60 protein-coding genes, 2 tRNA genes and 1 pseudogene (1 of these 63 cut by a window edge) are annotated in these 54553 nt (G+C 68.9%); 32 read left to right on the top strand and 31 right to left on the bottom strand.

What is annotated here, in order from left to right; translation table 11 throughout:
- On the top strand, positions 1–1768 hold the 3' portion of the coding sequence (locus tag DJ75_RS07385) for a methyl-accepting chemotaxis protein (protein ID WP_094523872.1). It extends 668 nt beyond the left edge of the window; the window shows 1768 of its 2436 coding nt (coding positions 669–2436); its start codon lies beyond the left edge, outside the window; it ends in the stop codon at positions 1766–1768.
- A gap of 33 nt (positions 1769–1801) precedes the next feature.
- On the opposite strand, the gene DJ75_RS07380 is transcribed toward DJ75_RS07385, so the two are convergent.
- Both DJ75_RS07380 and DJ75_RS07375 read right to left on the bottom strand, forming a co-directional pair.
- Entirely contained in the window at positions 1802–2086 is a 285-nt protein-coding gene (locus DJ75_RS07380; RefSeq protein WP_094523871.1) for a hypothetical protein, read from the bottom strand.
- Positions 2087–2099: 13 nt separating this feature from the next.
- On the bottom strand, positions 2100–2624 hold the full coding sequence (locus DJ75_RS07375) for a DoxX family protein (protein WP_094523870.1): 525 nt from the start codon (positions 2622–2624) through the stop codon (positions 2100–2102).
- 242 nt (positions 2625–2866) lie between these two features.
- Here DJ75_RS07375 and DJ75_RS07370 point away from each other — a divergent pair.
- Positions 2867–2937, top strand: a tRNA-Gly gene (locus DJ75_RS07370).
- Between the two features lie 243 nt (positions 2938–3180).
- Here the strand turns inward: DJ75_RS07370 and DJ75_RS07365 are convergent.
- On the bottom strand, positions 3181–4935 hold the full coding sequence (locus DJ75_RS07365; protein ID WP_094523869.1) for an alkaline phosphatase: 1755 nt from the start codon (positions 4933–4935) through the stop codon (positions 3181–3183).
- 251 nt (positions 4936–5186) lie between these two features.
- Here DJ75_RS07365 and DJ75_RS07360 point away from each other — a divergent pair, with 251 nt between their 5' ends.
- The gene (locus tag DJ75_RS07360; protein WP_094523868.1) at positions 5187–6254 is read left to right on the top strand and encodes a hypothetical protein; all 1068 of its coding nucleotides are present in this window, start codon (positions 5187–5189) and stop codon (positions 6252–6254) included.
- A 313-nt stretch (positions 6255–6567) separates the two neighbouring features.
- On the opposite strand, the gene DJ75_RS07355 is transcribed toward DJ75_RS07360, so the two are convergent.
- From DJ75_RS07355 to DJ75_RS07340, 4 genes are all read right to left on the bottom strand, one after another.
- A complete protein-coding gene (locus DJ75_RS07355; RefSeq protein WP_094523867.1) occupies positions 6568–7068 on the bottom strand; it encodes a hypothetical protein in 501 nt (166 codons plus the stop codon).
- Positions 7069–7194: 126 nt separating this feature from the next.
- Positions 7195–7377 carry a hypothetical protein gene (locus DJ75_RS07350; RefSeq protein WP_094523866.1) on the bottom strand — a complete coding sequence of 61 codons (183 nt, stop codon included), beginning with the start codon at positions 7375–7377 and terminating at the stop codon, positions 7195–7197.
- A 146-nt stretch (positions 7378–7523) separates the two neighbouring features.
- Positions 7524–8294 (bottom strand): SDR family NAD(P)-dependent oxidoreductase, encoded by a 771-nt coding sequence (locus DJ75_RS07345; RefSeq protein ID WP_094523865.1) that lies wholly within the window; start codon positions 8292–8294, stop codon positions 7524–7526.
- A 128-nt stretch (positions 8295–8422) separates the two neighbouring features.
- A complete protein-coding gene (locus DJ75_RS07340) occupies positions 8423–9502 on the bottom strand; it encodes an NAD(P)/FAD-dependent oxidoreductase (protein WP_094523864.1) in 1080 nt (359 codons plus the stop codon).
- 149 nt (positions 9503–9651) lie between these two features.
- Between DJ75_RS07340 and DJ75_RS07335 the strand changes: the two genes are divergently transcribed.
- Positions 9652–9969, top strand: coding sequence for a hypothetical protein (locus tag DJ75_RS07335; RefSeq protein WP_094523863.1), 318 nt, complete (start codon positions 9652–9654; stop codon positions 9967–9969).
- 40 nt (positions 9970–10009) lie between these two features.
- Here the strand turns inward: DJ75_RS07335 and DJ75_RS07330 are convergent, their stop codons facing one another.
- The gene (locus tag DJ75_RS07330; protein ID WP_094523862.1) at positions 10010–10681 is read right to left on the bottom strand and encodes a metallophosphoesterase; all 672 of its coding nucleotides are present in this window, start codon (positions 10679–10681) and stop codon (positions 10010–10012) included.
- Between the two features lie 545 nt (positions 10682–11226).
- Between DJ75_RS07330 and coaBC the strand changes: the two genes are divergently transcribed.
- From coaBC to DJ75_RS07275, 11 genes are all read left to right on the top strand, one after another.
- Positions 11227–12402 (top strand): bifunctional phosphopantothenoylcysteine decarboxylase/phosphopantothenate--cysteine ligase CoaBC, encoded by a 1176-nt coding sequence (gene coaBC, locus DJ75_RS07325; RefSeq protein ID WP_094523861.1) that lies wholly within the window; start codon positions 11227–11229, stop codon positions 12400–12402.
- A 149-nt stretch (positions 12403–12551) separates the two neighbouring features.
- Positions 12552–13772, top strand: a complete 1221-nt coding sequence (locus DJ75_RS07320; RefSeq protein ID WP_094523860.1) for a monovalent cation/H+ antiporter subunit E — start codon at positions 12552–12554, stop codon at positions 13770–13772.
- A complete protein-coding gene (locus tag DJ75_RS07315; protein WP_094523859.1) occupies positions 13769–14074 on the top strand; it encodes a cation:proton antiporter in 306 nt (101 codons plus the stop codon). The genes DJ75_RS07320 and DJ75_RS07315 overlap by 4 nt, the downstream gene beginning before the upstream one ends.
- Entirely contained in the window at positions 14074–14409 is a 336-nt protein-coding gene (gene mnhG / locus DJ75_RS07310; RefSeq protein WP_198948057.1) for a monovalent cation/H(+) antiporter subunit G, read from the top strand. The genes DJ75_RS07315 and mnhG overlap by 1 nt, the downstream gene beginning before the upstream one ends.
- Positions 14406–15023, top strand: coding sequence for a DUF4040 domain-containing protein (locus tag DJ75_RS07305; protein WP_094523858.1), 618 nt, complete (start codon positions 14406–14408; stop codon positions 15021–15023). Before mnhG ends, DJ75_RS07305 begins: the two co-directional genes overlap by 4 nt.
- Positions 15020–15754, top strand: a complete 735-nt coding sequence (locus DJ75_RS07300) for an MnhB domain-containing protein (protein WP_094523857.1) — start codon at positions 15020–15022, stop codon at positions 15752–15754. Before DJ75_RS07305 ends, DJ75_RS07300 begins: the two co-directional genes overlap by 4 nt.
- On the top strand, positions 15751–16239 hold the full coding sequence (locus DJ75_RS07295; protein WP_094523856.1) for a cation:proton antiporter subunit C: 489 nt from the start codon (positions 15751–15753) through the stop codon (positions 16237–16239). The genes DJ75_RS07300 and DJ75_RS07295 overlap by 4 nt, the downstream gene beginning before the upstream one ends.
- Positions 16232–17884 carry a proton-conducting transporter membrane subunit gene (locus DJ75_RS07290; RefSeq protein WP_094523855.1) on the top strand — a complete coding sequence of 551 codons (1653 nt, stop codon included), beginning with the start codon at positions 16232–16234 and terminating at the stop codon, positions 17882–17884. Before DJ75_RS07295 ends, DJ75_RS07290 begins: the two co-directional genes overlap by 8 nt.
- Positions 17881–19986 carry a cation:proton antiporter gene (locus tag DJ75_RS07285; RefSeq protein WP_094523854.1) on the top strand — a complete coding sequence of 702 codons (2106 nt, stop codon included), beginning with the start codon at positions 17881–17883 and terminating at the stop codon, positions 19984–19986. The genes DJ75_RS07290 and DJ75_RS07285 overlap by 4 nt, the downstream gene beginning before the upstream one ends.
- Complete coding sequence (locus DJ75_RS07280) at positions 19983–21773, top strand: Na(+)/H(+) antiporter subunit D (RefSeq protein ID WP_094523853.1); 1791 nt, start codon at positions 19983–19985, stop codon at positions 21771–21773. The genes DJ75_RS07285 and DJ75_RS07280 overlap by 4 nt, the downstream gene beginning before the upstream one ends.
- A gap of 121 nt (positions 21774–21894) precedes the next feature.
- Positions 21895–22137 (top strand): hypothetical protein, encoded by a 243-nt coding sequence (locus tag DJ75_RS07275; protein ID WP_241881504.1) that lies wholly within the window; start codon positions 21895–21897, stop codon positions 22135–22137.
- 132 nt (positions 22138–22269) lie between these two features.
- Here DJ75_RS07275 and DJ75_RS07270 read toward each other — a convergent pair whose 3' ends face one another.
- Entirely contained in the window at positions 22270–22623 is a 354-nt protein-coding gene (locus tag DJ75_RS07270; protein WP_094523851.1) for a MarR family transcriptional regulator, read from the bottom strand.
- Between the two features lie 112 nt (positions 22624–22735).
- Positions 22736–23515, bottom strand: coding sequence for an NRDE family protein (locus DJ75_RS07265; protein ID WP_094523850.1), 780 nt, complete (start codon positions 23513–23515; stop codon positions 22736–22738).
- A gap of 105 nt (positions 23516–23620) precedes the next feature.
- Between DJ75_RS07265 and DJ75_RS07260 the strand changes: the two genes are divergently transcribed.
- The 5 genes from DJ75_RS07260 (at position 23621) to DJ75_RS07240 (ending at position 27378) form a co-directional block, all read left to right on the top strand.
- A complete protein-coding gene (locus tag DJ75_RS07260) occupies positions 23621–24691 on the top strand; it encodes a glucose 1-dehydrogenase (protein ID WP_094523849.1) in 1071 nt (356 codons plus the stop codon).
- Positions 24678–25313 carry a transcriptional regulator GfcR gene (gene gfcR / locus DJ75_RS07255; RefSeq protein WP_094523848.1) on the top strand — a complete coding sequence of 212 codons (636 nt, stop codon included), beginning with the start codon at positions 24678–24680 and terminating at the stop codon, positions 25311–25313. The genes DJ75_RS07260 and gfcR overlap by 14 nt, the downstream gene beginning before the upstream one ends.
- A gap of 95 nt (positions 25314–25408) precedes the next feature.
- Positions 25409–25753 (top strand): glutaredoxin, encoded by a 345-nt coding sequence (locus DJ75_RS07250; RefSeq protein WP_094523847.1) that lies wholly within the window; start codon positions 25409–25411, stop codon positions 25751–25753.
- Positions 25754–25892: 139 nt separating this feature from the next.
- Entirely contained in the window at positions 25893–26462 is a 570-nt protein-coding gene (locus DJ75_RS07245; protein WP_094523846.1) for a hypothetical protein, read from the top strand.
- A 199-nt stretch (positions 26463–26661) separates the two neighbouring features.
- Positions 26662–27378 (top strand): diphthine--ammonia ligase, encoded by a 717-nt coding sequence (locus DJ75_RS07240; RefSeq protein ID WP_094523845.1) that lies wholly within the window; start codon positions 26662–26664, stop codon positions 27376–27378.
- Positions 27379–27414: 36 nt separating this feature from the next.
- Here DJ75_RS07240 and DJ75_RS07235 read toward each other — a convergent pair whose 3' ends face one another.
- Both DJ75_RS07235 and DJ75_RS07230 read right to left on the bottom strand, forming a co-directional pair.
- Complete coding sequence (locus DJ75_RS07235; protein WP_094523844.1) at positions 27415–28668, bottom strand: Glu/Leu/Phe/Val dehydrogenase; 1254 nt, start codon at positions 28666–28668, stop codon at positions 27415–27417.
- A 109-nt stretch (positions 28669–28777) separates the two neighbouring features.
- A complete protein-coding gene (locus DJ75_RS07230; RefSeq protein WP_094523843.1) occupies positions 28778–29677 on the bottom strand; it encodes a CoA ester lyase in 900 nt (299 codons plus the stop codon).
- Between the two features lie 81 nt (positions 29678–29758).
- Here DJ75_RS07230 and DJ75_RS07225 point away from each other — a divergent pair, with 81 nt between their 5' ends.
- On the top strand, positions 29759–30259 hold the full coding sequence (locus DJ75_RS07225) for a MaoC family dehydratase (RefSeq protein ID WP_343124405.1): 501 nt from the start codon (positions 29759–29761) through the stop codon (positions 30257–30259).
- Positions 30260–30282: 23 nt separating this feature from the next.
- On the opposite strand, the gene cyaB is transcribed toward DJ75_RS07225, so the two are convergent.
- Complete coding sequence (gene cyaB / locus DJ75_RS07220; protein ID WP_094523841.1) at positions 30283–30924, bottom strand: class IV adenylate cyclase; 642 nt, start codon at positions 30922–30924, stop codon at positions 30283–30285.
- 115 nt (positions 30925–31039) lie between these two features.
- Between cyaB and DJ75_RS07215 the strand changes: the two genes are divergently transcribed.
- Both DJ75_RS07215 and DJ75_RS07210 read left to right on the top strand, forming a co-directional pair.
- Entirely contained in the window at positions 31040–31975 is a 936-nt protein-coding gene (locus DJ75_RS07215; protein ID WP_094523840.1) for a peptidylprolyl isomerase, read from the top strand.
- A gap of 118 nt (positions 31976–32093) precedes the next feature.
- On the top strand, positions 32094–32354 hold the full coding sequence (locus tag DJ75_RS07210) for a hypothetical protein (protein WP_094523839.1): 261 nt from the start codon (positions 32094–32096) through the stop codon (positions 32352–32354).
- 26 nt (positions 32355–32380) lie between these two features.
- Here the strand turns inward: DJ75_RS07210 and DJ75_RS07205 are convergent, their stop codons facing one another.
- The 4 genes from DJ75_RS07205 to DJ75_RS07190 all read right to left on the bottom strand — a co-directional run bounded on the left by DJ75_RS07205 (position 32381) and on the right by DJ75_RS07190 (position 34940).
- On the bottom strand, positions 32381–33001 hold the full coding sequence (locus tag DJ75_RS07205; RefSeq protein ID WP_094523838.1) for a transcriptional regulator: 621 nt from the start codon (positions 32999–33001) through the stop codon (positions 32381–32383).
- A 74-nt stretch (positions 33002–33075) separates the two neighbouring features.
- On the bottom strand, positions 33076–33756 hold the full coding sequence (locus DJ75_RS07200) for a P-loop NTPase (protein WP_094523837.1): 681 nt from the start codon (positions 33754–33756) through the stop codon (positions 33076–33078).
- 62 nt (positions 33757–33818) lie between these two features.
- Positions 33819–34193 (bottom strand): YlbF family regulator, encoded by a 375-nt coding sequence (locus DJ75_RS07195; protein ID WP_094523836.1) that lies wholly within the window; start codon positions 34191–34193, stop codon positions 33819–33821.
- 93 nt (positions 34194–34286) lie between these two features.
- Positions 34287–34940, bottom strand: coding sequence for an alpha/beta hydrolase (locus DJ75_RS07190; protein WP_094523835.1), 654 nt, complete (start codon positions 34938–34940; stop codon positions 34287–34289).
- 260 nt (positions 34941–35200) lie between these two features.
- Between DJ75_RS07190 and dph2 the strand changes: the two genes are divergently transcribed.
- Both dph2 and DJ75_RS07180 read left to right on the top strand, forming a co-directional pair.
- Positions 35201–36244 carry a diphthamide biosynthesis enzyme Dph2 gene (dph2, locus tag DJ75_RS07185; protein ID WP_094523834.1) on the top strand — a complete coding sequence of 348 codons (1044 nt, stop codon included), beginning with the start codon at positions 35201–35203 and terminating at the stop codon, positions 36242–36244.
- Between the two features lie 60 nt (positions 36245–36304).
- A complete protein-coding gene (locus tag DJ75_RS07180) occupies positions 36305–37381 on the top strand; it encodes a HAMP domain-containing sensor histidine kinase (RefSeq protein ID WP_094523833.1) in 1077 nt (358 codons plus the stop codon).
- Positions 37382–37392: 11 nt separating this feature from the next.
- Here the strand turns inward: DJ75_RS07180 and DJ75_RS07175 are convergent, their stop codons facing one another.
- On the bottom strand, positions 37393–37842 hold the full coding sequence (locus tag DJ75_RS07175) for a TIGR00725 family protein (RefSeq protein WP_094523832.1): 450 nt from the start codon (positions 37840–37842) through the stop codon (positions 37393–37395).
- A 94-nt stretch (positions 37843–37936) separates the two neighbouring features.
- Between DJ75_RS07175 and DJ75_RS07170 the strand changes: the two genes are divergently transcribed.
- From DJ75_RS07170 to DJ75_RS18590, 3 genes are all read left to right on the top strand, one after another.
- On the top strand, positions 37937–38593 hold the full coding sequence (locus tag DJ75_RS07170) for an HAD family hydrolase (RefSeq protein ID WP_094523831.1): 657 nt from the start codon (positions 37937–37939) through the stop codon (positions 38591–38593).
- Positions 38594–38702: 109 nt separating this feature from the next.
- On the top strand, positions 38703–41069 hold the full coding sequence (locus tag DJ75_RS07165) for an ATP-dependent DNA helicase (protein ID WP_094523830.1): 2367 nt from the start codon (positions 38703–38705) through the stop codon (positions 41067–41069).
- Between the two features lie 123 nt (positions 41070–41192).
- Positions 41193–41345, top strand: a complete 153-nt coding sequence (locus DJ75_RS18590) for a hypothetical protein (protein WP_170938322.1) — start codon at positions 41193–41195, stop codon at positions 41343–41345.
- A gap of 1 nt (position 41346) precedes the next feature.
- Here the strand turns inward: DJ75_RS18590 and DJ75_RS07160 are convergent.
- The 4 genes and pseudogenes from DJ75_RS07160 to DJ75_RS07145 all read right to left on the bottom strand — a co-directional run bounded on the left by DJ75_RS07160 (position 41347) and on the right by DJ75_RS07145 (position 44775).
- Positions 41347–42522, bottom strand: a pseudogene (locus DJ75_RS07160) (M24 family metallopeptidase).
- Positions 42523–42625: 103 nt separating this feature from the next.
- Entirely contained in the window at positions 42626–43237 is a 612-nt protein-coding gene (locus DJ75_RS07155) for a translation initiation factor IF-2 subunit beta (protein WP_094523829.1), read from the bottom strand.
- Positions 43238–43621: 384 nt separating this feature from the next.
- The gene (locus DJ75_RS07150) at positions 43622–44164 is read right to left on the bottom strand and encodes a hypothetical protein (RefSeq protein WP_094523828.1); all 543 of its coding nucleotides are present in this window, start codon (positions 44162–44164) and stop codon (positions 43622–43624) included.
- Positions 44161–44775, bottom strand: a complete 615-nt coding sequence (locus DJ75_RS07145; RefSeq protein WP_094523827.1) for a hypothetical protein — start codon at positions 44773–44775, stop codon at positions 44161–44163. Before DJ75_RS07145 ends, DJ75_RS07150 begins: the two co-directional genes overlap by 4 nt.
- A 462-nt stretch (positions 44776–45237) precedes the next feature.
- On the opposite strand from DJ75_RS07145, the gene DJ75_RS18125 reads away from it, so the two are divergent.
- Positions 45238–45894 carry a hypothetical protein gene (locus DJ75_RS18125; protein ID WP_141211991.1) on the top strand — a complete coding sequence of 219 codons (657 nt, stop codon included), beginning with the start codon at positions 45238–45240 and terminating at the stop codon, positions 45892–45894.
- Between the two features lie 353 nt (positions 45895–46247).
- The gene (locus DJ75_RS07140; protein ID WP_094523826.1) at positions 46248–46541 is read left to right on the top strand and encodes a hypothetical protein; all 294 of its coding nucleotides are present in this window, start codon (positions 46248–46250) and stop codon (positions 46539–46541) included.
- 89 nt (positions 46542–46630) lie between these two features.
- On the opposite strand, the gene DJ75_RS07135 is transcribed toward DJ75_RS07140, so the two are convergent.
- Together DJ75_RS07135 and DJ75_RS07130 are read right to left on the bottom strand one after the other, a co-directional pair.
- Positions 46631–46705: transfer RNA gene (locus DJ75_RS07135), tRNA-Met, on the bottom strand.
- A 128-nt stretch (positions 46706–46833) separates the two neighbouring features.
- Positions 46834–47043, bottom strand: coding sequence for a hypothetical protein (locus DJ75_RS07130; protein WP_094523825.1), 210 nt, complete (start codon positions 47041–47043; stop codon positions 46834–46836).
- 152 nt (positions 47044–47195) lie between these two features.
- Here DJ75_RS07130 and DJ75_RS07125 point away from each other — a divergent pair, with 152 nt between their 5' ends.
- A complete protein-coding gene (locus tag DJ75_RS07125; protein ID WP_094523824.1) occupies positions 47196–48812 on the top strand; it encodes a long-chain-fatty-acid--CoA ligase in 1617 nt (538 codons plus the stop codon).
- Positions 48813–48898: 86 nt separating this feature from the next.
- On the opposite strand, the gene ftsY is transcribed toward DJ75_RS07125, so the two are convergent.
- The 7 genes from ftsY to DJ75_RS07090 all read right to left on the bottom strand — a co-directional run bounded on the left by ftsY (position 48899) and on the right by DJ75_RS07090 (position 53253).
- Positions 48899–50005, bottom strand: a complete 1107-nt coding sequence (ftsY, locus tag DJ75_RS07120; RefSeq protein WP_094523823.1) for a signal recognition particle-docking protein FtsY — start codon at positions 50003–50005, stop codon at positions 48899–48901.
- 8 nt (positions 50006–50013) lie between these two features.
- Positions 50014–50469 (bottom strand): prefoldin subunit alpha, encoded by a 456-nt coding sequence (gene pfdA, locus DJ75_RS07115; protein ID WP_094523822.1) that lies wholly within the window; start codon positions 50467–50469, stop codon positions 50014–50016.
- Positions 50469–50645 (bottom strand): 50S ribosomal protein L18Ae, encoded by a 177-nt coding sequence (gene rpl18a / locus DJ75_RS07110; protein WP_094523821.1) that lies wholly within the window; start codon positions 50643–50645, stop codon positions 50469–50471. Before rpl18a ends, pfdA begins: the two co-directional genes overlap by 1 nt.
- Before the next feature lie 318 nt (positions 50646–50963).
- Positions 50964–51629, bottom strand: coding sequence for a translation initiation factor IF-6 (locus DJ75_RS07105; RefSeq protein WP_094523820.1), 666 nt, complete (start codon positions 51627–51629; stop codon positions 50964–50966).
- Between the two features lies 1 nt (position 51630).
- Positions 51631–51909, bottom strand: a complete 279-nt coding sequence (locus DJ75_RS07100) for a 50S ribosomal protein L31e (RefSeq protein ID WP_094523819.1) — start codon at positions 51907–51909, stop codon at positions 51631–51633.
- The gene (locus DJ75_RS07095; RefSeq protein WP_094523818.1) at positions 51910–52062 is read right to left on the bottom strand and encodes a 50S ribosomal protein L39e; all 153 of its coding nucleotides are present in this window, start codon (positions 52060–52062) and stop codon (positions 51910–51912) included.
- A 72-nt stretch (positions 52063–52134) separates the two neighbouring features.
- Positions 52135–53253, bottom strand: a complete 1119-nt coding sequence (locus DJ75_RS07090; protein ID WP_094523817.1) for a M20 family metallopeptidase — start codon at positions 53251–53253, stop codon at positions 52135–52137.
- A gap of 431 nt (positions 53254–53684) precedes the next feature.
- On the opposite strand from DJ75_RS07090, the gene msrA reads away from it, so the two are divergent.
- A complete protein-coding gene (gene msrA / locus DJ75_RS07085) occupies positions 53685–54221 on the top strand; it encodes a peptide-methionine (S)-S-oxide reductase MsrA (RefSeq protein WP_094523816.1) in 537 nt (178 codons plus the stop codon).
- Positions 54222–54553: the final 332 nt, after the last annotated feature.

Below are 54553 nucleotides of genomic sequence, written 5' to 3'. Positions count from 1 at the left end.
CGAACCGTACGCCGACGAGGTGCGGGACGCGATGATCTCCGGCTCCGCGGTCGGTCACGTGTCGTCGGCGACCTTCGAGTTCACCGACGACGCCGAGTACTTCGTCGCGTACGCACCGGTCCCCTCGGAGGACTGGTACGTCGCCGTCCACGTCCCCCTCGCGGAGGCGTACGCGCTCTCCGGGATGATCGGCCGGAACCTGCTGCTTATCGTCGGCGTCGCGGTCGTCGGGCTCGGTCTGTTGGGCGCGACGCTCGGCCGCGGCACCGTCGCGGAGCTGAACCGACTCACTCGGAAGGCGCGGGCGCTGGAGAGCGGCGACCTCGACGTCGGATTCGACACCGAGCGCCGCGACGAGTTCGGCGACCTCTACGGCGCGTTCTCGACGATGCGCGACTCGCTCGGCGAACAGATCGAGTCGGCCGAGACGCAGAAGCGGCGGGCCGAGGACGCCAAGGCCGAGAGCGAGGCGTTCGCGGAGCGGCTGGAGTCGCGCGCGGCGGCGTTCGGCGCGACGATGGACGAGTGCGCCGACGGCGACCTCACCGCCCGACTCGACGTCGAGCCCGACGATCCGGACGCGCTCGCCGACATCGCCGACGGGTTCAACGACGCGATGGACGAGCTGGAGGGGGCCATCGCGGAGGTGGACGCCTTCGCCGGGCAGGTCGCGGCCCGGAGCGAGGCGGTCACCGACGGCGCGGACGAGGTCGCCGCCGCGGGCCGGGAGACGAGCGACGCGGTCGACGAGATCTCGGCCGGCGCGGAGCGACAGAGTCGGCGGCTCTCGGAGGTCGCCGGCGAGATGGAGGACATGTCCGCCACGGTCGAGGAGGTCGCCGCCTCCGCCGATCAGGTCGCGACCACCTCCAGAGAGGCGAACGCGGTCACCGAGGAGGGCCGCGAGGCCACGGCCGCGGCGGTCGCGGAGCTGCACGACGTCGAGGAGCGCTCGGAGTCGGCGACCGAGACGATCGAGCGCCTCGAAGCGGAGATGGCGGAGGTGGACGCGATCGTCGAGACGATCTCGGAGATCGCCGACCAGACGAACCTGCTGGCGCTGAACGCGTCGATCGAGGCGGCGCGGGCGGGCGAGGCGGGCTCCGGCTTCGCCGTCGTCGCCGAGGAGGTGAAGGCGCTCGCGGAGGAGACGCAGTCGTCCGCGGCCGAGGTCGAGGCGCTGATCGACGGGCTCCGCGAGCGCACCGACGAGAGCGTCGCGGAGATGTCGCGGATCCGCGAGGGGGTCGACGCCGGCGTCGACACGGTCGAGACCGCGGACGACGCCCTGAGCGAGGTCGCGACGCGGGTGGCCGAGGCCGACGACGGCGTCCAGGAGATCTCCGGCGCGATGGACGCGCAGGCGTCGTCGGTCAACGAGGTCACCGGTGCCGTCGACGACTTGGCCGGCGTCAGCCAGCAGACGACCGCTGAGGCGACCACGGTCGCGTCGACCGCCGAGGAGCAGGCCGCAACGCTCGGCGACGTCTCCGAGCAGGCCCACGCGCTCACCGAGCGCGCCCGGGACCTGCGCCGGATGACCGAGGGGTTCGAGGTGGACGGCGAGCGCGACGTCGGCGACGGGAAGACCGATCTCGGCGTATTCGACGACAGCGACCGCGACGCCGACAGCGACCGCGACGCCGACACCGACTTCGACTTCGGGATGACCGATTCCGGCCAGTCGGTGAGCGCCGACGGAGGGACGGACGAGGCGAGGGAGCCGGGGCTCGTCGACGGATCGTTGAACGCGAACGCAGAAGAGTAATCGCGCCGGTTACCGCGACGCTCGGCTCACGGCTCAGTCGGCCACGGTCTCGTGGCCGGCCTCCGCGTCGTCCGCGAGCGGCGTCGCGATCTTGTACGCCGCGTAGAGGCCGAGCACCGCGATGCCGGCCAGCACGACGCCCGTCCGAATCTGCGGCGAGATCAGCGGCGTCGCCACGACCTCGCCCGCCTCGTTAGTGATCGGGACGGGGCTGTAGGGCGCGCCGGCGAGGATCTCGACGATCCCCATGCCGACGAGTCCGAGCAGCATCAGTCCCGCGCTCAGCGCCATCGCCGCCTTATCGATGATGTCAGTCATTGGGTGTCACCTCTTAACCGAGCAGGTAGCGGAGTTTCGGGTGTTGCTTGACGACGTCGAGCTTCTCGATGAGCGCGTCGAGGCCGTAGTAGCGCCCGGCCGACAGCATGATCACGGTGATGAACAGCAGCAGCCCCATGAAGTCGCTGTTGACCAGCCCGTGACCGAAGCCGGCGTTGCCGACCCAGAACAGGACCATGAAGATGACCCCGCCGAAGGCGGCCAGCCGAGTGAACGCGCCCGCTATCAGCGCCAGCCCGATCAGCGTCTCGAACAGGGGCACGCCCGGCTCGATGAGCCACGCGAGGTTGCTCCCCATCCAGACGGGGATGCCGCCCAACACGGTGTCGGTCATTTCCTGCATGTACATCGGGCCGTAGGTGTATGACAGCCCGTCCTCGATGAGTTTCGTGACGCCGGCGTGGAAGAACCACCATCCGGTCACCACGCGTAGGAAGGCGATCCAGTACGCCGCCCACGGACCGTCAAGCGCGAACTCGACCTCGTCGACCAGTGGATTTCCTGATTGGTATGACATCGTGCTCACCTCACGGATGAACGTTGAGTGGCAGCCCGTATATTCCCCCAACCGGCTTCTAACTCCCTGAAAAGCGTTCTAAGCGTACGGGAACGGCCCGCGATATTGTGGTGTTTTAAGTACTATCTGCCGCTCGGAACCACATCGGGCCCCGAGATATCCGTCCGGCGTCGGGAACACGGAACGTTTATTGGATTCGTTCGGCCTACGTCTACACGCGTCAGCGACGGACGCACCCACGCGCGCCGGTGGTCTAGTGGTAGGACCTGAGCCTTCCAAGCTCATGGCCCGGGTTCAAATCCCGGCCGGCGCATTTCTCGAACGAAGTGAGAGAAATCGCCGAGAGGGATTTGAACCCTGGAAGTCGCAGCCCGCGCAGCGAACGAAGTGAGCGAGCAGGACCGTCTTCCTCTGGTTCATAATCCCGGCCGGCGCACTCCCTTCGGTCGTGCGCCGCCCGTACCCTCGCTCGCTCACGCTGTTCGCTCGCGAGGGTCCCGGCCGGCGCATTTCTCGAACGAAGTGAGAGAAATCGCCGAAAGGGGTTTGAACCCTATCAGTCGGGGTTGCTTCGCTCAGTACCGATCGCATCGCCGTCAGGACCTGGACCCGCTTCACGACGTTCGTGAATCGTATACTCGCCCGCCGGGACGGAAACGCGATAGGCCGACCGGCACTCGCTGGTCGCCGAATCGTCCGTCTTGTCCACCCAGTACACGTCCCATCGACAGGACTCGCGCGAGAACGTGATGACGGAAAACCCCCAGTGGGAGCCGTCGGAGAGCGCGAACTCCGGGAGGAATCCGGTAGCGGACAGGTAGTCGGCCGCCCGCGACGTCGACACGCTCCTGACGAGCCACGAGACGAACCGTCCGAACTCGCGTCCCAGTCCGACCCGCTGCCCGATCTCGGTGGCTCTTTCGCGGGGATTGACGCTCGTCACGCTCGGCGTCATGAACTCGACGCCGACCGGCGTGTCGCCCTGTCGTTCGTTCCGGAGGCGAGCGGCCAGCGTCATGTGCATGTCCCCGGTCAGCGTCACGACGTTCGTGTCACCCCGTTCTCGGACCGCCGTGAGGGTGTCGACGATCTCCCGTCGTTCGGACTCGAACCCGCTCCAGGCGTCTTCCCAGAAGATGAACCCCTTGCCCAGGAAGTAGAGTCGTTTGAACAGCACCGCGTTGGCCCACGCCGTCCACACCGTCTCGCTCTCGCGGAAGGTCTCGCGCAGCCACCCGCGCTGGGCCTCCCCGAGCATCGTCCGCGAGGTGTCCGGCTCGGACCACGGGTCGAGCAGCTCCGCCGGCCACGACCGCGGTTCGCTTCTGAAAAGCCGCTCGTCCGTCAGCGCGAGCGTGACGAGGTCGCCGAACCGCAGGCTCCGATACAGGTCGAACGACTCGTGAAGGCGGTCCGCGCTCGGGTCGTACTCGATGCGTCCGGGGACGAACTCCCACCACGCTTGGATCCCGACGGCGGTGAGGTACCGCGTGAACTCCGGGACGTCGCCGCACGGGTGGTCGGGGAACACCGGTGCGCCGGCGTCGTAGTCCCAGTACCGGTCGTTGGCGATGGCGTGATCGTCCCACGTCTGAATCACGGTGTGGCGCTCGTGAAGTCGCTGGAGGTGGCGATCGGTCTTGTACGTCTCGTAGATGCGCCGGAAGTCGTCGAGACTCATCGGGCGCGTGCCGCTGTCCGGGAGCTCGATCCGTCGGTCCGGGTACGGGCCACCGACGCCCCCCGGGTCGCCCTCGGCGACGTGTTCGTAGATGTAGTCGCCGAGATGCAACACGAAGTCGACGTCCGTCTCCGCGAGCCGCGCCATCGCGCCGAAGTAGCCGTTCTGGTAGTCCTGACAGTTCAGCACTCCGAACCGAACTGACTCGGGTTCGCCGTCCTCGGCCGGCAGCGTCCGACACCGACCGGTGTTGCTCCGTACTCCGCGGTAGACGAACCGATAGTAATAGACCGAGTCCGCGTCGACGGCGTCGTGATCGAGGTCGACGCGAACGGTGTAGTTGTCGGGCGGTTTGACCCCCGGGCCGTCGAACTCGAATACCCTGGGGTCGTCTTCGAAAGACGGGTCAGTCGCGACCTCGAGGAACAACGATTCCGACGGGTCGTATTTCTCGGGATTGATTCGAGTCCAGAGGATGACCGACTCCGGGGTCGGACCACCGCTGGCTACCGACTGGGGGAACACGTCGGCGGGTTCGGCCTCCGTCAGACCGTCGTCGTCCTCGGGTGTGCTCTCGAGTTCGGTGAGCTCGGCCGCCCTGACGGGCTGCCGAATCGTAACGTTCGACATATCGTGTTGTGAGCCGGTCTGGTTGCTCGTCCGCTGACACTAACATTTGTTACCAATAACCTCATATCATTAATTTGTAACCCCTCTTCACAATCGCTGGCCACGTTTCTACGACACTGGGCCGCACGTCGATACGAGTCGAAGCAGCGTCCATCCGCAGCATACCACCGGCTACCGCCGATGGTCGCTTCGTCAATTCATTCATGTTTTCGAGAAGAAATTTGTTATGTTATTACGTAACATGTTAGCATATGGCAACCTATACTGAGGGGAACGGCGCGACCGAGAGCGAGGAGAGCGGACCAGTCGATCAGGACGTCGAAGAGGCGGGCAAACTGAGGAAGGTCGAGGCGTACGCGAACACGTGGTACAGTGTATCCGTCGGACAAGCGATCGTCGTGAGCGGCGTCCTCCTCACGCTTTCGGCCGTCGCTGCCTCAATAGAGAGCCTGAACTTGATCGCGGAGGGTGTCGGCGTTCCGTTCGACGTGTACCTGTACGGATTCTTCGGAGCGATGGCCAGGTCCCTCCTCGCTTTCGTCACCGACGTCGACCCGGACACGGACGACGTGGCGTACGTTCACCGGTCGTGGATCCAAGTCGTGCGCTTGGGACTCCGTCCGGTTGGGGCGCTCTGTCTGGCCGCGGGGATCTATCTCGCTCACGGCGCGGTGGACGACGCACTCTCCTTTACTCTCGCTTCACCGGACGCGATATTCGCCGGGCTCGCTTTCGTTGCGGGCTTCTACGTGGAGCGCGTTTATCAGGTCCTCGGGACGGTCGCCAAACAGTTGCTTAGCTTGACCGAGGAAAGCAACGGCGAGTCGGCAGCGACAACGGACGATGAACCGTTCAGTATCCTCCCCGCGGGAAGACGACCCGACGAACCCCGTTGGTACCGCGACCGTCGAAGTCTCCTGTTGTTCGGACTCGGACTGGTGCTGCTCGCTATCGGCGTCGTCACATCGCTCGGCGAGAACGTACTCCCGTTCGTGGGGCCGGTCGCGGAGCCGGTTCCGTCGTACGTCTACCTGTACGCGTTGCTGGGGTCGCTGGGCTACCTCTTCACGACGCTGTTCAGAGAGTTCGACAGGAGTCTCCTCTCCCTCCTGCAGAATGGCATCCGCGTGCCCGCGGCGCTGTTGCTGGCAGCGGGTCTCTACATGTTCTCGTTCCTCTTCACCGACAGCGCTACGACGGCCACCGGACTCATTTCCGGCCTCGCGTTCTTAGTCGGACTCTACGTGAACGTGGCGCTCGTCACCTTGGATACGATCGCTTCGCGGGTGTTGTCGAAATTCAGCGACGAGTCGACGTGAGCGCCGGGTACGGCGAGCGTCATCGACATCCGGGGAAAGTGAGGGTGAACTACACGGTCGGCGACCTCTCGCGCTGACGACAGCCCGCGGCGGTCCGCGTACACGGGTCGGGTGACCGCCTCATCCGACCCCCGTGGCGATTAATGCGTTCGGATTTCCGGGGCCGTAACGGACGCACCCTCGCTGCTGTCGACCCGACGAACCGAGCGGGCTCGCCGCTCTCGGACGCGTCAGGACGCTCGTCTTGCGCGCGGGCGCATATCTCTCGATCGATTCCCTCGCATCGTCTCGAGGGACGACGCCGTCGAACCGCTCACTCGCCGGTCGCCCGTCGAGTTTCCGCGACGTAGACGCCTCCACCGATCGCGGCGGCGAGCCCGACGACGGCGTAGTGGTAGCGAAACGCGAGTCGGAGCGACCGCTGCGACAGGGTAAAGCCGCCGAAAGCGGCCGCGGCGAGCCGGTCGCCGACCGCCGGGACGGCCAGCAACGCTTCGAGCGTCCGCTGACCCGTGTAGAACGCGAGCTGATTCCACGGGAGCAACAGCCCGGACACGACGTACACCGCGACGAGCGGCGCCGCCAGCAGGCCACCGATCGCGTAGATCGGTCTGTACGCGAGGCCGAGCCCCACGGCGAGCGGCACCGTCAGGGCCGCGGCGACCGCGAGGATCACTCGAACCGCCTCTACCGTTCCGCCGGACGCCGGGACCAGCAGGAGCAGCACGTCGAGACACAGGATCGCGCCGACGAGTCCGGCGAGCGACCGCCCCGCCCACCGGAGGGAACCGCTGCGCTCGGAGGACCACTGCATGTCTCGATGTCGGACCGCGATCGGCCTATACGTTGTGTTCCGCGACCCGCCGGTGTCTACGCGACCTGCCGATGTCTACGCGACCCGCCGATGTCTACGCGACCCGCCGATGTCTACGCGACCCGCTCAGTCAGTCCTGAAGATCCGATAGGCGCTCCCGAGCCCGAGGAGGAGCCACGCGGTCCCGAACAGCCGCCGCCCGTCGACTAGGGCGACGCCGCCGATGACGAACCACCCGGCGGCGATCAGCACCCAGAGGGTCTGTTCCGTGGAGAGCAGCGGCCCGGACAGCGGGGAGGTGGCGCTCATCACTTCCGCGTTGGACCCTCCCGGACAAGAGTTTGATCCCGTCGACGGCCGCCGGACGAGAGCCGCTCAGACGCGCGGTCAGGCGGCGTTCGAGCGGGGTAGAGGCCCGCCGACCGCGCGTCGACCCGGCGCCGCTCGGGCGCGGATCACAGACTCGCTCCGCCGTCGACCCAGACCGTCTCGCCGGTCACGTAGCTCGCCCCGTCGGAGGCGAGGTAGAGGTACGCGTCACGCAGGTCCGCGGGCGTGCCGGCGCGGGACGGGAGGCCGCCGGATCCGTCGATGTCGCGCGCCTCGTCGGCCCAGCCCTCCCGGATCTCGGTGGCGATCGGCCCCGGCGCGACCGCGTTCACCCTGATCCCGTAGCCGTCGAGTTCGAGCGCCGCGCTTCGGGTGAGCATCTGTATGCCGCCCTTCGTCGCCGCGTAGTGCGAGTGATCGCGCTCCGCGCGCTCGGCCGTCGTCGACGACGTGTTCACGATCGTTCCCTCGGCGCCGCGATTGATCATGTCCCGTGCCGCCAGTTGCGTGCCGAAGAACGCGCCCTTGAGATTGACGCCGTGGACGAAATCGAAGTCTTCCGGGGTGACGTCGAGGAACTCGCGGCTGCGGTGGACGCCGGCGTTGTTCACCATCACGTCGACCCCGCCGAACTCGCGGGCCGCCTCGACCACCGTCTCGATCTGGGCGGGGTCGGAGACGTCGGTCTCGACGAACGTCGCGATCCCGCCGCGCTCCTCGATGGCCTCGTGCGTCGGCGTCTCGGCGCCGACGTCCTTCGGATCCTTCCGGACGTCGGCGTTGATCACGGTCGCGCCCGCGTCGCCGAACGCGGTCGCGACCGCGCGGCCGATGCCGCTCGATCCGCCCGTGACCACGACCGTCTCGTCGGCGAAGTCCGCGTCGATAGTTCCCATACTGGCCGTCCGGTGCTGCGGATCAAAAAGGATCGGTATCGCGGGATCCCGAGCGACGACTCTTCACGGGAACCTCCGAGGAGCCACGGGAGCCTCGGGGACCCCCGGGGAGCCCCGGCCGAACCGACTCAGTCGTCGTCGGCCGCGGTCGCCTCGGGCTCGACCTCGCGGCCCGGGTCCTCGCGCGGGCCGCCGGCGTGTCCCTCGTGGGCGACCGCGGTCGCCATGAGGTCGGGGGAGATGGCGGGTACCTCGTCGGCGTCGACGGGGCCGTCGCGGGCGATCTCCTCCGTCGAGCGCGGGAACTCGCGGAGCTCCTTGTGGAGCGCGATCCCGGCCTTCGCGCCCTGTCCCATCGCGACGGGGACCTGATTGTGACCGGGCGTCACGTCGCCGACCGCGTAGACGCCGTCGACGCTCGTGCGGCCGTGGTCGTCGACGTCGACCTCGCCGCCATCCGTGAGGTCACAGCCGAGTCCCTCCGCGAGCGCGGTGTTGTAGTCGGAGCCGTACATCGGGAAGCCGCCGCGGTACTCGCGGCGGGTCCCGTCCTCGAACTCCATCGCCTCCAGCCAGCCGGAGTCGGGGTCGTTCTCGACGCCGGCGACGTCCTCGTGGACGACGTCAACCGGGTGGGCCTCCAGTCGGGCCGCCGTCTCCTCGCTCCACGTCGGCTCCGCGCCGCGGGTCAGGAGGTCCACGTCGTCGGTCACGTTCAGCATGATCATCGCGACGTGGGCCGCCGCCTCGCCGTGGCCCATCACGTACACCGGCTCGTCGACGAACATGTACGCGTCGCAGTGGAGACACCAGTGGAGCCCCTTCGCGTTCCGCGGGAGCGGCGGGTCGGGGCGCTCGTCGGAGAACCCGGTCGCGAGGACGACGCGGTCCGCGACGATCTCGGCGTCGCTCGTCGTCAGCCGGAAGCGGCCGTCGTCGGTCTCGACCGCGTCGGTGACGAAGCCGCGCTCGAAGGTGCCGCCGTACGACTGGACCTGCTCGCGGCCGGTCGCGAGGAGTTCGTTGCCGGAGGTCTCCTCGGTGATCCCGATCACGTTGTGGGTGTCCGCCATCATCGCCGCGCGGCCGCCGCCCCTGTCGATGAGCACCGTCTCGTGGCCCAGTCGGGCCCCGTACAGCGCGGTCGTCAGCCCGGCCGGCCCGCCGCCGACCACAGCGATCTCGTACTCGTCGTCGGACGAACTCATTACCGGTAGTAGGCGACGCGTCGGTTTAAATGGCGTCGTGCTGTGCGCGGTCCGCGGCCAGCCCGGTAGGCATCGCTTACCCGGTTCGAGTCGCCCGAATACGCGGGACCCCCGGAAGCTTATTATGGTCCGTCGCCTCCGGTGTGCCAGTGCCATCGCGACTCGCCGCCGCTCTCGTCCTCCTCGCCGTCGGAGTCGCCGCCGACGTGGCGTCCACGTACGTCGCGATCGGCGGCGGCCAGTACGTCGAGGGCTCCCCGGTCGGCGCCGCCCTCATCGCCGCCTTCGGACTCGTTCCCGGGATGCTCCTCACCAAGGCCGCGGGGATGGTCGTCATCGGGATCCCCGTCGCGGTCGCGGGCGGGACCCGGCGGCTCGTCGCGACGCTGATGTGCGCCGGCGTCGGTCTCCTCTCGCTCGCGACCGCCGCGCGGAACGTCCTGCTCCTTGTCGGGCTCTGGCCGTGACGCGGGGCGATCCCTCCGGGGCGGCCGGCCCGTCCGGACCTCACTTCCCCTGATACAGTCGCTCGGCGGTGCGCTCCGGGAGCCCGGCGTCGGCGATCGCCTCGCTCACGCGGTCGACGTCGTACGGGACCCGTTCGAGCGTGACGTCGTCCGTCGCCGCGTCAAGCACGGCGTACCCGGCGGCCGGGTCGCCGTCGCGCGGCTGGCCGACGCTGCCTGGATTGACGACGACGCCGCCGGCGACCGACCGCTTCCCCTGCACGTGCGTGTGCCCGAGGACGATCCCGTCGTAGTCGCCCATGTGGCGGTCCAGGTTCGGGAACTCCTCGGGGTAGACGTAGGCGTCCTCGCGCCCGGCCGCCGGGTGCGAGTGGACCAGCAGGTACCGCCCGCCCGCGAACGTCTCGGCGCGCGGGAGCCCGTCGAGCCACGCGAGCTGGTCGTCGGAGAGCGTCGCTTTCGCGTGTTCGAGCCCGGCCTCGGCCATGCGGTTCGCGCGGTACCGCTCCGGGGACTCGACGGTGCGGTCGTGGTTCCCCCTGACCGTCATCGCCGCGACTTCGCGCACGCGCTCGACGCACTCGGCCGGCCACGGGTTGTACCCGATCACGTCGCCGGCGCAGACGATCCGGTCGACCGCGGGCATGTCGTCGAGGACCGCTTCGAGCGCCGGGAGGTTCGCGTGGACGTCCGAGATGAGCCCCACCTTCATCGAGTCGACGTACGGGAGCGACGCCGGAATAGGTTCGGTCTGTACGAGGCGTGAAAAGGTGTTGAGCGAGGGAGCGTCTGAGATGTCGATCGGTTATACGTTGTCGACGACGGATCGGCGGTGGACGCCTCCGGAGCTCCGACCGCTCGCTTATAAATCGTTAATAACGGATCGACGGAGAACACCTCCAAAGCCCCAGCCGAGAGGCGGGCGCACGCTCGCTGTGCTCCTCACTCGGTCGCTCACTTCGTTCGCTCCCTCGTTGCGGTGCTTACGTCGCCTGCGCCCGCCTCTCGGCTGCCCCTTTGAGTCCCTCCCCGCACCGCACAGCACCGCACCTCACGCCTCCCCAGCCTCGCGGTTCGCGCTCTTCGAGCGCTCACCGCCCCCTCGCGCGCGCTTCTCGCGCCAAGAGGGCGCTCGAAGGCGCGCGCCACCGCAGGTCGATTTATAAACGACCCTCGCGGAGACGCGTCGAGAAGGTGTCGCCGTCACCCTTCCGCAACGGCATCTTATAAGCCGCCGGGGGCGGAACGGTCTCGGTAATGCTACAGGGGGTCAACGTCGCGCTCGGCGTCTCGGGGAGCATCGCGGCGGTGAAGGTCGTCGAACTCGCTCACGAGCTGCGCCGGCAGGGCGCGAGCGTGCGCGCCGTCATGTCCCCGGCGGCGACGAACATCGTCCACCCGTGGGCGGTCGACTTCGCGACCGACGAGCCCGTCGTCACCGAGATCACCGGCGACGTCGAACACGTGGAGCTGTGCGGCCGCGACGGGTGGGCCGACGTGCTCCTGCTCGCGCCCGCGACCGCCAACACCGCCGGGAAGGTCGCGGCCGCGATCGACGACACGCCCGTGACGACCTGCGCGACGACCGCGCTCGGCGCGGACGTGCCGGTCGTGATGGCGCCGGCGATGCACGAGCCGATGTACGACCACCCGGGCGTGCTGGAGGCGCTCGACCGCCTGGAGGCGTGGGACGTGACGTTCGCGGACCCCCGGATCGAGGAGGGGAAGGCGAAGGTCGCCGACGAGGCGGAGATCGTCACCGAGGTCGCCCGCGCGACGACCCCGGACTCGCTTTCGGGCGCGCACGTGGTCGTGACCGCCGGGGCGACGAAGGAGCGTATCGACCCGATCCGGATCCTGACGAACCGGGCGTCGGGGAAGACGGGGCGGGCGGTCGCCCGTGCGCTCTACGTCCGCGGCGCGAAGGTGACGCTCGTGCAGGACGGCCCGGACGTCCCCTACGCCGACGTCGTCGCCGTCGAGACCGCCGACGAGATGATGCGGGCGTGCCGACAGACGGCGGCCACGGCGGACGCGCTGGTCTCGGCGGCGGCCATCTCCGACTTCACCGCCGACGCGGTCGACCAGAAGATCCGGTCTGGGTCGCCGCTCTCCGTGGACCTCCGGCCGACGCCGAAGCTCATCGACTCGGTGCGGGAGGCGTACCCCGACCTACCGATCGTCGGGTTCAAGGCCGAGACGTCGGGCGACGACGCGGCGATGATCGCGGAGGCAGAGCGGATCCGCGACCGCGTCGACCTCGCGTTCGTGGTCGCCAACGACGCGGGCGTGATGGGCGACGACGAGACGCGGGTCCTCCTCGTCGGCGGCGAGGGGACGGAGCCGGAGGCGGCGGTCGGCTCGAAAGACGACGTGGCCGGGCGGATCGCCGACCGACTCTCGGTCGCGCTCGGGCGGCGTTCGAACGCGTAACGGCCGCGCTCGGCCGTGACATCGCCGACGGCGGAGCCGGCAATTCGTTCGATATCGGCTGGGATACAAACTGTTTTGAGGCGGTAGGGAAAGGATCCCGATAGAGATTCCCATGTGCATAGAGACGGTGGACCCCGAACCCGTCGGAGGTGTGGTGGGTGGCTGACGCCGACGACGCCGGCGGACCCGTCACGAACGACGCCGGCCCGACGCCGCGATCGACGGTCGTCGTCCCCGTCGAACCGTCGCCGACCCTCCGCGCGACGGTCTCGCACGTCGCCGAGGCCGCGGCGGACGGCGAGTTCGACGCGATCCACTTCGTGGAGATCGCCTCGTGGCGCGACGGCGACCCGGGCTCCGACGACCGCAGCGCCGAGGCCCGGCGCGTCCTCGAACGGGTGTCGGCGTGGGCGGAGGCGGACCTCGACGACGCCGACGGCGACACCGGCGACGACGTGACGGTCGTCTCGGCGCTGATCGGCGCCGACGAGTACCTGTTCGGTCCGGTGGACTACGTCGAGGTGCTCGCCGAGTACGCCGGGGAGCACGGCGCGGACACGGTGGTGCTCGATCCCGAGTACACGCCGGTCGGCAACACGACGCTGCTCCAGCCGCTGGAGTTCGCGCTCTCGAACACCTCCCTGTCCGTCCGGACGGCCCCGGTAGGGCGCCCGACCCGGCCGGAACGGCTCCGGAGCGAGGCGACGGGCGTGCGGTTCGCGGCGATGTTCGGGCTCTCGCTGGCGTTCTACTTCGTGCTCGGCGACCCGCTCTACTGGTTCGACTGGGTGACCGGCGTCGCGACCGCGACGATCGTCTCGATCACCCTCTCGCGGATCAGCTTCGACGCCGACCCGGCGATCCCGCGGACGCCCCAGCGGCTGGTCCGCGGCGCGATATACGTCCCCGTCCTGCTGTACGAGATCGTCGTGGCGAACTTGGTGGTGGCCCGCGTGATACTGGACCCGCGGCTCCCGATCGATCCGACGCTGAACCGGGTCCGCGTGATCGTCGGCAGCGGGCTCCCGCTGATGACGCTCGCGAACTCGATCACGCTGACGCCCGGGACGCTGACGGTCCGCGCCCGCGACAGCGACCTGTACGTCCACTCGCTGCTCCCGTGGGCCCGCGAGGGGCTGTTCGACGGCTCGCTGGAGCGCTGGACGCGGTTCGTCTACTACGGGCGCTCGGCGGCCCGCCTGCCGACCCCCCGCGAGCGCGACGACCACGCGATTCTGCAGGGTCCCGACGCGACCGAGGAACTGCCGATCGCCGCCGCGGACGGCGGAGCGACCGGCGATGACGCCGGGCCGGAAGCGGCGGCGGACGCCGAGTCCGGCACCGGTGACGAGGGGGTGACCGACGCGTGACGCTCGTCGACGCCACGGTCGTCGCCGGATACACGGTCGGCGACTTCCTGCTCCTCGCGGCCGCCGGATTCGTCGTGCTCGCGATCGGGATGCTGTACCGTGCGGTGAAGGGGCCGACGATGCAGGACCGGGTGCTCGCGGTGAACGTCCTCGGGACGAACACGGTCGTCATCCTCGCGATCCTGGCCGCGGCGCTCTCGGAGCCGACGTTCCTCGACATCGCCTTAGTGTACGCGCTGTTGAACTTCCTGATGGCGATCGCCATCTCGAAGTTCACTGTCGAGCGAGGTGGTGTCCTGTGATCGAGACGCTCGGCACGCTCGGGACGGTCCGCGTCGGGCTGATCGTCGCGTTCACGCTGCTCGGGCTGTTCTTCAGCTTCGTCTCGATGGTCGGCGTGCTCCGGTTGCCCGACGTGTACTCTCGGGCGCACACCGCCTCGCAGGCGGACACGCTCGGCGCCGGGTTCGGGCTCGCCGCCGTCGCGCTCGCCGTCGGGTGGGAGGGAGCCGGCTTCAAATCGGTGCTCCTGCTGTTCTTCATCTTCGTGACGAACCCGACGGCCGCCCACGCGATCTCCCGGGCGGCCTTCGAGGAGGGAATCGTGCCGTGGACCGAGGGGGACGATCGCCGATGACGGGGACGAGCCTCCTCGCCGCGGCGGCCGGCAACCTCCTCCCGGCGGTCACACCGGCGGCGCCCGTACCCGCCCAGGTCACCGCCGTCGAGGGGAGTCTGCTCGCGTTCGTGGTGCTGACGGCGCTCGCGACGGCGCTGGCGCGCGACGTGCTCGCGGCGGTCATCGTGTTCGGCGCGTACAGCCTCGGGATGGCCGCGCTGTACACCTTCTACCGCGCGCCGGACGTCGCGCTGACGGAGGCGGCGATCTCAGCCGGCGTGACCACCGTCCTCCTCCTCTTGACGCTCGCGAAGACGACGCGGATCGACCACGACGTCGCCTTCGAGTCGGTGAACGTCCCGGCCGTCGGCGCGGTCGGGCTGCTGTTCGGGGGACTCCTGCTCACGATGGGCGACGTGCCGGCCGTCGGCTCGCCGGACGCCCCCGTCTGGTCGAACCCGGACGTGACGCAGTGGTACCTCAGCGAGTCGTACGCGCAGACCGGCGTCGACAACACCGTGATGGCGGTGCTGGCGGCGTTCCGCGGGTTCGACACGTTCGGCGAGGCGGTCGTCGTCTTCGCCGGCGGGATCGCGGCCCTCATCGTGCTCCACCGAGAGGTGTTCGCATGAGCGACGTTCGCCCCGACGAGGAGGCCGTCCGCGACGCCGCCCCGAACGAGACGAGCGCCGAAGCCGACGCGGGGGCGGTCGACGAGGGCGACGCCGACGACGTCCCGCCGCACCGCGCCCGCTCCCGGTCCGGCCGGTACGACTCCGACCGGCGCCAGGGCACGCCGTACACGGAGAGCCAAGTGATCATGCCGACGGTGAAGATCGTGGCGCCGTTCGCGTTCACCTACGGGCTGTTCATCACCTTCCACGGCGCCGGATCGCCGGGCGGCGGGTTCCAAGGCGGCGCGATCATGGCCGCCGTGGTGTTCATGATCGCGTTCGCCTTCGGGATCGAGGCGACGCGCGACTGGCTCGCCAACACCGTCGTCGTCGCGCTCGCGGTCGGCGGCGCGCTGGCGTTCGCGGGCATCGGACTGATCCCGGTGGCGCGCGGCGGCGCGTTCCTCCAGTACGACCTGCTGCCGATCCCGGTGAAGTACGGGCTGGAGAGCGTCGAGGTCTTCGGCATCGCGACCATCGTGACCGGCGTGCTCATGGGGCTGTTCTTCCTGCTCGCGAGGGGGTTCGCCTCGGAGGGGACCGGTTTCGGCGAGGGCGGAGAAGACGAGAGCGAGGAAGACGCGACCGACGAGACCGGGACCGCCGCGAACGACGCCGACGGCGTCGGCGGCGACCTCGGCCCCTCGGGATCGGATCGCACTCCGGCGGCCGACGGAGGTGAGCGATGACAGCGACCGCTACCGTCGCGGCCGCCGGAATCGACGCCGCGGTCGCGTCCGCGGGTGTGTTCGAGGTATTCACGACCCGTCACGCCTACCTCACGTTCGCGCTGCTGCTCTGCGTCGGTCTCTACATGATGATAGCAAACCCCCACCTCGTGAAGAAGATCATCGGACTCAACCTGTTCCAGACGGCGATATTCCTGCTATTCATCGCCTCTGCCTACGTCGAGGGCGGATCGATCCCGATCGTCCACTCCGGCGAGGCGGCGACGAAGACGTTCGTCAGCCCGCTCCCGCACGTGATCGTGCTCACCGCCATCGTCGTCGGCGTGAGCCTCACCGCCGTGGGGCTCGCACTCTGCATCCGGATCTACGACGAGTACGGAACGCTCCGCACCGACACCCTTCGCGACCTGATGCGGGACGAGGGGTCGCTCCCGTCCGTCGCCGGCGACGACGGCGCGGCCGACGGAGGTGCGAGCGATGACTGACGTGCTCCTCCCGCTGGCGATCGCCGTCCCGATCGTGGCGGCGACGCTGCCGATCGCGCTCGGACTGCGGTACGACGACATCGGCTGGCCGATCGCGGCGGTCGCGACGACCGCGGTGGTCGGGACCGCGGCCGCGATCGTCGCCGAGGTCGCGATCGGCGGACGGTTCAGCCACGCGCTCGGCACCTACCAGCCGCCGATCGGAATCGAGCTGGTGGCGGACGAACTGTCGGCCGCGGTGCTCGCGCTGATCGCGGTCGTGTCGCTGGCGACGCTCGCGTTCTCTCGGGTGGCCGGTCCCCGCGGGAACGCGTTCTACAGCGCGTACCTGCTGCTGGTCGGGGGGCTCTCGGGAATGGCGCTCACGGGCGACCTGTTCAACATGTTCGTCTTCCTCGAGATCGTCGGGATCACGACGTACGCGCTCATCGCCGCCGACCGCTCGGGGGCGAGCGCGTACGCCTCGCTGAAGTACCTCGTGGTCGGGACGGTTGGCGCCTCGCTGTACCTGGTCGGCGTCGGCTACGCGTTCCTCGCGACGGGGACGCTGAACATGGTCGACATGCGCGAGCAGATCGTCGCGCAGGCGGGGTACGGCGACCCGCTGATCCAGGCGAGCTACGCGCTGATCGTGGCCGGGCTCGCGCTGAAGATCGCCTTGTTCCCGGTCCACACCTGGCAGCCGGACGCCTACCAGCGCGCGCCGGACGCCGTCACGGCGGTCGTGGCGGCGCTCGTGTCGACGACGAGCGCGTACGCGCTGATCCGGGTGACGTACACCGTCTTCACCGTCGACTTCCTCGCCGCGAACGACGCGATCACGACGGCGATGCTCGTCGTCTCCGGGGCGTCTATCCTCGCCGGCTCGGTGCTCGCCGCGATGCAGTCCGACCTCAAGCGGATGTTCGCGTACTCCTCGGTCGCGCAGTTCGGGATGATCGGGGCCGCGATCGCGTTGGCGAACGAGACCGCGCTGCTCGGCGGGATCGTCCACCTCGTGGGGCACGGCCTCCTGAAGTTCGGGCTGTTCCTCGGGATCGGGACCCTCGCGCTCGGCTACGGCGTCCGTCGGATCGAGGACGCCGCGAGCGCCGCGCGCGAAGCGCCGTTCACGACCGGAGCGATCGCCCTGCTCGGGCTCGGGCTCGTCGGGATCCCGCCGTCGGTCGGTTTCCTCGGGAAGTGGTACATCGGGGTCGGCGCCGTCGAGTCCAGCATGGCCGGCGCCGGGCCGGCCGGGATCGGCGTCGCCGCCGTGATCTTCGTCAGCACTCTGTTCACGCTGTCGTACGTCGCGCGGCTGATCGAGCGGTTCTACTTCGCCGGCGTCGGGCTCCCGGGCGGCCACGGAGAGGAGGCGGCGGCCGGCCACGGCGACGACCCCGCGGGCGGCGCGAGCGATGACCCGGCCGGAGTGGCCGCCGATGGCGGTCGCGATGACGACCCTGCGGCCGACGATACGGGTGCGGCCGCGCCGGTCGCGCCCGTGGAGGGCGCGCCACGGCCCTCGCTGGTGCCCGACCGAGTGCCGGCGGCGTCGCTGGCGATACTGGTCGTCACGACGCTCGTCACGGTCGCGCTCGGCTTCGCCGGCTTCGCGCTGGCCGAGTGGTTCGGTCCGTTCCTCACGGAGGTGTTCGCATGACTGACGCTTTCATTTCAGACCCACGTCCCCTACTGGCCGTCCTCGTCTCGTTCGTCGCGGCGTTCTTCATCGTCGCGTCGCACCGCTCGCCGAACGTCCGCGAGGGGTGGACGATCGCCGCGGCGGTCGCGAAGTTCGGGATCGTCGCCTCGATGCTCCCGGCCGTCCTCGACGGCGCCGTCTTCGAGTGGTCGCTCGGGGCGTTCCTCCCCGGGATCGAGTTCGCGCTGCGCGCCGACGCGCTCGGCATGCTGTTCGCGTTCCTCGCCAGCGGGCTGTGGATCGTCACCTCCTTCTACAGCATCGGCTACATGCGGGGGAACGACGAGACGAACCAGACCCGGTACTTCGCCGCGTTCGCGGTGTCGCTGTCGGCGACGATGGGGATCGCGTTCGCGGGCAACCTCGTGACGATCTTCGTCTTCTACGAGATCCTCTCGATCGCGACGTACCCGCTCGTCGCGCACGACGAGACGCCGGAGGCGCGCTCGGCCGGTCGGAAGTACCTCGCGTACACGATGTTCGGCGGCGGCGTGCTCGTGCTCGCCGGGACCGCCCTCGTCTACCTGATCGCCGGCAACGTCTCGTTCACCGCCGGCGGCATTCAGGAGCTCGCGAACGCCGACCCCGGCCTCGCGATGCTCGCGTTCTTCCTCCTGGCGATCGGGTTCGGGGTGAAGGCCGGGATCATGCCGCTCCACCAGTGGCTCCCCGAGGCGATGGTCGCGCCGACGCCCGTCTCCGGGCTCCTCCACGCGGTCGCGGTCGTCAAGTCCGGGGCGTTCGGTGTCTCGCGGGTCGTCCTCGACGTCTTCGGCCCGGAGCTCGTCTTCGACCTCTCGCTCCCGTTCGGCTTCTCGGCCGGCCTCGTGTTATCGACCATCGGGGCGATCACGCTGACGGCGGCCTCCATCATCGCCCTGCGAAAGGACCACCTGAAACAGCGGCTCGCCTACTCGACGGTGAGCCAGCTGAGCTACATCATCCTCGGGCTCGGGCTGTTCGGCTGGTACGGGCTCGTCGGCGCGCTGCTGCACATCCCGGCGCACGCGTTCATGAAGCTCACCCTGTTCTTCTGCGCCGGGAACCTCCACGTCTCGACGCACACCGACTACATCTCGGAGATGGCGGGGATCGGCAAGCGGATGCCCCTGACGATGGGGGCGTTCACGGTCGCCTCGCTCGGGATGGCCGGCATCCCGCTTCTGGCCGGGTTCGTCAGCAAGTACTACATGCTGATCGGCGGGATCCGGATGGGCGCCCAATTGACCCCGGTCGCGTACTACCTCGTGGGCGCGCTCCTGCTCTCGGGCGTCCTCAACATCGCGTACTTCTGGCCGGTGATCTACACCGCCTTCTTCGAGGCGGAGGACGCCCACGACGCGAAGCCGCTCGTCGACTTCCGGATGGGCGGCGAGTCGCGGTCGACGCTGCCGGCGACCGACGGGGGGCGACCGGAGGACGAGAACGACGATCCCGAAGACGAGAGCAACGACACCGACGCCGAGGTCGACGATGTCGTCGAGAGCGCCGAGGGCGACGGGACGGTCGGGGACCCGAGCGACGACGCCGACGTCCCCGACGACTCCGACATCCCCGACGCGGAGCTCGACGACCTCCCGACCGACGCGGAGGGCGTCGTTCGCCCGGACTTCAACACGAGCGAGCGCGACTTCTCCGAGCCGGCCGAGCGCGTCGACACCGGCGACTACGCGGTCGACTCGCGCCCCTCCGACGCGGACGTGCCGTTCGGCGTCGGACGCCGCGACAACGCGACGGAGGGCTCCGAGGCCGACGACGGCGACGGCGCCGCCGTCGAAGCCGGCCGCGGTGACGACGAGGGTCACACCGATGACGGTGAACACGGCGACGGCCACGACGACCACGGCCACGCCGGCGGCCCGCCCGCGGGCGGCTGGCGTCACATCGACGGGCTCGACGCCCTCCGCGGGCGCGAGTCGACGTGGTTCACGCTCGGCCCGATCCTCACCGCGATGAGCCTCGCGGTGCTGCTCGGCGTGATCCCCTACGAGATGGGCTTCTTGGAGCTGATCGAGCTCATCGTCGACACGCGGCTCCCGGAGGAGGTGATGCGGCCGTGAACGCGGTTCTCACCTCCCTCCCGCCGTACGTCGTTCTCGCGGCGGCGGCGTTCCTCGTGCTCGGGCTCCCGCGGCGGGCGGGTCACGCGGCGGCCGCGCTGGCGACGGCGTTCACGTTCGCGCAGGCGGTGCTGCTCGGCGACGGCGGCACGGGGGCCCACCTCGCGACGCAGCTGTTCGGGTTCGACGTGGTGCTGTTCAACGTCGACCAGTTCTCCCTGCTGATGGGCGTGGTCGTCGGCTTCCTCGCGACGGCGGCGGTGCTATACGCGTACGGCACCGAGGCGCCGACGTGGGTGACCGCGTTCGCGCTGGTGTACGTCTCCTCGACGCTCGGGACGATATACGCCGGCGACTGGCTCACGCTGATCTTCTTCTGGGAGCTGATGGCCGTCACCAGCACGCTGCTGGTGTGGCAGTACGGCGGCGCGGCGGTGCGGGCCGGCTACCGCTACGCGCTGTTCCACGGTATCGGGGGGACGTTCTTCCTCGGCGCGGTCGTCGTCCACGGCGCGTCGATGCTCGGCAGCGTGCCGGCCGCCGAGATATTCCTGTTCTCGTCGACGACCGGGATCCACGCGAGCGCGACGCTGCTCGCGGCGATCGGGGTCGGGGTCAACTGCGGGTTCATCTTCCTGCACACGTGGCTCCCGGACACCTACCCCCGCCCGCACGTGGCGGCGTCGGTGTTCCTCTCCGTCTTCACGACGAAGACGGCGGCGTACGTGATGTACCGGACGTTCCCCGAGGGCGGCATGTGGCTCGCGTACCTCGGCGGGTTCATGGCCGTCTACGGGGCGTTCTTCGCCCTGCTGCAGTACGACCCGCGCCGGCTCCTCTCGTACCACATCCAGGCGCAGCTCGGGTACATGCTGGCCGGCTTCGGGCTCGCGACGTACGTCGGCGAGTTCGCCGTCACCGGCGGCTTCGCGCACCTGTTCAACAACGTGCTGTACAAGAGCCTGCTGTTCATGGCCGTCGGCGTCGTGATCTACCGGACCGGCGTCGAGGACATCAGGGACATGGGCGGGCTCTGGCGGGAGATGCCGGTCACCTTCCTCGTCTACGTCGTCGGCGCGGCCTCGATTACCGCCGTCCCGGGATTCAACGGGTTCATCTCGAAGGGGATGGTGATCGACTCCGCCCACGAGCTCCACAACTTCGAACTCCTCTTCGGCGAGGGGCTGCTGTGGTGGCTGCTGATCCTCGGCGGCGTGGGGACGTTCATGTCGTTCATCAAGCTCGGCTACTACGTGTTCTTCCACGGTTCGGCGACGCTGTCGCCGAAGGACGCCACGGCGTTCCAGACCGCCGGGATGCTCCTCGCCGGCGGCGCCTGCGTCTTCTTCGGGGTGTTCTACTACCAGCTGATCGAGCTGATGCCGTTCACGGAAATCATCCTCGGCGAGGACGTCTACTTCAAGCCGTACAGCGCGAGCCACCTGACGGAGAGCGCGGCGCTCCTCGTGACCGGGTTCGTCGGCTTCTTCGCGCTGAAGCGGCCGCTCGGCTGGCTCGCGCACCACATGCGAGACGTCGACGCGGTGACGTACCCGGCCGCGTTCTACCTCGGGCGGGGGTCGATCTGGGGCGTCACGGCGCTGTGGGCCGCCGTCGACCGCGCCGTGATGCGGTTGGTCGCGGCGATCAAGCGGACCGCGATGCACCCGCGGACGGCGGTCGCGGGGCTCGGCGTCGACGTGGAGATCCGAACCGGGATCGGCCGCAGCGTCCTCTTCTTAACGCTCGCGGCCGGGGTCGCGCTGTTCGCGTTCCTGCTCGGCTGAGCGGGAGTTACGAACGGCTTCGTCGGACTCTTATTTTCGGACGGACGGAAGTCGGCGTTCAGCGTGATGGGTTTCGAATTGTATGAGAAAATTTATAACTAATCCGTCACCCGGTTGGGATGTGTCCCTCCAACCGTTACAGGTACCCGGCGGCCCCGAGCTGCTCATACTCCTCGTCGTACTGCTCGTCGTCTTCGGCCTCGTCGGCCGATGGGTGTACCGGGACGCGAAATCCCGCGGGAGCGACTGGGCGTGGCAGTGGGGAGTCGGTATCGGACTGCTGTTTCTGTTCGGCCTCGTCCCCGGACTGCTCGGACTCCTCATCTACGTCACGGTGCGAGACGAGGTCGGCGAACCGACGTGAGCTCCGCGAACTACGCGGCTCACGACGCGCGATCAGCGGGCCGAGCCGTCGCTCTCTGAGCGTTTCAACGGCGTCGAAAAGGAGGAAGCGGCCGCGTCGTCAGCGTCCGGCTCGTCTGGACGCGGCGGCGGCTCAGTACTCCTCGTACGCGAGGTTCATCATCCACTGCGAGAAGGCGTCCGCCTGCGGGTCGACCTCTTCCTCGCCGATGAACGGTGACAGCATGTCGTCGGCCATCAGCAGCGAAAAGTCCAGATCGCGGGGGGCGGGCTCCAAGTAGTACGTGTTGTGTCCGTCGTACACCGTATCGGACCGCTGGATGAGGCCCGACTCCTCTAACGCCTCCGCGATGCGGCTCCCCTTGCGTGAGGAGACGTCGAGTTCCTTCCAGAAGTCGCTCTGGTGGATGCCACCGGTCTCGCGGATGAGTTCGAGGCCGGCCTGCTCGTCCTCCGACAGCTCGGCCTCGAGTTCGGACACGCTCATGGTCGAACACCCGCCCGCGAGTCGCTTAAAACTGGCTTTCCGTCCCGTCGCGGCGCCTCCGGGCGCGACGGGATCGGGGGCGATCGCCGTCTCGGGCGCCCGTCCGCCGCCGTCAGAACTCCGCCGGTAGCGACACCGGCTCCGCGGGCGTCTCGCAGGGCGGGCCGTCGGCGTAGGCGAACTCGGGATGCTCAGTCGGGTCGGCGCTCGTGCGGATCCGGGTGAACGACCGCGTCCCGAACCCGTCGCCGTGGAGGCAGGCGCCGTACTCGTGGTCGGCGAGGACGCCGCTCGCGCGGTCGAGCCACGACCCGCCCGACTCGCCCGGCTCGGGGACCAGTTCGGCCGCGATCCGACGGGCGCTGTCGGCGCGCTCCTCGGCGAACTCCCGGCGACGCTCCGGCACCGAGAACCGCTCGACGCCGTTCACCACGCCGCCGACGTTGCCGACGACGTGGACGCCGGGGTCGAGCCGGGTGACCGCGATCCCGCCGTCGTACGAGAGGAGGAACGCGGCCGCGTCGTCGGCGATCACGAGGTTGAACCCGTCGTACGACCGCTCTTCGAGGTCGCGCTCGACCCCACGCACCGCGGTCTCCGCGGAGTCGGCCTCCAGGCAGTCCCGCACGAGGAGTCCCCTGGAACGGTCCCCGTCGCGGTCGGCGTCGAGCCAGCGGTTGGTGACCGCGACGGCGACGCCCGACTCCGAGAGGCCGATCCACGTCCCGCCGGCCTCGGCGTCGCGCGGGGCGACGTACCGAACGCCGTCGTCGCCGGCGGGATCGCGCACGGCCGGCGGTTCGGCCGCCCTGTCGAGCGCCTCGTCGCGGTTGGCGGCGAGCGCGGTCGGCGCGTCGCCGAACACGCGCCACGCGAGGGCGAGAGTACACACGATAGCCGTTGCGGACGACGAGGAGGAAAAACCCGCGATCGGTCGGAGCCATTCTTTACTCGCAATAAAAGAAATCTTTTGGTTGCTGACCCCGTCGGTCGGTGTATGAACGCGATAGCCGTGTACGAGGGGGCCGACGAACCGGTCGTGACGGAGAAGCCGCGACCGGAGCCGGCCCCGGGGGAAGCGCTCGTCCGGACCCTCCGGGTCGGCGTGGACGGGACGGACCACGAGGTGATCGCCGGCGGGCACGGCGGGGCGCCCGAGGGCGAGGACCACCTCGTGTTGGGTCACGAGGCGGTCGGGGTGGTCGAGGACCCGAACGACACGCCGTTCGAGGCCGGCGACGTGGTCGTCCCGACGGTGCGCCGTCCCCCCAACGGCGCGAACGAGTACTTCGCGCGCGGCGAGCCCGACATGGCGCCGGAGGGCCGGTATCACGAACGCGGCATCGTCGGCGCGCACGGGTTCATGGCCGAGTACTTCACCAGTCCGGCGGAGTTCCTCGTCGCGATCCCGCCCGCGCTCGCCGAGTGGGGGTTCCTCGTCGAGCCGATCTCGATCGCGGAGAAGGCGATCGAGCACGCGTTCGCCAGCCGGTCGGCGTTCCACTGGGAGCCCGAGTCCGCGCTGGTCTTGGGCAACGGCTCCCTCGGGCTGCTCACGGTGGCGGCGCTCGACGCCGACTTCGACCGGATCCACTGCCTCGGTCGCCGGGAGCGCCCGGACCCGACGATCGACATCATCGAGTCGCTGGGCGCGACGTACGTCAACTCCAACGAGACGCCCGTGCCGTCGGTGCCGGAGGCGTACGAGCCGATGGACTTCGTCTTCGAGGCGACGGGCCACGCGCCGCACGCCTTCGAGACGATCGAGGCGCTCGCTCCCAACGGGGTGGGCGCGCTGCTCGGCGTGCCGGGCGACTGGGAGTTCGAGATCGACGGCGGCCGGCTCCACCGCGAGTTCGTCCTCCACAACAAGGCGCTCGTCGGGAGCGTCAACTCCGGCTACGAGCACTTCGAGGCCGCCGTCGACTCCCTGTCGCGGTTCTCGGCGGGGTTCCTCGACGATCTGGTCACCGGCGTCTACGGGCTCGACGAGTTCGAGGCCGCGTTCGCGGATGACGACACGACTATTAAAACGGCGGTCGAATTCGGCTCATATGAAGAACGTTGACGACCTGATAGACAGCGCGGCCGAGCTCGCGGACCACGGTCTCTCGAAGGGAGAGATCGCCGACGAGCTGAACGTCTCCCGTGAGACCGCGAGCTGGCTCGTCGAGCGCGGCGGCGGCGGCAACGCCGCGGCCGAGACCGCGGCCGCCGAGACGACGACCGACATCCACGTCGACTGGTCGGCGCTGGGCCGCGACTCGACGCGGCTCGGCTACGCCGCGAGCGCGATGGCCGACCTCCTCGCGAAGCAGGGCGAGGAGGTCGACCTGACGGTGGGGGTCGAGAAGGCCGGGGCCCCGCTCGCGACCGCGGTCGCGAGCCGACTCGACACCGACCTCGGTACGTACGCCCCCGCGAAACACCAGTGGGACGAGGGCGACATCGACGAGCAGGGCGGCGGGTTCTCGCGGAACTTCGCCGGGATCCGCGACCGCGACTGCTACGTCGTGGACGACATCATCACCTCGGGGACGACGATGCGGGAGTCGATCAACGCGATCCGCGAGCAGGGCGGCGAGCCCGTCGCCTGCGTCGTGCTCGTCGACAAGATGGGATACGACGAGATCGACGGCATTCCGGTGTACTCGCTCGTGGACGTCGTCCGCGTCGACCGCGACGAGTAAGCGCTCCCGACGAGGAGCGGTCGCAGGCGTCGCCCTGCGTGGATCTCTCGATTCCGTGCGGAACCCATTTGCCGCGGCGGCGCGTATCGGCGCCTATGACGTTCCAGCCCGAGTCAGAAGCCGACCCCGAGGAGATCGAAGCGCGCGTTCACGAGACCATCGCCGAGAACGACGTGGTCCTGTTCATGAAGGGGAACCGACTGATGCCCCAGTGCGGCTACTCGAAGCGCGCCGTCGAGCTCATCGGTCAGTACGTGGAGGAGTTCGAGACCGTCGACGTGCTGCCCGCCCTGCCGCACTACCGAGAGGCGCTGGAGGCCGAGAGCGGCTGGGAGACAATCCCGCAGACCTTCGTCGACGGCGAGTTCGTCGGCGGGAGCGACGTGTTGGCAGAGCTGGAGGAGCGCGGCGAGCTGGCCGCCGAGCTCGGCGCCGAGTAGGCCGCGAGCGCACCCGCTCGCAACGACGCCCGATCTTGGGAGTCGAAGGGCAGTCCATATAAACCTACGGTGCCTAGTTGCAGTAGACGCAGCCGCTGCCGCCGTGCCGACCGTCTCGACCCATCTCACCCAACCAACAATGACAGGCCGCGTGTTCAGACTTCATTCGACGCTCGAACTGCCACTCGAAGACGTGGAGACGTACTTCGAAGAAGACCCCGACCTCCCGCCGGAGATCGACGACATCGACATCACGCGTCGAAACAACACCCTCATTATCAAGGCCCTGTCCGACGACGAGAGCATCAGCAAGTACACGCCGACCGCCCAGCTGAAGGCGTCCGTCACGGAGACGCGCGTCTGGGAAGAGGAGCCGCCCCGCGCCGGCGGCCCCCAGTGGATGGACGACGAGGAGGAGGAGATCCCCTCCGAGCTCGTGGAGTTCGCCTGCTTCAAGGGCGATCGCGAGACCGTTCTCCAGAACTCCGCGCTCCAGTACCCCATGTTCCTCGTGCTCCGCGAGCTGGCGCAGATCTCGGAGAAGGGGACGCTGACCGCGATCACGGAAGAGGAGGACGAGCTCGAAGCGACGCGGATCGTCGAGGGTGAGCCGCGTCCCGCGAGCATCGAGGTCGTCGAGAGCCCGCAGGGCGCCGGCGACGGCGACGGCGGCGTCAACTGGCGCGACAACGAGTTCATCTCGGACTGAGTCCGACGCCACGACCTCGCTCGGCGTCAGTGGTCAGTCGACGGCGGGGTCGCACGACGGCCCGTCGCGTCGAACCCGCGTTCTAAATCCGCGATCAGGTCGTCGATCCCTTCGAAATCGACGCGTCCGGCGCCCGTCGGTCGACGGTCGTAAACCCGGACCGTCGACAATTTAAGCGCTCCCGGCGTTTTCCCCGCCAATGACCGACGACTGGGTGAGCCTCTTTTCGGGCGGGAAGGACTCCTCGTGGGCGCTGTACCGCGCGCTGGAGGAGGGCCTCGACGTCTCGCGGCTCCTGACCGTCCACCCGGCGGGCGACTCGTACATGTACCACACGCCGGCGACGGAGCTCGCCGAACTCGCGGCCGAGAGCGTCGGGATCGACCTCGTCGAGGTCTCGCCGGACGACTTCGGCGCGGACGACGTCGACGACGCGGGCGCGCAGGGCGACGCCGAGCTGGAGCCGATGGAGGCGGCGCTCCGGGAGGTCGCCGCCGACGACGACGTCGACCTCGCCGGGGTCACCGCCGGCGCGGTCGAGAGCGAGTACCAGACCAGCCGCATTCAGGGGATGTGCGACCGCCTCGGGATCGACCTGTTCGCGCCGCTGTGGGGCGAGGACCCGGTCGCGCTCGCGGAGGCGATGTTCGACGCCGGCTTCGAGATCCGGATCGTGCAGGTCGCCGCCTACGGGCTCGACGAGTCGTGGCTGGGGCGGCGCTTCGACGCCGACGCGCTCGCGGAACTGATCGACCTGCGCGAGGAGTACGGCGTCCACCCCCTCGGCGAGGGCGGCGAGTTCGAGACGTACGTCGTCGACGGCCCGCACATGGACCGCCGGATCGAGTTCGAGTACGACGCGGTGTGGGAGGGCGACCGCGGCCACGTCGAGGTGCGAGACGCGCGGCTGGAGTGAGCTAGCGACACAACGCGAAACGCCTCTGAAAGCGCGCTACGGCCAGCTGCCGGCCTGGTCGTAGGCGTCCACGATGCGGCCGATGGCGACGACGTAGGCCGCGGTGCGGAGGTCGCGGACGTCGCGTCCCTCGTAGGCCTCGACGATGCCGTCGAACGCCTCCGTGATCACGCGTTCGAGCTCCTCGTTGACCCGCGACTCCGTCCAGCTGAACCGCTGTCGATTCTGCACCCACTCGAAGTACGAGACGGTGACGCCGCCCGCGTTGGCGAAGATGTCGGGGACGACGTAGACGTCCTTCTCGGCGAGGACGTCGTCGGCGTCGGGAGTGAGCGGCCCGTTCGCGGCTTCGACGATCACGTCGGCCGCGACGTCGGTCGCGAGGTCGCCGTCGATCGCGTTCTCCAGCGCCGCGGGCACGAGCAGGTCGACGTCGAGCGTCAACAGCTCCTCGTTCGTGATCGGTTCGGCGTCGCCGTAGCCGGAGACGGCGCCGGTCTCGCTCTTGTAATCCTTCACCGCCCGCGGGTCGAACCCGTCGGGGTCGTGGATACCCCCGGAGGAGTCCGAGACCGCCACCACGTCGGCACCGAGGTCGTCGATGAGGGCGGCCGCGACGGAGCCGGCGTTGCCGTACCCCTGTACCGCGACCGTCGCGCCCGCGAGGTCGCGGTCGAGCCAGTTTAACGTCTCGCGCGCGGCGAGCGCGACGGAGCGACCGGTCGCCTCGACGCGCCCCTCGCTGCCGCCCGAATCGATCGCCTTCCCGGTGATGACGCCGGGCGCGGTCGTGTTCTCAAGCGTCTCGTAGGTGTCTTTGATCCAGTTCATCTCCCGCTGGCCGGTGTTGACGTCCGGCGCCGGGATGTCGCGGTCCTCGCCGATGATCGGGCGGAGCTCGGTCGCGAAGGCGCGCGTCAGCCGCTCTAACTCGCTCTCCGAGTACTCTCCGGGGTCGATCGCGATCCCGCCCTTCCCGCCGCCGTAGGGCACGTCGACGACGGCGCACTTATACGCCATCCAGCCCGACAGCGCCTTCACCTCGTCGCGGGTGACGCCCGGGTGATAGCGGATCCCCCCCTTGTACGGGCCGCGATCGCCGTTGAACTGCGAGCGGTACGCGCGGACCGTCTCCAGCGATCCGTCGTCGCGTTCGAACGTCAGATTCGTCTCCAGCAGTCGCTCCGGGTTCTTCAGCCGAGTGAGAATTCCCGGCGGCGCGTCGAGGTGCGCCGCGGCGTCGTCAACCTGTTCCTGCAGACTTTCGAACGGATTCGCCTGATCGCCCATGTGAACTCGTCTCCGGGGACCGGGGTTAATTGTGACGGACGATCAGCGGGATGCGGGATCGCGGTTGGGGGGGCGCGGCGAACGGCTCCGCTTCCGCTCGCCGCGGTCCCTATCGCGGGTCGAGCCCGGCGGCCGCCGCTCGCTCGACGATCCGCTCCGCCCGCGCGATCAGCGGGGCGTCGATCATCTCGCCGTCGACGCTGAAGACGCCGCGGTCGTCCCGGTCGGCCTCGTCGCAGGCGTCGAGGACCCGCGCCGCCCACTCGACCTCGTCGGGGTCGGGCGTGAACGCCTCGTTGATAGGCTCGACCTGCGACGGGTGGATCGCGAGCTTCCCGTCGTAGCCGAGCGTGCGCGCGAACGCCGTCTCCTCGCGGAGCCCCGCGGTGTCGGAGAAGTCCGTGTACACCGTATCGAGCGCGTCGACGTCGGCGGCGCCGGCCGCGAGGACCGCGTGCTCGCGGGCGTACAGCACCTCGGTTCCCTCGTCGGTGCGCGTCGCGCCCAGGTCCGCCGCGAGGTCTTCGGCGCCGAAGACCAACGCGTCGGTCGGTTCCGCGTCGGCGATCGCCTCGGCGGCGAGCACGCCCCCCGCCGTCTCGACGAGCGCGAACACGGCGGGGTCGAGCCCGCGGTCGGTACACAGCGCGGCCGCACGGTCGACGCGGTCGGCGCCCTCGACCTTCGGGAGCATGACCGCGTCGAGTCGCGGCGAGCGCTCGGCGTCGTCGGTGCCGGGCTGGACGTCACCGGTCGCCGCGCTCGCTCCGACGAGCGCGTCGAGGTCGGCAGCGGGGTCCGTCGCCGTGAGCCGGACGCAGACCTCCGTATCGGGGTCGAAGTCGGGATCGGCGAGCAGGCCGCGGACGGCGGCTCGGGCCTCGTCCTTCCGGCCGGGGGCGACGGCGTCCTCGAGGTCGAAGCAGACCACGTCAGCGCCCGTCGCCGGCGCCTTCCGCATGAGTTCCGGGCGATCGCCGGGGGAGAACAGGAGGCTTCGTCGGGCCATGTCGGGCACTCCTCGCGGCCGAACATAAAGAGCCGGGCCGTCCGAATCCGAGACCCGCCCGGCGCCCGGAGCGGTACCGATTTGCCGCGGCGGGTCGACGGTCGGTCCATGACGGGACGCTACTACGAGGAGTTCGAGGTCGGGGAGACGATCGAACACGCGCGGCGGCGGACGGTGAGCGAGGCCGACAACCAGCGCTTCTGCGACATGACGATGAACCAGCAACCGCTCCACCTCGACGCCGATTTCGCCGAGGGGACGCAGTTCGGCGAACGGCTCGTCAACGGGCTGTACACCCTGTCGCTCGCGGTCGGCGTGTCGATCCCGGAGACGACCGACGGCACCATCGTCGCGAACCTCTCGTACGACGACATCGAGCACCCGAACCCGGTGTTCCACGGCGACACGATCCGCGCGCGGTCGACGGTCACGGACAAGCGGGAGACCAGCGACGGCGAGCGCGGCGTCGTCACGATGCACGTCGAGGCGTTCAAGCTGGTCGAGGACGGCGACGACGTCCTCGTCTGCGAGTTCGACCGGACCGCGCTCTCGAGGAAGCGGCCGGACGGGAACGGGAGCTGACCCCTGTCACGAGCCGGACCCGACTACCCGTCGTCGCTCGCGTCGGCGTCGTCTTCCGCCAGCAACAGCCCGAGGTACGACGTGCGGACCTGCTCCGCGCCGTCGAGTCCGAGCCGGTCGAGGGCGTCGAGCGCGTCGTCCCTGACGGCCTCGATCGCTCCCTCCTCGGCGACCGCGCGCTCGATCTCGACGAACTCGCCGAGCCCGTCGACCGCGTCGAGCGTCACCGTGAATCCGTCGTACGCCCAGAACTCGCGGCGCTTCTCGACGGTCGCCGCCGGTTCGAACCCCAGTCCGGAGAGGATGCCGGCCGCGGCCTCCGGGTCGGCCACCTCGGTCTCGTGTTCCGCGCGGGTCTTCGACCCCTCGTCGAGCAGCGGCCCCTTGTACGTGATCTTGGTCGTCTCGGGCGCTGTCGGTGGGGCGTTCGACCCGGGGTCCGGACCCTCCGCCTCGTCCGCCGCGTCGGCCGGGGAGATTCCACTCGGAAGCGGCGTCTCGCGGCGGACCCGAAGCGCCTCGTCCGTCTCGGCGAAGTCGCGGTGCGGCGCGTCGTAGTAGGCGTCCCGCTGGCGACGCGCGTCGACGCGCTCGGCGCCCGCCTCGCGCAGGCGCTCGCGGACCGCGTCGACGTCGGCCGGCACCTTGATCTCGACCTCGAACATACCCGGATTCCGCCGGGCGCGTTCTTAAGCGCCGCGGGACGCTAACTCCGGCGCGACGCGGTCGCCGCCGCGTCGAACCGTGCGCCTTAAGGGTGTAACAGGTGACGTTCAGGGTATGAGCGATCAGGAGCAAGCGGACGCGGCCGAGGACGCCGACGAGGCCGAGACCGAAGCCGAGACCGAGAGCGCCGGACTCGCGGACGGCGACTTCGTGCGGGTCGCGTACACGATCCGAACGGCCGACGACGGCCGGGTCATCGACACCACCGACGAGGAGACGGCCGAGGAGGCCGAGATCGACACCGAGGAACACGAGTTCGAACCCCGCGTCATCGCGCTCGGCGCCGGTCACGTGTTCCCGGCGGTCGACGAGGCCTTCGTCGGCGCCGAGGTCGGCGACGAGGGCGTCGTCGACGTCCCCGCCGAGGACGCCTTCGGCGCGTACGACCCCGACGAGGTCGAGACCGTCAAGGCCGACAAGATCCCCGAGGACAGCCGGTACCCCGGCGCACAGGTCCAGATCGACAACCAGCAGGGCTACCTCGAGACGATCATCGGCGGCCGCGCCCGCGTCGACTTCAACCACCCGCTGGCCGGCGAGGACCTCGAGTACGAGTACGAGATCCTCGAGCTCATCGACGACCGCGAGCAGCAGGCCGCCGGCATGCTCGGGATGTACCTCCAGGACGCGCCCGAGGTCCGCATCGAGACCGTCACCGAGGAGGAGGAGACGGTCACCGAGGACGACGAGGGCGAGGAGGTCGTCGAGACCGATGAGGTCGAGAAAGACGTCCTCTACGTGACGGCCACGCAGGCGATGCAGATGAACCAGCAGTGGATGTTCCAGAAACAGCAGATCGCGCAGGACCTCATGGGCCGGCTCGACCTCGACCGCGTCGTGGTCGAGGAGGTCATCGAGGGCGGCGGCATGGGCGGGCTCGGCGGCATGATGGGCGGCATGGGCGGCGCCGGCGCCGGCGACATCGAGGACGCGCTCGAGGACGTCGACGTCGACGCCGACGAGATCGTCGACGAGCTCGACGAGGAGTAACCCCCTTCGCGGCGTCTCGGCCGGACGACGAACCGATCCTTTTTGACCGACGGTCGACCCACCCAGAGACATGGAAACCGACCGGCCGACGGAGAGAGACGCGGAGGGCGGCTGACCGATGGAGATCGAACGGGCGCGGGACGACCTCGTGGTCGCCGCGAGCGCCGGCGCGACGACGGTCGCGGTCGCGGTGCTGTCCGGGGTCGCCGGCGTCGTCGAGGTGGGGACCCTGCCGACGCTCGCACCGATCGCGGTGTACGCCGCCTATCTCTTCTCGCGGAAGGGCGGCCCGTACGGACCGCTCGACGAGCCCCGGAACTGGGCGGTCGCGGCGGCGCTCGTCGGCGTAGTCGTGGCCGTCGCGGCCGCGGTGCTGTAATCGAACCGGATCGAGAAACGCCCGATTCAGGCGATGTCCCGGCTCGTGTCGACGGAGACCGAATCGGTGAGCTTCAGCTTGAGCGGCTCCTCCAGCGCCGCGCCGCCGCGGAACTTCGGGACGACGAGTCGGTTCACGATCTCCGTTCCGGTCACCGCGGTCCGGAGGTCGAAGACGACGTCCGCGATCTGCTCGGTGACGACTCGGTTTCGGTCGGCCGCTCCCCCTTTGAGCGCGTGAAGCACCGCGAGCCCGTCGGCGTCGTCGACGCGCCGACGGAGATCGCCGAGGAACGCGCCGTACTCCGCGCCGTCGTCGGACTCCAACGGGCCGACGGAGTCGACGACGATCGTCCCTCGCTCCGACAGCTCCGCGGCCGCGTCCAGCGCGGTCGCGAACGGGTCGTCCCCCGTCGCGTCCTCGACCACCGTCTCGTCCGCCTCGTCGTCGAGCGTGAGGCTCGCCCCCACCGCGTCGGCGGAGCGCACCGTCGTTACGTACCGGCACTCCCGGACCCGCGCGAGTCGGTCCAGGATGAGCTCGGACTGACTGGCGGGGTCGGCCTCCAGCGCGACGACGCTGCCGCTCGGAATGCCGCCGCCGAACTCCCTGTCCAGCACCGAAATTCCGGTCGGGAGCGCCTCCATACGATCGCTGTCGTCTCCGGGGGTTTGGCTCTGTCGGTGACCGCCAAACCGCGATCGGGACGCGGAATCGACGGTCAGACGATCCGCCATCGCCCCGCTCCGTACCCCCGCGCGAGTCGCCGCGCGAGGTCGTCGTACGCCGATCGAACGGCCGGGTCCGAGAGCGGCGCCGGCGCCCGAGCGGGGATCCGCCCCACCACCGGGCAGCCGAGCAGATCGGCGACCGGATCCGGGACGGACGACGCGCGGACGGCGACGACGCCAAGCGGCGGGCAGTCCAGCCGCCGCGCGATCGCGGCCGTCTTGGCGGCGTCGCGCAGGGCCGCTCGCCGGAGGGGCGTCACCAGGAGCGACCGATCGGCCGCGCGGAGCGGGGCCGCCGCGTCCGGCGACGCGCCCGCCGGACAGTCGAGGAGCGCCGCGGCGTCGTCGGGGAGCGCCTCGCCGAGCGATCCGAACGTCGGACCGGGATCGACGGGGTCGGGGTCGTCGGGGGCGGCGAGCACCGTCGGCGACCGACGGTCGAGCGGGATCGAACCGCCGCCGAGGACCGCGTCGACGACGGTGGGGCGGTCCCGAGCGTCGGTCTCAGCGGTCCCGTCCGCGGTCTCCGACGCCAACCGCGCGAGGTTCGGGAGGTCCCAGTCGGCGTCGGCCGCGACCGCTCGCGCGCCCCGCCGCGACAGCGCCCGCGCGAGCCCGAGGGTCGTGGTCGTCTTCCCGCTCCCGCCCTTGCCGCCGGCGACTGCGATCACGCGCCGGGTTGCGTCGCTATCGGTGATAAAAGTCGACAGGAGAGCGACCGCGGAACCGCCCGTCAGTCCTGACAGCAGCTGCCGGCCTCGCCGCCGAAGTCGACCGCGAGGGGTTCCGAGATGGCCTCGTTGACCGTCTCGAGGGTGTCGGTCAGCTCGTCTTGCGCGTCGAGGAACTCCCGCATGGTGGGCATCGAGTGGAGCTCGTCCTGCGCCGCCTGCACCTTCTGGAGCCCGGAGTTCGTCGCCTGTCCGGTCTCGCGGGCCTGCATGAACTCGGCGCGCAGCTGTTCGAACTCGTCGATCTTCGCCTGGACCTCCTCGTCGCGCTGTACCGCCTCGCGCGCCTCCTCGAAGCGCTCGTACTCGGTGGTTCGGGCGATCCGCTCGCCGAGCTCGCGACCGAGGTCCTCGATGGAGGCCTGTTCGACGCTCATGACCGATCGTTGGCGCGGAGCGGCTTCAACCTGCCGGAGCCGGGGGTCCCGCCCTCCGATCCGTCGGGGACCGCGTCCGCGTTGGCCGCGCCCTCACGCGGCTCGCGCCTCGACGAAGGCGACGACGTCCGCCAGCTCCTCCTGCCCGATCCCGTGGCCGCCCGGGTAGTTGCCCCGGGTGACGTCGGCGCCGATCGCCTCGAGGCGGTCGGCGGCGGCGGCCGAGCGCGACGCCGGGATCACGCGGTCGCCGGCCCCGGCGCCGACGAGGACCGGCTTCCCCTCGATCCCGTCGGGCGCGAGGTCCGAGTGCGCGTCCGCGAGGTAGCCGTGGAGCGCGACGACCCACGCGTACCGGTCCGGCTCCTCTACGAGGAGCGAGAGGCTCGTGATCGCGCCCTGACTGAAGCCGAGCAGCCCCATCCGGTCGGGGTCGATGGCGTACGCCTCGGCGGCGGCGTCGACGCTCTCGGCGACGAGATCGAGGCTGCGGCGGAAGTCCGCGGCGTCCGGCTGGCTCGATTCGAGGCCGCCGGCCGAGAGGTCGAGCTCGTACCAGGTGTACCCGCCCTGCAGCGGGTCCGGCGCTCGGAGGCTGACCACGTGGAGGCCGTCCGGCAGGTGGCGCGCGACGGGTAGCAGGTCCTCCTCGTCGGCGCCGCGGCCGTGGAGAACGAAGACGGCGGGCGCGTTCTCCGGGCCGTCGTCCGGCGCGACGTGGACGTGTTCCAGCGGAATGTCGCTCATGGCTCTCCGGTTCGTCGGCTCGGCGGTTGTATCCGTCGGCCGCGGCAGACGGTCCGTCGCCGGCCGCGGCAGTCGCGATAGCCGCGATGGCCGCGGCGGTCGCGATGACCGCGATGGCCGGGGTGATTGCGGTGGTCGCGATGACTACGATAACCGCGACGGCCGACCCGTGTCGGGGTCCGGTCTCGCTTGATCCCGAACGATCACGAGAATACCCTCCGAGCGCGCCGTTTAACCGTCCCCCCGCGTAATCCGGGTGCATGAGCGGCTCCACGGAGGGTGACCTCACGAAGACTGGGATGGCCCTGAAACACGACCGCGAGTGGGACTACGAGCTCGACCGGATCGTCGAGGCCATCGAGGAGCGCGACGCCTCCAAGGTCGGCCTCCAGTTCCCGGAGGGACTCAAGCGCCGCGGCCCGAAGGTCGCCGACGACCTGCGGGAGGCGGCGCCCGACGACGTCACCTTCATGCTGTCCGGGCAGCCCTGCTACGGCGCCTGCGACCTCGACACGTACCTGATGCGCCGGACAGACGTGTTCGTCCACTTCGGCCACACGCCCATGAAGGAGTCCGACAGCATCGTCTACGTCCCCCTCTTCTCGAACGTCGACCCGTTCCCGATCATGGAGGACGCGCTGGCGGAGGAGCTCGACGACCCCGAGGAGAACCCCGACGTCGGCCTCGTCACCACCGCCCAGCACATGAACCGGTTCGAGGAGATGACCGACTGGTTGGAGGAGCGCGGCTACGAGGTCCACACCCGCCGAGGCGACGACCGGCTCACGAAGGAGGGACAGGTGCTCGGCTGCAACTACGCCTCCGCGGACATCCCCGCCGACCAGGTGCTGTACGTCGGCGGCGGGAAGTTCCACCCCGTCGGCCTCGCGATGGAGCACCCGGAGAAGCGCGTCGTCATCGCCGACCCGGTCAACAACGCCGTCTCGGTCGCCGAACACGACCAGTTCCTCAAGCAGCGCTACGCCTCGGTCCACAAGGCGATGGGCGCCGAGAAGTGGGGCGTCATCTTCTGTACGAAGATCGGCCAGGGCCGGTGGGAGACCGCCCAGGAGATCGTCGAGAACAACGAGAACGCGTACCTGATCACGATGGACGAGGTGACGCCGGACCGCCTCCGCAACTTCGACATGGACGCGTTCGTCAACACGGGCTGTCCCCGCATCACGACCGACGACGGCCCGCGGTTCCACAAGCCGATGTTGACGCCGGGCGAGTACGAGGCAGCCATCGGCGAGAAACCCCTCGACTCGATCGAGTTCGACACGTTCCACGACACCTGGTAAGCCCGCGGCGGCCCTCCCGGTAGTTATACGTCGAGCGCGGCAACAGTAGACGAACACCAAATGGGTGCGCCCGGCGACGGCATCGCGATCGTTCTCGTTACGAAGACGCCGGAGCGAGCGGCGGCGATAGCGACGTCGCTGGAACGCGCGGACGATCGGCTCGTCGCCGAGCCGACAGCGGACACCGACGCGGCGCTGCGTGTCCTCCGGGACACGCCCGTGGACTGCCTGGTGACCGCGGGCGGACTCACCGACCCGACCGGGGTCCCGTTCGTCGAAACCGTCCGCGACCGACACCCGGAGCTCCCGATCGTGTTCTGCCCCGACGAGGCGCTCGACGCGGCGGCCGTCAGCGACGCGTTCGAGGCCGGCGCCACCGACGTCGCGCGGTCGTGCGGCGAGTCGGACCGGACGCCCGTTCTCGTCCGCCGCATCTCGAACGCCGTCGCGTCCGCTCGCGCGGTCGCCGAGGCCGAGCGACAGCGGCGGCGCCTCGAAGCGTTCACGAGCGGCGTGTCTCACGACCTGCGGAACCCGCTCACCGTCGCACAGGGACGGATCGAGTTAGCGCGCAGGGAGGGAGACGTCGGACACGTCGACGACGCGGCGGCCGCGATCGATCGAACGTTCGAGCTGATAGACGACCTGTTGACCCTCGCGAAACAGGGCGAGCGACCGCGGGAACTCGACTCGGTCGAACTCTCGGACCTCGCCGAGCGGTGTTGGGCGAACGTCGCCACCGGCGACGCGACGCTCGTCGTCGACGGCGACCGACGGCTGCTGGCGCATCCGAGCCGACTGAAACAGCTGTTGGAGAACCTGTTCCGAAACGCGGTCGACCACGGGGGCGACGACGTGACCGTCTTCGTCGGAGACATCTCGCCGATGTACACGACGACGCGCGCCGAGACCGACCTGCCGACGGGGTTCTTCGTCGAGGACGACGGGCGGGGAATCTCCCAGGACGAGTGCGAGGACGTGTTCGACGTGGGATACACGACCGCGGAAGGCGGCACCGGGTTCGGTCTCAACATCGTCAGGGAGGTGGCTAACGCGCACGGGTGGGAGGTCTCCGTGTCCGAGGGCACGCGAGGCGGGGCTCGGTTCGAGATCACGGGCGCCGAGAGCGGCGGTTGACCGCCGAGCGGTCAGTTCGGCCCCGCGGCGCTCTCGACGTGCTCGACCGCCTCGGTCGGGGTGTCGACGTCCTCCACGCCGGCGACCTCGTGCGTGTCGAGCCCGGCGACGGCGCGGCCGTGCGCGAGCGCCAGTCCGATCTCCGAGAGCGTGCCGTGCGAGCCGTCGATCGCGATCGCGGCGTCGCCGTTGAGCACCACGAGCGCGTTGCGGGCGTGACCCAGCCCCGTCGCGATCGGGACCGTGACGTGCGGGTTCGCGTCCGCGCGGCGGGCGGTCGGCAGGATCCCGATCGTCTCCCCTCCCGCGTTCGCGGCGCCGCGACACACCGCCGCCATCACCCCGCCGAGCCCACCGCAGACGACCGTGTGGTCGCGCTCCGCGAGCCGTTCCCCCACCGCTTCGGCGACCGCCGCCGTCTCGGGCGAGACGGAACTCCCGCCGATGACGCTGACGCGCATACCCCGGGACGGGCGGCGGACGCGTATAAAAGAGCCGGCGGTCGCGTCGCGGCGTTGGTGAAACCCTTTTAAGGGCTGAGCGACTCCGGACTGTATGACGTACGATACCGTCGTGTTCGACAACGACGGTGTCCTCGTGGGCCGCACGCGCTTCGACGTGCTCCGGGATGCGACCCGGAACGCGTTCGAAGAGTGCGGCGTCGAGGAGCCCGATCCGGACGACGTAGAGCGCATGACCATCGGTGCGACCCCCGGAAGCGTGGGGACCGTCTGTCAGACGTACGACCTCGATCCCGGGTCGTTCTGGCGGACTCGCGACGACGTGGTCTCGAAGGCCCAACAGCAGGAGGCCCGCGCGGGGCGGAAGACCCCGTACGACGACCTCAACGAGCTGCAGAGCCTCGACGTGGAGATGGGAATCGTCTCCTCGAACCAGCAGGCGACGGTCGACTTCCTCGTCGACCACTTCGACGGCTTCGAGCGGTTCGGCGCCGCGTACGGCCGCGAGCCCACGATCCACTCGCTCCAGCTCCGCAAGCCGAACCCCCACTACATCGAGCAGGCGCTCGGCGACCTCGATGCGGGCAACGCCCTGTTCGTCGGCGACAACGAGTCCGACGTGCGCGCGGCCGAGAACGCGGGCATCGACTCCGCGTTCATCCGCCGCCCGCACCGCCGCGACTGGGAGCTGAACGTGTGGCCGACCTGGGAGATCGACCGGCTCTCCGACCTGCACGACATCATCGGGTAGGATCGCCGGCGGCGGGGGACCGCCGCGGCCGCCCGTCGGTAGCCGCCGCGGCCGCCGCGGCCGTCGTCTCTCTCAAGGTTTAACTCCGATGGGAAGCTACGCGGCCACAGTGACGAACCCCCCGCCGTGGTCCGACCTCTTCGGCCACGAGGAGCCGTATCCGGAGCAGGCCGACGGGATCGACGCCGCCGTCGACGCCGCCGAGGACGGCGGCTTCCTCTCGTTAGAGGGCGCGTGCGGGACCGGCAAGACGATGCTCGCGCTCACCGCCGGGCTCGACCGGGTCCGCGACCCCGACTCCGACTTCGAGCGCGTCTTCGTCCTCACGAGCGTCAAACAGCAGCTCCGCCAGTTCGAGACGGATCTGGGGACGATCAACGCGAACCTCCCGGACGAGTACGACCCAGTCTCCGGACTGACGCTGGTCGGCAAGGCCGACGTCTGCCCGTACGCCCGCGAGAACCGCGGCGGGGTCGACCGCGAGAACGTGTACGAACGCTGCGAGGGGCTCCGCGAGCGCACCCGAAACCTCGTCGGCGACGGCGGCGCGACCACGACGTCGAACCTCGTGAGCGAGGCGCGGAGCCAGCAGGTCGGGCTGATGGACTCGGGGAGCGACACCGGATCGCACGGTGACGATTCCGCCGCCGCCGACTACCTCAGCGTCGACGGCGAACCCACCCCGTACCGCCCGGACACCGAGGAGTACGAGGGGACCGAGTTCTGCCCCTTTTACGCCGGGTTCCTCGACGACCTCCCGGAGGACGGTGACCCCGCGGAAGCGGTCCCGTTCGACGTGACCGACATCGGTCACGTCGACAGCGACGAACTGGTCCGGCTCGCCGCGGGTCACGGCTCCTGTCCCCACTCGATCATGGGGGCGCTCGTCCCCGAGGTCGAGGTCGTGATAGGGAACTACTACCACGCGTTCGACCCGGTGACGACCGGGACGTTCACGGGCGCACTGCTCGACGACGCGACGTTCGTCGTCTGCGACGAGGCGCACATGCTCGAACCGCGCGTCCGCGATCTCGTGAGCGACGCCGTCGCCGACGCCAGCCTCCGCGACGCCGAGAACGAGCTCACCCGCGTGGTCCAGCCGCTCTCCTTCGAGACGGCCGGCGCCGAGTCGGACGACGCGGAGCTCGTGCGCGGCGAGCTGGCCGACGCGGACGTGACCGTCGAGGAGATCGAGTCCGTCCGCGAGTTCTACGCCGACCTCCGCGGCGAGCTCGACCGCCGGGTCACGGAGCGACTCGACCGCGAGCGCCCCGACTGGCGGGCGTCGATGCGCGAGCTCGACGACGACGAGATCGCGCTCCGCGACCCCGAGGAGCCGGCGAGAGACGAGATCACGGCGTGGGCGGAACGCGAGGGGTACGGCGACCGCGTCTGGGCGCGCGCTCACCAGGTCGGTGCGGTCGTCAAGCGCGTCCTCGACTCGCTGGAGGAGGAGGACAAAAAGCGGGCGGCGCCCGGCGTCGGGCGCACCCTCAACGCCTGGTATCGCGAGGGCCACGAGGAGTTCTTCCGGGCGATCGATCTGGAACGGACGTGGGACGAGACCGCGCCGCCGGACTCGTGGCGGCGCGCCTACAACGCGAGCCTCGCGCTGTACAACTGCCTGCCGAGCGAGCCGATCGGCGACCGGCTCGCCGAGTTCGGCGGCGGCGTCCTCATGAGCGCGACGCTGGAGCCGATGGACGTGTTCCGCGAGGTGACCGGGCTCGATCACCTCGAATCGCAGGGCCGACCGGTCGTCGAGCGGACGTATGGGCTCTCGTTCCCCGAGGCGAACCGCGCGAGCCTCGCCGTCGACGCGCCGAAGTTCACCCACCAGAACCGCGGCGCGCCCGGCGAGTCGAACGACACCCGGCTCGCGCACCTGGACGCGACGGCGGCGGTGGCGGCCCGCGAGGGGAACGTGCTCGTCGGCACGCCGAGCTACGCGGAGGCGACGTGGATGGCCGAGTCGCTCTCGGAGCGGCTGGACAAACCGGTGCTCCTCGACGAGTCCTCCGGCGACCGCGCCACGGAGTCGCTGAAAGACGACTTCTTCGCGGGCGAGGGGAAGGTGCTCGTGACGAGCCTCCGCGGCACGCTCACCGAGGGCGTCGACTACCGCGGGGACCGCCTGTCGGCCGCCGTGGTCTGCGGGGTCCCGATCATCAACACGTCCCGGCCGCGGACCAGAGCCGTGATCACCGCCTACGACCGCCGCTTCGAGTCCGGGTTCGAGACGGCGCTCACGGTGCCGGCCGTGCGGAAGGCCCGACAGGCGGTCGGGCGGGTCATCCGCGGGCCGGACGAGCGCGGGGTGCGCGTCCTGCTCGACGCCCGGTACGCCCGCGAGTCGTGGAACAGCGTGCGGGAGTACCTCCCGGAACACGAGCGGGAGGAGTACCAGCCCGTGAGCCCGGACATGCTCGGCCTCGCGCTCGATCGGTTCGAGCGGCGAGCCGACGGCGGCGACTGACTCGAACGGCCGCGGCGAGCTGCGGTGATGTGCGGCGTTGCGGCCCTGAAACGGTCAAATAACAATTGCTTAAACCGCGGTACGATGCGTTTAACTAGGTCACGACAGCCCATGGCGGGTCCTATGAGTTCCGCAACGCAAAAGCCGAAGTACCACGTCGTCTGCCGGGAGTGTTCGGTCGAGCGCCTGTACGAGGACGGCGACGAGGCCACCGACCTCGAGCGGAAGCACACCAAAGAGACCGGTCACCGGATCGTCGTCGGGCGGGTCAAGTAGCTCACACGACGTTCGCGTCGATGTCGCGCGGGAAGTGCGTCAGCGTCTCGGTGCCAGACTCGGTTATCGCGACGGTGTCCGAGTGGCGGTAGCCGTACTCGTCGGTGTAGAGTCCGGGCTCTATCGTGTACACCTGTCCGGGGGCCATCACGGCGTCGTCGCCGTCGTAGCGCTCGCCCCAGCCGCGGTCGATGTACGGCGGCTCGTGGGCGCCGAGCCCGATGTTGTGACCGACGTGATGTCGCGCGAGGTCGGTCACGCCCTACTCCTCGAAGTACTCCCAGACGACCTCGTCCACCTCGGCCACCGGGACGCTCGGCCCGAGCGCGTCGATCGCGAGGGTCTGCGCCTCCAGCATGAGCTCGAAGTAGTGCTCCTGCTCGTCGGAGTAGTCGCCGACGAACATCGTCCGCTCCAGCTCGGAGCGGTAGCCGTCGACGTTCGCGGTCGCGCCCGTGACGAGGACGTCGCCCTCGGCGAGCCGCTCGTTCGGGGTGTGGCCGTGGGGCAGCGCGGTCTCGCGACCAGAGATGTAGCCGGCGTGGACGGGACCGCCGCCGCGCACCCGGACGCTGTACGTCTCCCCGAGCGTGTCGAGCATCGCCCGTGAGGCCTCCGTCGAGGCGCGCTGCGAGACCGTCGCCGGGTGCGCGCCGGGCTCGGTGAAGTCGGCGAGGTAGCGGTGGCCGAGGTTCGCCCACTTGGCCGACTCGCGGATCAGGTCCACCTCGGCGTCCGACTTCTCCCAGCGCATGCGGTCGACCCACGACTGCGTCTCGACGTCGACGAACTCGGAGAGCGCGGGGCCCTCGTACCCCATCACGCCCGGCGCGCCGTCGGCGTCGGTCGCCACGCGGTCGGCGTCGAGCCCGTCGAGCGCGTCGACGATGACGCGGATCGGGTCGCCGCAGGGGTAGTCGAGGTAGTGGTGCACCGCGTCGATCCGGGGGTTCGGCTCGACGCGCTCGACCTCCAGTCGCGGGACCGTGATCTCGACCCGGTCGGCCGTCACCGCGAGGACGACCGGGCGCTCGGTCTGGATGTGGTGGAAGCCGGTGAGGTACTCGATCGCGGTCGCGCCGAACCACGTCGCGGCGTCGGCGTCGGTCGCCGCGAGCCGGTCGCGGACCGCCGCGAGCCGGTCGTCGAACGCGGCGTCGGGGAGTCGTGTCGCCATGTCTCACGATCCGCGAACGCGCGGATAAACGGTCGGGTTGCGGAACGAGTCGGACGACAAAACGAGCGGCTCGGTCCGGCTTGGACCGGGTGCGGCGGGCCGATCAGCTCTCGCGGCGGGCGAACGCGAGGTTGCCGGAGACGTTCTTGATGTACGCTTTGACGGTCTCGCCCTCCTGCGCGCCGGGGACGAAGACGGTGTACTCGCCGACCTCGGCGACGCCGTCGCCCTTGCGGCCGGTGCCGACGATCTCGAGCTCGTACGTCTTGCCCGACTCGATGGCCTCCTCCTGGCGCTGCGTGTTCGAGGTGTTCTGCTTCGCGACCGGGCGGAAGGCCCCGCAGGCCTCACACCGGAGCATCGGCGTGCGGTTCTCCGTTTCCAGCCGGGTGTCGGGCAGGCCGCACTCCGAGCAGGTGACGTACGACTCGATGTACGAGTCGATCGCGGCCTGGAAGTCGCGCTCGCGGAAGTTCCCGCTGTAGCGGGCGCGGCCCGACTCGTACTGGCCGGCGGTCCCGAGCTCCTGCTGGATCTTCGAGTGGACGTGCTCGGGGTCGCGGCTCAGGGCGTCGGCGATCGCCGAGAGGTTCGTCAGTCGGGTGAACGCGCCGTCCTTCTGCGTCTCCGGGTCCGGCACCGACAGGCGCTCGTCGGAGCCGCCCAGATCCGGCACCTCCTCCATCGCGCGGTCGAGGCTCGATTCGTAGTCCATGCTCGACGGAAGGCGGGGCCGACGGAAATCGCTTCCGGGTTCGGGAGGGTGTGAGACGACCGCGGCTGGGTGCGGTTAGTACGGTATCTGCAGTAGTCCGGCGAGGAGAAGGAACGCGAAGGCGTACACGAGAACGACGAGCGCGTTCCGCTTCGGGGCGTTCGGCGCCGTGCCGGGGAGGCATTGCGGAAGCGATCGGAGAGCCTCAGCCGGAACGCGGGGGATTCGGTAGGGATTGTCCGAGTCGGTCATCGTGTCACCGTGTCGAGTAATGCGTTCGCAGTTCGTGCGTTTAGATATACGGTGCGATACGGTCTTAACGCCGTATTAACAACCGACGGTGGGGATACAGTGGTTGCTCCGACCTCGCGTTCGGAGCCCGGATCAGCTACAGCTCACCGTCCGCGTGAGACGCACGGCCACGCCGTCTCCGGACGCCTTGATCCCGATCGAGTCCCCGCAGGAGACGGACGAAAACGTTTGCGTCGCGCGCTCGCCCGGGGCGAGCGGACCGAGTTCGACCGACTTACCCTGGGCGGTCACCTCAACCGTCGCGAGCCGCGTTCCCGCCGGGAACTGGTTGATCACCGTCACGTCCACGTACGCGGTCTCGTTCTCGTCACCCCGCGTGGCGTTCGTTGTCTCGTTTCTGGTCGTATTCCCCGTCGCGTTCGTGGCCGTCGTCTCGTTCCCTCCGTCGCTCAGGGTCTCGGTCCCGTTGTCGGTCTGCGCCGCGTTCACCGTCGCCGTCAGGTTCTCGCCGCTGCGTTGCGTCTGTTCGAGACCCAGGAACGCGTTCGGATCCTCGGCGACTTCGACGGACACGCCTCGGTCGGTCGCCGTCGTGCTGAACCCTCCGGTGCCCGCCACGAGCGCCGTCACGGCGAGGAGCGCGACGGCGAGAGACAGGTATCGACGTCGACTCATTCGTCATCCACCTCGGGCGGTCTGCTTCTCGCGCCGAGTCGCATCCGGCAGTAGTTGTCGTAGAGGTGTCCCGTCGCCGACACCGACAGCGCCGTCACGAGGAAGACGCCGAAGTGGAGTGGCGACACCAGCGAGAACGGGTGTACACCCACCCAGATCCCGACGAGGCAGACGACACTTATCATGGACAGCCCGCAGTAGTAGGCGCTCCACGGAATGTCACGCCCGGTCAGCGAGTCGACGTAGAAGTTGGCGTCCGAGGCCGCCTCCGTGAGTTCGATGACGCCGCGCTGGGAGTCGTAGTCGACGAATCCGTACTCGGCCATCTTCGGCAGGTGGAACTGCCGGAGGGCGTTTCGCACGCGCTTCCGCTCGCGGTGATCGAGCGTGTCGATCTCCTTTCCGTACTCCCAGCTCGCGACCCAGTCCGTGAGTTCCGAGACAGCGACGGGGTCCCCGTTCCGTCGTTTGAGGTAGTGAATCGCGTAGCGGCGGCGCTGGTTGCTGAGCACCTCGAAGACGTCGTCTCTGGTGAAGTCCGGTTCCTCTCTCGACGCCAACTCAGCGTCGCCGTCGACCGTGTTACTCGTCTCTGTCTGTGCCTCAGCCATGCTCCCTCCGCCCTACACACATCTCGTCAATAGAGTCAATCCAGTATCACTTTACTATAGATAGCGGAAACGATGACAAAGCCCCTCTACCACCGGTTGAGAAGAAGCTATTCGATATGACATATTATTCCGACAGACTCGTGGGTATCGCCAATAAACTGCTTCTAACTCGAATTAATTATACAGAAATAATGTATTTTATCATATATGATCTCTTGCGGTCGGCGCGTGAGCGTTAAGCCCATGTAAAGAGACTCAGGCAGTTCGACAAAGGGATCTTGCTCACTCTCCATAGAGCCTATTCCTCATTTACAGACACTCTCTCCCAGTTCCGCTGGCGGTATATTCCAAAGGGAGTCTCGCCTCTTGAGCGGAATACGCCCCGTGGACGGCGACGACGGACCGGCGTCGGGAGTCGTCGGCGTTCGTGAACGGGCGCGACACAACGAGGTTTGAAAACCAATGCAACGACGCAAATTCATAGTCGGACTGGGATCGCTCGCCGCCGGCGGGGTGGCTGCAATGGGTAGTGGTGCGTTGTCATCAGCCAGTGCGGAGAGGGCGATCAGCACTCAAGTCAGCACAGATACCAACGCATATCTAGGAATCACTGGGGATCCTGATTACACTGCAGAAACTAACGGTACGCTGGAAATTAATTTCGACAACAACGGAAATGGAACCGGACTTAATGCAAATGCAACTACAGAATTCACCGATCTTCTGACCGTCAGTAATCAGGGGACGGAACTTGTGCTGGTCTGGGTAAATCTTAATGATCTGAATGCATCGATTAGCGGCAATGGTTATGTCACGTCATACCTCTCCATGCAGGCTAATGCCCTTGCAAATGGTACAGGAAGTGGCATGGACGGTGGAGATGGTACCTCCTCAGGCATGGGGACTAGCGGGGCTCCCGGACAATGGGGTGTGTTCGTCCCACCAGGTGAAAGCGTGGACATTGCCCTCGGATTCTATGACATCCCTGCCGGTGATGTCGGTCAAGTTTACAACGCTGACATCGGAGTGAACGCTGCTTCAGAGGATTCAGAGATCTTCAAGAACGTCGTGACAGCATATAACTTCCCGAACAGTCCCAACCGTCCATACGTCCCGTAACATTCCAGAGACACCATTTTATCATGCAGATTACTCGACAAGTAGTACCAATCTCCAGCGGAGTCTCCGGATCTAGTTTATAATGGCGGATGTCGTGCTGTCAGGTGTTTTCACTTGACTCGACGTCGGTGATTACGATTCGAACCACGCCCGAGCGGATAGCTTTCTGACCGGGCGACTTGAGTACGACGGTCCCACGGGGCAATAAGCGTCGGCGACGGCTGACAGGGGTATCGAAGCCGATGCAGTCGATGACTCACGCGCCCACGCGGGCTGAGATTAATGTCCGCGGAGATCCGGATTGGGTTCAACGAAATCGTGAACGAAACGAACGGCAACGCACGAACGCGCCGATGAAGATCGTCTCGATCGTTACCGTCACGAATCGCTTCGACGCGTCGGTCCGCGTCACGTCGGTCGACGTTGACGTTGATGTGCCTGACGGCCTCAATACCACGGTGGAATCGACACTCACGGACCTCTCGAACGAGTCCGGGCAACTCGTGGCCGAGATCAACTGCGAGCGCGGCTTCGAAAGGGACGACCTGTTGGTAGGACTCAAAATCGACGAAGGGACGGTCAGCGCCGAGATATCCGGCGACGAAGCGGACAGACGCATCTCAATCACGTACGACGAGGAGTTCTGACTTTCACCCTCTTCGATCGCTTAGAGTTGACGGGTGCGTCGCTCAGGGGAATTAAAAACGCCCAGGAGACCGCGGCCGCAAACGAACAGTAGCGGGAGGTAGATTTGAACTACCGATCTCCGGGTTATGAGCCCGGCGGAATCTCCTGGCTATCCCATCCCGCTATCGTATCAAAACCCGTTGCGACTGTTAAGGGTTCTGATCCCGTCGCCCGTGTGCGATTCGACCACGCACGGTTTATATACGGACGGCGGCGGGATCGCCGGCGCAGTCGGGGCATCACTCGGTCGACTCACTCCGACCCGGCGTGTTTCTGCCGGAACCGCAGCGCGAGGATCGCGCCGAGCGCGAACGCGACCGGGAGGACCGCGTCGGCGGGGTCGCCGGAGAGCGCTCGACCCGCGGTCAGCCCCGCCATGAGCGCGAAGAACAGCGACAGGAGCCCGGCGATGGGGACCGCGTACCCCTCGGTGAACGTCGACCGGCCGGATCCGTCGCTCATACGCCCTGAACCCTCCGAGACGGGGAAAACCTCGCGGCACCGCGACGGCGGGGGCCTCGCGACGATGCCGGTGAGATCCGACGGCCACCGGCGGCGGCGCCGCCTTGTGCCGGCCGCAAACGCTTTTATCAATCAAAAATAGTGATAAATCGATGCGAAAACCGCTACTGACGACGGACTTTCTGGATCGGGCGCGCCGGCACTACGCGGACGAGGAGGCCGTGCTCGCCACCGACGGCACGCGGTACACCTACGCCGAGCTCGGCGAGCGCGCGGATCGGTTCTCGGCCGCCCTCCGGGCGCGCGGGATCGAGAAGGGCGACCGCGTCGCGGTGTTGGACCCGAACACGCACTACCACCTCGAAGCGGCGTACGGCGCGATGCAGGTCGGCGCGGTCCACACCCCGCTGAACTACCGGCTCACGCCCGACGACTTCGCGTACATGCTCTCCGACGCGGGCGTCGACGCGATCTACGCCGACGCCGAGTACGCCGACCGGATCGAGGCGGTCCGCGACGAGGTGCCGACGGAGACGTTCCTCACGAACGACGCCGACGCGGTCGCGGGCGACTGGGAGTCGTTCGACGGGGCGCTCGCGGACGCCGACCCCGACGCCTACGAGCGCCCGGAGATGGACGAGGACGAGGTGATCACGATCAACTACACCTCGGGGACGACCGGCGACCCGAAGGGAGTCTGCCGCACGCACCGCGCCGAGACCCTCCACGCGTACCTCATCGCGATCCACCAGGAGATCACCGACGACGACGTCTACCTCTGGACGCTCCCGATGTTCCACGTCAACGGGTGGGGCCATATCTACGCGATCACCGGAATGGGCGCCCGGCACGTCTGCACCCGCGGCGTCGACGTCGCCGCGGTGTTCGCCCGGATCCGCGAGGAGGACGTCTCGTACTTCTGTGCGGCGCCGACCGTGCTCAACATGCTGGGCGACCACTACGCCGAACACGGCGGGGCGACGACCGGCGACAGCGACGTGCGCGCCGCGACCGCCGGCGCGGCGCCGCCGGAGGCGACGATCCGCACCGTCGAGGAGGAGTTCGGCTGGGAGCTCAAACACGTGTACGGCGCGACCGAGACCGGCCCCCTCATCACCACCTCGGACGCGAAGCGGCACTTCGAGGCGGGCTCGCCCGACCGCTTCGCGGTGAAGAAGACGCAGGGGATCGGCTACCTCGGCACCGACGTGCGCGTCGTCGACGAGGACGGCGAGGACGTGCCCGCCGACGGCGAGACGATCGGCGAGATCGTCGTCCGCGGCAACCAGGTGATGGACCGCTACTGGAACAAGCCCGAGGCCACCGAGCAGGCGTTCTCGGAGCGGCTGGAGGGGTACTACCACATGGGCGACCTGGCCGTCGTCGACGAGGACGGCTTCGTCTCGATCCAGGACCGCAAGAAGGACATCATCATCTCCGGCGGCGAGAACATCTCCTCGATCGAGTTAGAGGACACCCTCTTCGAGCACGCGGTCGTCTCCGACGTGGCGGTCATCCCCGCGCCGGACGAGCGGTGGGGCGAGACCCCGAAGGCGTTCGTCGTCCCCGAGGGCGGCGACCCCGATGACGCGGGCGCGACGACGGAGGATCTGAAGTCGTTCGTCCGCGAGCGCGTCGCCGACTACAAGACGCCGGGCGAGGTGGAGTTCGTCGCTGAGCTCCCGACGACGGCGACGGGGAAGATACAGAAGTACGAGCTCCGCCAGCGCGAGTGGGACGAAGAAGAGCGGATGGTCGGGGAAGGGTAGTCGGAGGGAGGGTCGCACGACCGCCGACTCGGCGGTCACCGAGCCGACTGACCCGCGGTCACCGAACCAACTGACCCGGTCCGGCCCTACTCCTCGTCGAGCAGGCTCTCGACGAGCTCCTCGGGCTCGAACAGCGTGAGGTCGTCGTACCCCTGTCCGGTCCCCAGGAAGAGGATCGGCTTCCCGGTGACGTACGCCACCGAGATCGCGGCGCCGCCGGAGGAGTCGGCGTCGGCCTTCGTCAGGATGGCCCCGTCGATCTCGGCGGCGTCGTCGAACTCCTTCGCGCGGTTCACGGCGTCCTGTCCCGCGACCGCCTCGTCGACGAACAGCGTCATGTCCGGGTCGACGACGCGGTCGATCTTCTCCAACTGCGCCATCAGATCGTCGCTGGTGTGAAGCCGCCCGGCCGTGTCGCCGAGCACGACGTCGACGTCGTTGGCCGCGGCGTACTCGACGCCGTCGTAGATGACGGCCGCGGGGTCGCCGCCCTGGTCGTGGGAGATCAGCTCTCGACCGAGCCGGTCTGCGTGCTCCGCGATCTGCTCGTTGGCGCCGGCCCGGTAGGTGTCGCCGTTCGCCAGCACCGACGAGTAGCCGCGGTCGGCGAGCCACTCGGAGAGCTTCGCGATGCTCGTCGTCTTCCCGACGCCGTTGACGCCGGTGAAGACGATGGTGACCGGCTTCTCGGCCGCCGCGATCCGCTCCTCGAAGTCGAACTGGCCGACCGCGATCACGTCGAGCAGCGCGTCGTGGAGCGCCGACTCGACCAGCTCGCCGGTCGTCTCGACCTGCTTGCGCGACTCGCCGAGCATCTTCTCGCGGACGGTGTCGAGGATCCGCTCGGCGACGCTCATCTCCACGTCGCTCTCGAGGAGGGCCATCTCGAGGTTCCACAGCGGCTCTTCGAGGTCCTCCTCCTCGATGATGATCCGACCGGTGGCGAACGCCTTCGCGCGCTGGAAGGTGCTCGGCTCGTCGTCGTCCGCGTCGCTATCGTCGGACTTCGCCTCGACGTCGGCCCCCGTTTCGGCCGCGACCGCCTCCGCGTCACCGTCCGCGTCGGCGGCGTCGCTCGCGGTCGTCTCGTCGGGGGTCGGCTCGTCGCCCTCGGCGGGGTCCGCCTCGACGTCAGTGCTCTCCTCGACGTCCTCTCGGAACCCCGAGAGCTTGTCCTTCAGTCCGTCGAACACGGTCTACCTTACTCCTCGTCGCCCTGGCCCTGCCCCATCTGCTGCATCTGCTGCTGCTGCATCTGCTGTTGCATCTGCTGGGCCTGCTGTTCGAGCTCTTGGCTCTCGGACTCGAGCTCGTCGACCTCCTCTTGCGTCTCCTCAATGCGGTCGTTGAGCGCCTCCTGCTTGCGCCGAAGCACGTCGATGGCGTCGCCTTCGCTCTGCTCCGCGGAGTAGTTGCCGCCGAGCGAGACGATGATCTCGTCGATGTCCTGGACCTCGGCGCGGACGTAGGCGCCGCCGCCGAGCGGGACCTGCACCGTCGAGCCCGTGTCGAGGGTCTCGATCGCCTCGACCGCGTCGTCGATGTCGGACTGCTCCTCGCGGTAGTCGGCGATCTCCGCTTCGAGGGCCTCGATCTCCTCGTCGAGCGCCTGCAGCTCCTGGGAGAGCTGCTGGAGCTGCTGTTGTCCGCCGCCCATCATGCCGCGGACACCTCCTCGATCTCGATCTGGGTGCGCTTCCGGTTGTGCTGGCTCCCGACCGTGGTGTAGATGCGCTCGCGGGCGAGGTCCTCGTTCTCTGCCTCGACCTCCTTCGTGAACGGCTGGAAGTCGCCTCGACTCTGGAACCGTCCACTCACCGTGTAGGTACTCATGTTCTCCGATCCGGCAGGGACAGGGAAGTATCTTCCTAAAAGGCGAGAGACCGGCACCGAAGCGGGACCGGCTTCGTTCGGGGCGACGGGCCCGAATTCCGGTGGTATCCTCGACGGATCGAGCCGTCTCCGGGCCGGCTACCCGGTCAGGTCCGGCCAGCCGGTACGACACTGCGAGCGCGTGGACGGCGACGAGCGCGACGAGCGCGAGCGTCTCGCCCACGGCTCGCCTGCAGTCGGTAACACAGCGGGAGAAGCGAGTCGGGGGAGAGGGGTCGACCGAACCGCGATGAACAGCGGCCGTCGGCGACGCGGGCGTCAGTCGATGAAGCCGAGCGTCTCTTCGATCCGACCCAGCTCGGGGCCGGTGGTGTCATCGCCGACGACGTATCCCTCGTCGGTGGCGACGAGCCCGGAGCCGACCAGCGGCGCGCCGTAGTTGACCGTGCCGAGATCGGCCCGGACATCGAGCGCCTCCTCGACGTCTCGCAGCTCCGATTCGGTCGACTTGGGATGACAGAGCACGCCGGCGTTGTTGGCGACCGCCGCCGTCCCGACGGTGCGAACGTCGCCGAGGTCGCCGCGGGACACGGGGACGCCGAGGGTCTCTCTGATCGTCACGATCGTTTCGCGCGGGAGGTCCGGGTGGACGTAGGCGCCGTAGTCGTTCGCGAGGACGACGTTGCCGGCCGCGTTGATCTCGCCGGGGAGCTCGCCCACCTCGCGGTCGGCGGCCTCGGCGATCCGCGACTGCTCCCGTTCGGTCGCCCGCGCGGAGACGAGAACGCCGTTCTCGTTGCCCGTCGCGAGGGAGCCGACGGTGTTGGCGCCGCCGACCGTCGTGAGGAGGGGCTCGGCGCCCAGCTCCTCGCCGAGAGACTCGGCGAGCTCCTCGTCGACGTCCGGCCGGACCAACAGGAGGTCGTCGATCGCGCGGGCGAACACGCCCACGTACGACGAGCCGGTGAAAGTCGCCCGTAACACGTTACTCGGCGTACTCGGCTTCGACGACGGGCTCGCCGTCCTCGACGAACCTGGCCGCGCGGACGCGGACCTTGCTCGGCGGGTTCTGGCGCCCGTTCGCCCAGACCGCCTCGTTGACCGAGGTGTCGATGACGACGTCCGCCTCGTCGACGGAGAAGTGCTGCGCGAGGTGCTCGCGAATGATCCGCATCGCGAAGTCGGCGCGTTCCTGTACCGGCTTGTCGTTGGCGTCGCGGAGCGGCACGGTGACGACGCGCTCCTCGAAGTCGCTGGTGCTCATTTATTCGTCCAGGTCGTTCCGGCGCCAGTTGCGCCGCTTGGGGTTTCGCGTCACGTTCATGTCCGTCTTCATCATGACCCACGCCGGGACGCGGGTGTTCTGGCGTTCCGCCTTCGCCAGACGCTTCTTTTGAGCCTTCGATTTATTTCCCATAGTAGCCCACAGTTTCCGCGGGGCGCATAAAACCCCTTCCATACCGCGTCGCACGGCGTGCCGAGTGACCGCTCAGAACGGCCGTTCGGCGACTCCTTCGTAAATGCGATAACACCGGTCGAGGACGTCGATCCCGACGCTCTCCGTGTCGGTGTGCGCCTCGCCCGGCTCGGAGGCGCCGCAGACGAGGCAGTCGGTCCCGGCCCCGGCGAGCCACCCCGCGTCGGTCGCGTGCGGCTTGACGACGTGTTCGGGCGCGTCGAGCCCCAGTCCGTCGTGGACCTCGCGGGCGACCGCGAGCGCGGCCTCGGCGAAGGCGTCGTCGCCGCAGGCCATCGGCGGGAGGTCCTGCTCGACGGTCAACTCGACGCCCGCGACCGCCTCGGCTGCGCGGGCGAGGTCGGCGCGGTCGCCGGGGACGGTGCGCTCGTCGATCGTCACCTCGCAGCGCTCCGGGGTCACGTTCCACGTCTCGCCGCCGTGGACGATCGTGACCGCGAGCGACCCCGTGACGGCCTCGCCGAAGACGGTCGCCTCCGGGGCGTCGAGGTCGCGGACGACGTCGATCGCGTCGCTGGCGCGGTAGATCGCGTTCTCGCCGCGCTCGGGCTCGGAGGCGTGCGCCGCGGTCCCGTGCGCGACCAGCGTCGACGCGCGCCGGCCCTTGTGCGCGACCGCGACGTCGGTGACGCCCGGCTTCGAGTAGTCCGTCGACCCCTCGGCGACGACCGCGCGGTCGGGAGCGAACCCCTCGTCGATCGCGTGGCGCGCGCCGGTCCCGCCGACCTCCTCGCCGACGAACGAGGCGACCGCGAGCTCGCGGCCCGCCGGCGGCTCGGCGTCGCGGAACGCGAGCATGCAGGCCGCCACCGCGCCCTTCATGTCGGCCGATCCGCGCCCGTGAATCCGCCCGTCGCGGCGCTCGACGACGTACTCGCCGGCCTTCCCGTCGCCGGTCGTCTGGCGCTCGGCCGGCGGGACCACGTCGTGGTGGCCGACCAGCGCGAGGGTGTCGGCGTCGGGGTCCTCCGTCGCGCCTTTGTAAGCGATCACGTTGCCGACCGCGTCGCGCTCGACCCGCGCGTCGGTCTCGGCGCGGAGCCACTCCTCGATCGCGTCGCCGGCGTCGGTCTCGTCCTCGTGGGAGGGAATGCCGACCAGCTCCTCAGTCAGGTCCGCGAGTTCGTCCATGTACGAGTCTGGGCGGTTCAGCGAATTAAATAGCGGGGTGCGAGTTGTTTATAACTGAACTCGTGCGGTGGCGCGCGCCTGCGAGGCCCTCCGCGGCCGAGCAGCGCGTGCGAGGGAGGCGGCGGTCCGGCGCGGCTCCGCCCGCGCCGGGCCGTCCGCCGAGGCTGGGGAGGTGTGAGGCTGCGGTGCCGTGCGGGTGGGACCCAAAGGGGCAGCCGTGAGGAGCGCGGAGGCGACGTAAGCACCGCAGGAACGAGCGAAGCGAGTGACGAGGAGCGCAGCGAGCGTGCGCGCTCCTCACGGCTGGGGATTTGGCGGTGTTGACCGACGATCCGTCGTCAGAGACTTATAAATAAACGTCTGGGTTCGCCACCATCGTTCACACCTAAGCGCGCGTCATTAATACGTCTCCGAGCCCTTAGAACGAGTATATGTCCGATCAGCTCGAAACCGCGACGCTCGGCGGCGGGTGCTTCTGGTGTATCGAGGCGGCGCTCGAACAGCTCGCCGGCGTCGAGTCGGTCACCTCCGGCTACGCGGGCGGCCACGTCGACGACCCCACGTACAAGCAGGTGTGCTCCGGCAACACCGGCCACGCCGAGGTCGTGCAGGTCGAGTTCGATCCCGACGTCATCGCCTACGACGAGGTGCTGGAGGCGTTCTTCGAGATCCACGACCCGACCCAGCTGAACCGCCAGGGTCCCGACGTGGGGAGCCAGTACCGCTCGATCGTCCTCTATCACGACGAGGACCAGCGCGAGCTCGCCGCCGCGTACATCGACGCGCTCGACGAGGAGTACGACGACGACGTGGTGACGGAGCTCGACCGGTTAGAGACGTTCTACCGGGCGGAAGAGCACCACCAAGACTACTTCGCGAAGAACCCGAACGACGCGTACTGCAGCTTCCACGCCAAGCCGAAGATGGAGAAGGTCCGCGAGAAGTTCGAGGCGAAGGTCGCGAAGTAAGCGGTAGATTCCGCAGCGAACGTCTTTTATGCCTCGATCGCTCGCAGATGACCGACTGACCACTCCGCGGTGAACACCTCCAAAGCCCCAGTCGCTCGTTTATAAATAGCTGACTGTGGATCGACGGTGAACACCTCCAAAGCCCCAGCCGCTCGTTTATAAATAGCTGACTGTGGATCGGTAGTGAACACCTCCAAAGCCCCAGCCGCGAGGACTCGCGCGGCTTGCTGCGCTCCTCGCTCAGTCGCTGACGCTCCTTCGCTGCGGTGCTTACTGCGCCGTGCTTCGTCCTCGCGACTGCCCCTTTGAGTCCCGCCCCGCACCGCAACCGC

It is taken from the genome of Halorubrum sp. Eb13 (genome assembly GCF_002252895.1).
In the GTDB taxonomy this organism is placed as follows: Archaea; Halobacteriota; Halobacteria; order Halobacteriales; family Haloferacaceae; genus Halorubrum.
Note: the sequence above shows the minus strand (reverse complement) of the source record. Positions and strands in the feature narration are given on the sequence as shown.

What these genes read in the sequence shown, in the direction of transcription:
- gfcR (WP_094523848.1), top strand. Translation starts at nt 24,678, where the DNA reads ATGAAGAACGTTGACGACCTGATAGACAGCGCGGCCGAGCTCGCGGAC.
- DJ75_RS07240 (WP_094523845.1), top strand. Translation starts at nt 26,662, where the DNA reads ATGACCGACGACTGGGTGAGCCTCTTTTCGGGCGGGAAGGACTCCTCG.
- DJ75_RS07230 (WP_094523843.1), bottom strand. Translation starts at nt 29,677, where the DNA reads ATGGCCCGACGAAGCCTCCTGTTCTCCCCCGGCGATCGCCCGGAACTC.
- DJ75_RS07180 (WP_094523833.1), top strand. Translation starts at nt 36,305, where the DNA reads ATGGGTGCGCCCGGCGACGGCATCGCGATCGTTCTCGTTACGAAGACG.
- DJ75_RS07140 (WP_094523826.1), top strand. Translation starts at nt 46,248, where the DNA reads ATGAAGATCGTCTCGATCGTTACCGTCACGAATCGCTTCGACGCGTCG.
- DJ75_RS07095 (WP_094523818.1), bottom strand. Translation starts at nt 52,062, where the DNA reads ATGGGAAATAAATCGAAGGCTCAAAAGAAGCGTCTGGCGAAGGCGGAA.
- DJ75_RS07250 (WP_094523847.1), top strand. Translation starts at nt 25,409, where the DNA reads ATGACGTTCCAGCCCGAGTCAGAAGCCGACCCCGAGGAGATCGAAGCG.
- DJ75_RS07375 (WP_094523870.1), bottom strand. Translation starts at nt 2,624, where the DNA reads ATGTCATACCAATCAGGAAATCCACTGGTCGACGAGGTCGAGTTCGCG.
- DJ75_RS18590 (WP_170938322.1), top strand. Translation starts at nt 41,193, where the DNA reads ATGAGTTCCGCAACGCAAAAGCCGAAGTACCACGTCGTCTGCCGGGAG.
- DJ75_RS07170 (WP_094523831.1), top strand. Translation starts at nt 37,937, where the DNA reads ATGACGTACGATACCGTCGTGTTCGACAACGACGGTGTCCTCGTGGGC.
- DJ75_RS07235 (WP_094523844.1), bottom strand. Translation starts at nt 28,668, where the DNA reads ATGGGCGATCAGGCGAATCCGTTCGAAAGTCTGCAGGAACAGGTTGAC.
- DJ75_RS07190 (WP_094523835.1), bottom strand. Translation starts at nt 34,940, where the DNA reads ATGAGCGACATTCCGCTGGAACACGTCCACGTCGCGCCGGACGACGGC.
- dph2 (WP_094523834.1), top strand. Translation starts at nt 35,201, where the DNA reads ATGAGCGGCTCCACGGAGGGTGACCTCACGAAGACTGGGATGGCCCTG.
- DJ75_RS07130 (WP_094523825.1), bottom strand. Translation starts at nt 47,043, where the DNA reads ATGAGCGACGGATCCGGCCGGTCGACGTTCACCGAGGGGTACGCGGTC.
- DJ75_RS07145 (WP_094523827.1), bottom strand. Translation starts at nt 44,775, where the DNA reads ATGGCTGAGGCACAGACAGAGACGAGTAACACGGTCGACGGCGACGCT.
- DJ75_RS07350 (WP_094523866.1), bottom strand. Translation starts at nt 7,377, where the DNA reads ATGAGCGCCACCTCCCCGCTGTCCGGGCCGCTGCTCTCCACGGAACAG.
- rpl18a (WP_094523821.1), bottom strand. Translation starts at nt 50,645, where the DNA reads ATGAGTACCTACACGGTGAGTGGACGGTTCCAGAGTCGAGGCGACTTC.
- DJ75_RS07305 (WP_094523858.1), top strand. Translation starts at nt 14,406, where the DNA reads ATGACGGGGACGAGCCTCCTCGCCGCGGCGGCCGGCAACCTCCTCCCG.
- DJ75_RS07290 (WP_094523855.1), top strand. Translation starts at nt 16,232, where the DNA reads ATGACTGACGTGCTCCTCCCGCTGGCGATCGCCGTCCCGATCGTGGCG.
- DJ75_RS07205 (WP_094523838.1), bottom strand. Translation starts at nt 33,001, where the DNA reads ATGGAGGCGCTCCCGACCGGAATTTCGGTGCTGGACAGGGAGTTCGGC.
- DJ75_RS07270 (WP_094523851.1), bottom strand. Translation starts at nt 22,623, where the DNA reads ATGAGCGTGTCCGAACTCGAGGCCGAGCTGTCGGAGGACGAGCAGGCC.
- DJ75_RS07150 (WP_094523828.1), bottom strand. Translation starts at nt 44,164, where the DNA reads ATGAGTCGACGTCGATACCTGTCTCTCGCCGTCGCGCTCCTCGCCGTG.
- cyaB (WP_094523841.1), bottom strand. Translation starts at nt 30,924, where the DNA reads ATGTTCGAGGTCGAGATCAAGGTGCCGGCCGACGTCGACGCGGTCCGC.
- DJ75_RS07330 (WP_094523862.1), bottom strand. Translation starts at nt 10,681, where the DNA reads ATGAAGGTGGGGCTCATCTCGGACGTCCACGCGAACCTCCCGGCGCTC.
- DJ75_RS07090 (WP_094523817.1), bottom strand. Translation starts at nt 53,253, where the DNA reads ATGGACGAACTCGCGGACCTGACTGAGGAGCTGGTCGGCATTCCCTCC.
- DJ75_RS07155 (WP_094523829.1), bottom strand. Translation starts at nt 43,237, where the DNA reads ATGGACTACGAATCGAGCCTCGACCGCGCGATGGAGGAGGTGCCGGAT.
- coaBC (WP_094523861.1), top strand. Translation starts at nt 11,227, where the DNA reads ATGCTACAGGGGGTCAACGTCGCGCTCGGCGTCTCGGGGAGCATCGCG.
- DJ75_RS07300 (WP_094523857.1), top strand. Translation starts at nt 15,020, where the DNA reads ATGAGCGACGTTCGCCCCGACGAGGAGGCCGTCCGCGACGCCGCCCCG.
- DJ75_RS07365 (WP_094523869.1), bottom strand. Translation starts at nt 4,935, where the DNA reads ATGTCGAACGTTACGATTCGGCAGCCCGTCAGGGCGGCCGAGCTCACC.
- DJ75_RS07195 (WP_094523836.1), bottom strand. Translation starts at nt 34,193, where the DNA reads ATGAGCGTCGAACAGGCCTCCATCGAGGACCTCGGTCGCGAGCTCGGC.
- DJ75_RS07285 (WP_094523854.1), top strand. Translation starts at nt 17,881, where the DNA reads ATGACTGACGCTTTCATTTCAGACCCACGTCCCCTACTGGCCGTCCTC.
- DJ75_RS07215 (WP_094523840.1), top strand. Translation starts at nt 31,040, where the DNA reads ATGAGCGATCAGGAGCAAGCGGACGCGGCCGAGGACGCCGACGAGGCC.
- DJ75_RS07210 (WP_094523839.1), top strand. Translation starts at nt 32,094, where the DNA reads ATGGAGATCGAACGGGCGCGGGACGACCTCGTGGTCGCCGCGAGCGCC.
- DJ75_RS07340 (WP_094523864.1), bottom strand. Translation starts at nt 9,502, where the DNA reads ATGAGTTCGTCCGACGACGAGTACGAGATCGCTGTGGTCGGCGGCGGG.
- DJ75_RS07260 (WP_094523849.1), top strand. Translation starts at nt 23,621, where the DNA reads ATGAACGCGATAGCCGTGTACGAGGGGGCCGACGAACCGGTCGTGACG.
- DJ75_RS07380 (WP_094523871.1), bottom strand. Translation starts at nt 2,086, where the DNA reads ATGACTGACATCATCGATAAGGCGGCGATGGCGCTGAGCGCGGGACTG.
- msrA (WP_094523816.1), top strand. Translation starts at nt 53,685, where the DNA reads ATGTCCGATCAGCTCGAAACCGCGACGCTCGGCGGCGGGTGCTTCTGG.
- DJ75_RS07175 (WP_094523832.1), bottom strand. Translation starts at nt 37,842, where the DNA reads ATGCGCGTCAGCGTCATCGGCGGGAGTTCCGTCTCGCCCGAGACGGCG.
- DJ75_RS07125 (WP_094523824.1), top strand. Translation starts at nt 47,196, where the DNA reads ATGCGAAAACCGCTACTGACGACGGACTTTCTGGATCGGGCGCGCCGG.
- pfdA (WP_094523822.1), bottom strand. Translation starts at nt 50,469, where the DNA reads ATGGGCGGCGGACAACAGCAGCTCCAGCAGCTCTCCCAGGAGCTGCAG.
- DJ75_RS07345 (WP_094523865.1), bottom strand. Translation starts at nt 8,294, where the DNA reads ATGGGAACTATCGACGCGGACTTCGCCGACGAGACGGTCGTGGTCACG.
- DJ75_RS07295 (WP_094523856.1), top strand. Translation starts at nt 15,751, where the DNA reads ATGACAGCGACCGCTACCGTCGCGGCCGCCGGAATCGACGCCGCGGTC.
- DJ75_RS18125 (WP_141211991.1), top strand. Translation starts at nt 45,238, where the DNA reads ATGCAACGACGCAAATTCATAGTCGGACTGGGATCGCTCGCCGCCGGC.
- DJ75_RS07355 (WP_094523867.1), bottom strand. Translation starts at nt 7,068, where the DNA reads ATGCAGTGGTCCTCCGAGCGCAGCGGTTCCCTCCGGTGGGCGGGGCGG.
- DJ75_RS07360 (WP_094523868.1), top strand. Translation starts at nt 5,187, where the DNA reads ATGGCAACCTATACTGAGGGGAACGGCGCGACCGAGAGCGAGGAGAGC.
- DJ75_RS07100 (WP_094523819.1), bottom strand. Translation starts at nt 51,909, where the DNA reads ATGAGCACCAGCGACTTCGAGGAGCGCGTCGTCACCGTGCCGCTCCGC.
- DJ75_RS07245 (WP_094523846.1), top strand. Translation starts at nt 25,893, where the DNA reads ATGACAGGCCGCGTGTTCAGACTTCATTCGACGCTCGAACTGCCACTC.